The organism is Corallococcus carmarthensis (assembly GCF_003611695.1).
Classification (GTDB): domain Bacteria; phylum Myxococcota; class Myxococcia; order Myxococcales; family Myxococcaceae; genus Corallococcus; species Corallococcus carmarthensis.
This window is the reverse complement of the sequence record NZ_RAWE01000059.1, coordinates 1-46,965: the sequence shown is the minus strand read 5'-3', so window position 1 is coordinate 46,965 and position 46,965 is coordinate 1. Positions and strand designations below refer to the sequence as shown.

The 46,965-nt window shown below is 69.2% G+C and carries 38 protein-coding genes; 5 read left to right on the top strand and 33 right to left on the bottom strand.

Features of this window, described 5'->3' with window-relative positions; genetic code table 11:
- The first annotated feature begins 273 nt into the window (after positions 1-273).
- Positions 274-3,099: a serine/threonine-protein kinase gene (locus tag D7X32_RS18075; RefSeq protein WP_120603801.1), complete on the top strand. Its 2,826-nt coding sequence runs from the start codon at positions 274-276 to the stop codon at positions 3,097-3,099.
- Positions 3,100-3,247: 148 nt separating this feature from the next.
- Entirely contained in the window at positions 3,248-3,805 is a 558-nt protein-coding gene (locus tag D7X32_RS18070; protein ID WP_120603800.1) for a hypothetical protein, read from the top strand.
- Between the two features lie 149 nt (positions 3,806-3,954).
- Here D7X32_RS18070 and gyrB read toward each other — a convergent pair whose 3' ends face one another.
- Together gyrB and D7X32_RS18060 are read right to left on the bottom strand one after the other, a co-directional pair.
- A complete protein-coding gene (gyrB, locus tag D7X32_RS18065) occupies positions 3,955-6,408 on the bottom strand; it encodes a DNA topoisomerase (ATP-hydrolyzing) subunit B (protein ID WP_120603799.1) in 2,454 nt (817 codons plus the stop codon).
- A gap of 121 nt (positions 6,409-6,529) precedes the next feature.
- The gene (locus D7X32_RS18060) at positions 6,530-6,985 is read right to left on the bottom strand and encodes a hypothetical protein (RefSeq protein ID WP_120603798.1); all 456 of its coding nucleotides are present in this window, start codon (positions 6,983-6,985) and stop codon (positions 6,530-6,532) included.
- Between the two features lie 111 nt (positions 6,986-7,096).
- Between D7X32_RS18060 and D7X32_RS18055 the strand changes: the two genes are divergently transcribed.
- A complete protein-coding gene (locus D7X32_RS18055; protein WP_120603797.1) occupies positions 7,097-7,849 on the top strand; it encodes a GNAT family N-acetyltransferase in 753 nt (250 codons plus the stop codon).
- 29 nt (positions 7,850-7,878) lie between these two features.
- Here D7X32_RS18055 and D7X32_RS18050 read toward each other — a convergent pair whose 3' ends face one another.
- The 12 genes from D7X32_RS18050 to D7X32_RS17995 form a co-directional block, all read right to left on the bottom strand.
- Positions 7,879-8,697 (bottom strand): helix-turn-helix domain-containing protein, encoded by an 819-nt coding sequence (locus D7X32_RS18050; protein ID WP_120603796.1) that lies wholly within the window; start codon positions 8,695-8,697, stop codon positions 7,879-7,881.
- Between the two features lie 5 nt (positions 8,698-8,702).
- On the bottom strand, positions 8,703-10,868 hold the full coding sequence (locus D7X32_RS18045; RefSeq protein ID WP_120603795.1) for a cation:proton antiporter domain-containing protein: 2,166 nt from the start codon (positions 10,866-10,868) through the stop codon (positions 8,703-8,705).
- 109 nt (positions 10,869-10,977) lie between these two features.
- A complete protein-coding gene (locus D7X32_RS18040) occupies positions 10,978-11,355 on the bottom strand; it encodes a response regulator (protein ID WP_120603794.1) in 378 nt (125 codons plus the stop codon).
- Positions 11,352-12,980: a hybrid sensor histidine kinase/response regulator gene (locus D7X32_RS18035; RefSeq protein ID WP_120603793.1), complete on the bottom strand. Its 1,629-nt coding sequence runs from the start codon at positions 12,978-12,980 to the stop codon at positions 11,352-11,354. The genes D7X32_RS18040 and D7X32_RS18035 overlap by 4 nt, the downstream gene beginning before the upstream one ends.
- Positions 12,981-13,169: 189 nt before the next feature.
- Complete coding sequence (locus D7X32_RS18030; RefSeq protein ID WP_120603792.1) at positions 13,170-13,799, bottom strand: TIGR02265 family protein; 630 nt, start codon at positions 13,797-13,799, stop codon at positions 13,170-13,172.
- Between the two features lie 269 nt (positions 13,800-14,068).
- Entirely contained in the window at positions 14,069-15,229 is a 1,161-nt protein-coding gene (locus tag D7X32_RS18025; RefSeq protein WP_120603791.1) for a pyridoxal-phosphate-dependent aminotransferase family protein, read from the bottom strand.
- A 160-nt stretch (positions 15,230-15,389) separates the two neighbouring features.
- Complete coding sequence (locus D7X32_RS18020) at positions 15,390-16,289, bottom strand: zinc metalloprotease (RefSeq protein ID WP_120603790.1); 900 nt, start codon at positions 16,287-16,289, stop codon at positions 15,390-15,392.
- Between the two features lie 229 nt (positions 16,290-16,518).
- On the bottom strand, positions 16,519-17,415 hold the full coding sequence (locus D7X32_RS18015; RefSeq protein WP_120603789.1) for a zinc metalloprotease: 897 nt from the start codon (positions 17,413-17,415) through the stop codon (positions 16,519-16,521).
- Positions 17,416-17,609: 194 nt separating this feature from the next.
- Positions 17,610-18,812, bottom strand: coding sequence for an MlaD family protein (locus D7X32_RS18010; RefSeq protein WP_120603788.1), 1,203 nt, complete (start codon positions 18,810-18,812; stop codon positions 17,610-17,612).
- Positions 18,809-19,639, bottom strand: a complete 831-nt coding sequence (locus tag D7X32_RS18005; protein ID WP_120603787.1) for an ABC transporter ATP-binding protein — start codon at positions 19,637-19,639, stop codon at positions 18,809-18,811. Before D7X32_RS18005 ends, D7X32_RS18010 begins: the two co-directional genes overlap by 4 nt.
- 14 nt (positions 19,640-19,653) lie before the next feature.
- Positions 19,654-20,448 (bottom strand): MlaE family ABC transporter permease, encoded by a 795-nt coding sequence (locus D7X32_RS18000; RefSeq protein ID WP_120603786.1) that lies wholly within the window; start codon positions 20,446-20,448, stop codon positions 19,654-19,656.
- Positions 20,445-20,951, bottom strand: coding sequence for a hypothetical protein (locus D7X32_RS17995; RefSeq protein WP_120603785.1), 507 nt, complete (start codon positions 20,949-20,951; stop codon positions 20,445-20,447). The genes D7X32_RS18000 and D7X32_RS17995 overlap by 4 nt, the downstream gene beginning before the upstream one ends.
- Before the next feature lie 338 nt (positions 20,952-21,289).
- Here D7X32_RS17995 and D7X32_RS17990 point away from each other — a divergent pair, with 338 nt between their 5' ends.
- The gene (locus D7X32_RS17990) at positions 21,290-21,673 is read left to right on the top strand and encodes a hypothetical protein (protein WP_120603784.1); all 384 of its coding nucleotides are present in this window, start codon (positions 21,290-21,292) and stop codon (positions 21,671-21,673) included.
- Here D7X32_RS17990 and recF read toward each other — a convergent pair.
- The 16 genes from recF to dnaN all read right to left on the bottom strand — a co-directional run bounded on the left by recF (position 21,670) and on the right by dnaN (position 42,473).
- Positions 21,670-22,800 (bottom strand): DNA replication/repair protein RecF, encoded by a 1,131-nt coding sequence (gene recF, locus D7X32_RS17985; protein ID WP_120603783.1) that lies wholly within the window; start codon positions 22,798-22,800, stop codon positions 21,670-21,672. The genes D7X32_RS17990 and recF overlap by 4 nt on opposite strands.
- Positions 22,801-22,844: 44 nt before the next feature.
- Positions 22,845-23,171, bottom strand: coding sequence for a hypothetical protein (locus D7X32_RS17980; RefSeq protein WP_120603782.1), 327 nt, complete (start codon positions 23,169-23,171; stop codon positions 22,845-22,847).
- Positions 23,172-23,194: 23 nt separating this feature from the next.
- A complete protein-coding gene (locus D7X32_RS47545) occupies positions 23,195-24,688 on the bottom strand; it encodes a hypothetical protein (RefSeq protein WP_120603781.1) in 1,494 nt (497 codons plus the stop codon).
- Positions 24,678-25,931, bottom strand: coding sequence for a hypothetical protein (locus tag D7X32_RS17970; RefSeq protein WP_120603780.1), 1,254 nt, complete (start codon positions 25,929-25,931; stop codon positions 24,678-24,680). The genes D7X32_RS47545 and D7X32_RS17970 overlap by 11 nt, the downstream gene beginning before the upstream one ends.
- Positions 25,932-26,220: 289 nt before the next feature.
- Entirely contained in the window at positions 26,221-27,876 is a 1,656-nt protein-coding gene (locus tag D7X32_RS17965; RefSeq protein WP_147450184.1) for a HesA/MoeB/ThiF family protein, read from the bottom strand.
- Positions 27,877-27,978: 102 nt separating this feature from the next.
- Positions 27,979-28,938: a nucleotidyltransferase domain-containing protein gene (locus D7X32_RS17960; protein ID WP_120603778.1), complete on the bottom strand. Its 960-nt coding sequence runs from the start codon at positions 28,936-28,938 to the stop codon at positions 27,979-27,981.
- A gap of 84 nt (positions 28,939-29,022) precedes the next feature.
- Positions 29,023-29,754, bottom strand: coding sequence for an SAVED domain-containing protein (locus tag D7X32_RS46780; protein WP_244239060.1), 732 nt, complete (start codon positions 29,752-29,754; stop codon positions 29,023-29,025).
- Positions 29,755-30,219: 465 nt separating this feature from the next.
- Positions 30,220-32,022: an SAVED domain-containing protein gene (locus D7X32_RS17950; protein WP_120603777.1), complete on the bottom strand. Its 1,803-nt coding sequence runs from the start codon at positions 32,020-32,022 to the stop codon at positions 30,220-30,222.
- Positions 32,023-32,057: 35 nt separating this feature from the next.
- Positions 32,058-33,008 carry a nucleotidyltransferase domain-containing protein gene (locus tag D7X32_RS17945; protein ID WP_244239059.1) on the bottom strand — a complete coding sequence of 317 codons (951 nt, stop codon included), beginning with the start codon at positions 33,006-33,008 and terminating at the stop codon, positions 32,058-32,060.
- Between the two features lie 43 nt (positions 33,009-33,051).
- Positions 33,052-33,921: a serine/threonine-protein kinase gene (locus tag D7X32_RS17940; RefSeq protein ID WP_120603775.1), complete on the bottom strand. Its 870-nt coding sequence runs from the start codon at positions 33,919-33,921 to the stop codon at positions 33,052-33,054.
- 18 nt (positions 33,922-33,939) lie between these two features.
- Entirely contained in the window at positions 33,940-34,752 is an 813-nt protein-coding gene (locus D7X32_RS17935) for a sigma-70 family RNA polymerase sigma factor (protein ID WP_120603774.1), read from the bottom strand.
- Positions 34,749-38,132: a serine/threonine-protein kinase gene (locus D7X32_RS17930; protein WP_279635590.1), complete on the bottom strand. Its 3,384-nt coding sequence runs from the start codon at positions 38,130-38,132 to the stop codon at positions 34,749-34,751. Before D7X32_RS17930 ends, D7X32_RS17935 begins: the two co-directional genes overlap by 4 nt.
- A 23-nt stretch (positions 38,133-38,155) precedes the next feature.
- Positions 38,156-39,226, bottom strand: coding sequence for a site-2 protease family protein (locus D7X32_RS46775; RefSeq protein WP_120603773.1), 1,071 nt, complete (start codon positions 39,224-39,226; stop codon positions 38,156-38,158).
- Positions 39,219-39,953 carry a hypothetical protein gene (locus D7X32_RS17920; RefSeq protein WP_120603772.1) on the bottom strand — a complete coding sequence of 245 codons (735 nt, stop codon included), beginning with the start codon at positions 39,951-39,953 and terminating at the stop codon, positions 39,219-39,221. The genes D7X32_RS46775 and D7X32_RS17920 overlap by 8 nt, the downstream gene beginning before the upstream one ends.
- An 82-nt stretch (positions 39,954-40,035) precedes the next feature.
- Positions 40,036-41,256: an ATP-binding protein gene (locus D7X32_RS17915; RefSeq protein ID WP_120603771.1), complete on the bottom strand. Its 1,221-nt coding sequence runs from the start codon at positions 41,254-41,256 to the stop codon at positions 40,036-40,038.
- 110 nt (positions 41,257-41,366) lie between these two features.
- The gene (dnaN, locus tag D7X32_RS17910; protein WP_120603770.1) at positions 41,367-42,473 is read right to left on the bottom strand and encodes a DNA polymerase III subunit beta; all 1,107 of its coding nucleotides are present in this window, start codon (positions 42,471-42,473) and stop codon (positions 41,367-41,369) included.
- A gap of 261 nt (positions 42,474-42,734) precedes the next feature.
- Here dnaN and D7X32_RS17905 point away from each other — a divergent pair, with 261 nt between their 5' ends.
- Positions 42,735-43,241, top strand: coding sequence for a DUF6748 domain-containing protein (locus tag D7X32_RS17905; protein ID WP_120603769.1), 507 nt, complete (start codon positions 42,735-42,737; stop codon positions 43,239-43,241).
- 50 nt (positions 43,242-43,291) lie between these two features.
- Here D7X32_RS17905 and D7X32_RS17900 read toward each other — a convergent pair whose 3' ends face one another.
- The 3 genes from D7X32_RS17900 to D7X32_RS17890 are packed head-to-tail and all read right to left on the bottom strand — an operon-like array spanning position 43,292 to position 46,871.
- Positions 43,292-45,559 (bottom strand): caspase family protein, encoded by a 2,268-nt coding sequence (locus tag D7X32_RS17900; RefSeq protein WP_120603768.1) that lies wholly within the window; start codon positions 45,557-45,559, stop codon positions 43,292-43,294.
- Positions 45,556-46,395, bottom strand: coding sequence for an anti-sigma factor (locus D7X32_RS17895; RefSeq protein ID WP_120603767.1), 840 nt, complete (start codon positions 46,393-46,395; stop codon positions 45,556-45,558). Before D7X32_RS17895 ends, D7X32_RS17900 begins: the two co-directional genes overlap by 4 nt.
- Positions 46,392-46,871, bottom strand: a complete 480-nt coding sequence (locus D7X32_RS17890) for an RNA polymerase sigma factor (protein WP_120565395.1) — start codon at positions 46,869-46,871, stop codon at positions 46,392-46,394. Before D7X32_RS17890 ends, D7X32_RS17895 begins: the two co-directional genes overlap by 4 nt.
- Positions 46,872-46,965 lie beyond the last annotated feature (94 nt).

Here is a 46,965-nt window from a genome sequence, read left to right as displayed (position 1 = left end):
GAATGGCGCAGGTGATAACCCCGCCCCCGGAATGCGCTGAACGAAGCAGCGTGAAGAAGTGTGAACCGGCGCAACAGTCCGCCTCACATCCTCCTCCCACCCACCTGGAACGTCGTGTCATTCCCGAGGGTCGTTCCGACCCACCAGGACGCGCCCCCTTCGCCGTCCAGCACCCGGAGCGAAATCTTCGCGCGCCATGCGAGCGCGCCCGGGACTTTCAACGGAAGGCGAGTATGCTGGGGCTTCCCCAATCCCGGCCCCGCCTCCCCGCCCGTGGCAGAACCCAGTCCCCAGCAATTCGGCAAGTACGTCCTGGTCTCCAAGCTTGCCGCGGGGGGCATGGCGGTCACCTACCGCGCGCGTATGACGGGCGCGATGGGCGTGACCAAGCCCTGCGTCATCAAGCAGATCCTCCCGCACTTCGTGGACGACCACGACTTCGTGGAGATGTTCATCAGCGAGGCGCGCCTCGTGGCGGGCCTGACGCACGGGAACATCGCGCAGGTCTTCGACTTCGGTGAGGTGGACGGGCAGTACTTCATCGCCATGGAGCTGGTGCACGGCCAGCCCCTGTCGAAGGTGCTGCGGCGCGCGGCGCGCGCGGGCGTCGGCTTCTTCCCGCAGCCGCTGGCCATGCACATCGCCAGCAAGCTGTGCGAGGGCCTGGACTACGCGCACCGCCACGTGGGCGAGGACGGCCAGATGCTGGGCCTGGTCCACCGCGACGTCTCTCCGGACAACGTCCTCATCTCCTACGAGGGCGAGGTCAAGGTCATCGACTTCGGCATCGCCAAGGCCACGAGCGCCGTGGAGGCCCGGACGTCGCCGGGCACGCTCAAGGGCAAGTACCCGTACTTCTCCCCGGAGCAGGCGCAGGGGCGGCAGGACCTGGACGCGCGCACGGACGTGTACGCCGCGGGCATCGTCCTCTACGAGATGCTCTGCGGCCGGCGCCCCTTCGAGGGCGAGTTCGTCACCGTGCTGCCCCGCATCATCACCGGCGACTGCCTGCCCCCGTCCGCCATCAACCCCGCCATTGGCGAGGACCTGGAGACCGTCGTCGCGCACGCGATGGCGGTGGACCGCGAGGCGCGCTACCAGACGGCGAAGGACCTGAGCGAGTCGCTGGTGGAGATGCTCTACCGCGACACGCCGCGCTTCACGCCCACGATGCTGAGCCAGCTCATGACGTACCTCTTCGCGGAGGAGCTGGCCGCCGAGGGACGCAAGGTGGAGCTGCCGCCCGGCTTCAAGGAGCAGCTGGCCGCGTGGCAGTCGCCGGGGTCGGAGCCGTCCCAGGGCCGCGCGCGGATGCCGTCCAGCAACGGCCGGTCTTCCAGCCCCGGCAGCCCCGGCGTGGTCCGCCCGTCCAGCCCGGGCGTGGTGCGCCCCTCCAGCCCCGGCGTGCGGTCTCCCAGCAGCGCGTCCGGCCTGCGCCCCGCGACGGATGGCAGCGCCCCGCGCCGCTCGTCCACCCAGGCCACCGCCGTGCGCAAGAGCACCACGGGCGCTCGCCGCGTGACGCCGGGGGGCACCCGCGAGAACACCGGCACCGGCCGCCGTCCCCTCCCGCCGGAGCTTCCGCCCGAGCCGGACACCGACTCCGGCATGGAGCCCACGGCGATGCCCCGGTCGCTGCCCACGCTGGCCGCGCCGCGGGACACGCCGGTGGAGACGGCCATCGCGCCCGACCCGCCGGAGCCCGAGGAGAAGGAAGCCCCCCGCGCCCGCACCACCGCGGACGACGCGAGAGAGAAGCTGGCCGCCGAGGCCGCCGAGCGCGAACAGAAGCGCGCCAAGCAGGTGCGCCTGCTGAGCATGGTCGTGTTCGGCGTCACCGCCGTGCTCCTCGTCATCGGACTGCTGATCCACTTCCTGTCCCCGGCGGAAGAGGGCGAGGGCTCGGACGCGCCCGTCGTCCTGTGGATCACCTCCAAGCCGGAAGGGGCCGCCGTCGTCGTCAATGGCCGGCCGGTGGGGAACACACCCAGCCGCATCATCGGCTCGGATCAACGGACGTCCCACACCATCGTCATCACCCGGCCGGGCTACCGCGCCTGGACGCGGCGCTTCACCCCCAACCAGCCGGAGGTCCACGTCAAGGCGGAGCTGGAGGTGGCGCCCGGCACCACCCAGATGGTGTCGGAGATTCCCACCTCCGCCACGCTCGACGCCGGAGCCGCATCCCCGGACGCGGGCCCTGCCGCCGTCGCCGCGGGCCTCCCCAGCGAGGACGGGGGCACCTCCCCGGAGACGGACGGGGGTACCACCACGGAGGCGGACGGGGGCCTGGCCTCCACCGACGCGGGGGCCGCGGCCGTCGAGGACGCGCTGGCGGACGACAAGGACCGCGAGATGCGCCTCGTGGACTACCCCACGCGCCTGCTGGTGCTGCGCCCCATGTACAACGCGCTGCCGCTGCCGGAGTACCCGACGGCCACCATCGACGTGTCGCCCGGGGCCGCCTACTCCGTGTGGACCGAGGGCAGCGCGGCGCTCGCGGAAGGTGACGGCACCGCGTCCGGCACGCTCGTGTACTACGCGGAAGGCGACCTGCCGGCCGACAACGCCGTGGGCTTCATCAGCAACGCGCCGCGCACCATCAAGGGCGCGAAGAAGCTCCACTTCTTCGCCCTGGACGACACCGGCCTCGAGGACAACCGCGGCGCCGTGCGCGTGCACCTGCGGCAGTCCGCGTACGTCCCGCCCCGCTCGGTGCTGTTCGAGCCCGAGAAGAACGCCCTGCGGGTGAAGCCCCAGCACCAGATGCTGCTGCGCGGCCTCAACCCCAAGTCCACCTACGCCTTCACCGTGCGCGACGACTTCGCCGAAGTGCGCTCCGGCGCCCAGGGCCGCGTGCACACGGTGCTGTGCGTGGAGAAGGGCCCCCAGGCCGAGTCCGTGCGCAGCACGCACCGCCTCTTCGAGACGGGCAAGCGCTACCAGGTGTCCGGCGTGCAGGACCTGCGCTGCGTCTTCCCCGACCTCCAGCTGGGGGACAACCAGGGCGCGCTCGACTTCGACATCGTCGACGTGACGAACATGTCCCGCAAGGAGCGCGCGGAAGCGCTGCGCGGGGCGAAGAGCTCCGAGCGATAGCGGCCGGGCATCCGGGCTCCCGCCCGGGCGCACGTCCAGCAGGCGGGCGTCTGATCCACTCCCGGCCCCGTCCCGGCGCGCTGCTCCCGCGTGAGGGGCCCGTGCCTACCCTTACGGACATCCACTTCTTCTCCACTGGAGTCCGTCCATGATGCCTGTCCTGTCCTCCACCGGTCTGGTGCTGCACAACCTGGGGCTCGCCGCCGGTTTCGGCGGTTCGCTCTTCGGCAAGGTGGCCCTCAACCCAGCGGTGAAGGTGATTGGCTCCAAGGCGGAGCGCGGGCAGGTGGTGAACGCGGCCTGGAACGGCTTCAACATCGTCAACGCCGCGTCCGTGGGCCTGGCGGCCATCACCTGGCTGGTGGGCCGCTCGAAGCTGACGGGCCGGGAGATCGACCGCACCACGCGCGGGCTGGTCATCGCGAAGGACGTGCTGCTGGGCGCCACCGTGGCGCTGGGCGCGGCGAACATCTACGGCGGGGCCTTCCTCGCGAAGCAGGCGCCGGAAGGCGCCGTCCCCGTGGAGACGGGCCTGACGCCCACCGCGGGCACGCCGGAGAAGGCCGCGAAGACGATGCGCGCGCTGGACGTGGGCGGCATCGCGAACATCGCCGCCATGGCGGGCGTCATCGGCATCACCGCCATCCTCAACATGCGCGCGGGGGCGTCCTCGCGCTGGTCACTGATTGCCAGGTTCCTTCCGTAAGGGCTCACGGGGCCCAGTGCTTCATCCGCGGCCCGGCTCAACAAGGATGGGAAGGGCACGTGGGCGCGGAGCCGAAAAACGGCACCGGGCCCACGGGTCTTTGTACCCGGGGCCCGGCGAGGTGCTTCAGGCGCGGCGTGCGCGGGACTTCAGATGTCCAGGTTCTGCACGTCCAGCGCGTTGCGCTCGATGAACTCGCGGCGGGGCTCCACCGCTTCACCCATGAGCAGCGAGAAGATGGTTTCGCTCTCCACCAAGTCCTGGATCTGGACCTGGAGCAGCGTGCGGCGGGTGGGATCCATGGTGGTCTCCCAGAGCTGCTCCGGGTTCATCTCCCCCAGCCCCTTGTAGCGCTGCAGGCCCAGGCCCTTCTGCGCGTCCTTGCGGACCGCGGCCAGCACCTCCTGTACGGAGAACGCCATGACCTCGCCCGCGTCCACCTGCACGCGATAGGGCGCCTTGCCCAGGGAATTGAACGCATCGCGCAGGGCGACGAGCTCCAGGTACTCCGGCGAGGACAGGTAGGCGTGGTCGAACACGGACTCGCGCATGGAGCCGTTCACGTCCGTCAGCACCACCAGCTTCTTGGACTGGTGCTCCGTGTCCTGCTCCAGCCGCGTGGACAGCCGGCCCATCACCTCCGGCATGCGCCGCTGGCAGTAGTCGCGCATGGTGGCGAGTTCCGCCTCCACCGCGGTCTCGTCCGCGAGCACCTCGGCGCGCAGGTTCGTCGCCTGCACCAGCGCGTCCACGATGCGCGCGTCGCGGCGCTTGGCCTGCTTCTCCAGCCGCTCCTCGTAGGTGATGACCTTCTCCAGGAGCGCCTTGAAGTCGCTGCCGCCCAGCTCGCCCGCGGGCGTCTTCACCCGGCAGTGCTCCGCGGCGATGCGCAGCAGGTACTCGTTGAGCGCGCGCTCGTCCTTGACGTAGCTGTCCTTCTTGTTGCGCGTGACTTTGTAGAGCGGCGGCTGCGCGATGTAGACGTAGCCCCGGTCGATGAGCTCGCGCATCTGCCGGTAGAAGAACGTGAGCAGCAGCGTGCGGATGTGGCTGCCGTCCACGTCGGCGTCCGTCATCAGGATGATGCGGTGGTAGCGCGCCTTCTCCGGGTCGTAGTCCTCCGCCCCGATGCCCGTGCCCAGCGCGGTGATGAGCGTGACGATTTCGGCGCTGGTCAGCATCTTCTCGAAGCGCGCCTTCTCCACGTTCAGGATCTTGCCGCGCAAGGGGAGGATGGCCTGGTTGCGCCGGTCCCGGCCCTGCTTCGCGGAGCCGCCTGCGGAGTCGCCCTCCACGATGTACAGCTCGCTCTCGTGCGGGTCGCGGCTCTGGCAGTCCGCGAGCTTGCCGGGCAGGCCGCCGCCGTCCAGCACGCCCTTGCGGCGCACCGTCTCACGGGCCTTGCGCGCGGCGATGCGGGCGCGGCACGCGTCGCCAATCTTCGCCACGACCTTCTTCGCGAGCGGCGGGTTCTCCTCCAGGAAGGAGGCGAGCTGATCATTCACCATCTGCTCGACCAGGCCCTTCACCTCGCTGTTGCCCAGCTTGGTCTTCGTCTGGCCCTCGAACTGGGGGTTGGAGAGCTTCACGGAGATGACCGCGGAGAGGCCTTCGCGCGCGTCCTCGCCGGTGGGCGTCTCCTTCAGGTCCTTCCAGACGCCGCCCTTCTCCGCGTAGCTGTTGAGCGTGCGCGTGAGCGCGGCCTTGAAGCCGGACAGGTGGCTGCCACCCTCGTGGGTGTTGATGTTGTTGGCGAAGGTGAAGATGCGCTCGTCGTAGCCATCGTTCCACTGCATGGCGATTTCCAGCGACACGCCCTCGCGCTCCGACTTGATGAAGACGGGCTTGTCGTGCAGCGCCTCCTTCGCCTTGTTGAGGTACTCCACGAAGGAGGAGATGCCGCCGTCGAACTTGAAGTCGTGCTCCTTCTGGGTGCGCTCGTCGCGGATGGTGATGTGCAGGCCCGCGTTGAGGAACGCCAGCTCGCGCAGGCGCTGGCTGAGCGTCTCGAAGTTGAAGTCCACCGTCTCCATGACCTGCGAGTCCGGCTTGAAGTGGATCATCGTGCCGAGCTTGTCCGTGGTGCCCACTTCCTGGGGCTGACCGTTGGCCACGCCGCGCGCGTAGGACTGTTCGTAGACCTTGCCGGCGCGCTGGATGCGGACCCTGAACCACTCCGACAGGAAGTTCACGCAGGTGACGCCCACGCCGTGCAGGCCGCCGGACACCTTGTACGCGCCGTTGCCGAACTTGCTGCCGGCGTGCAGCTCCGTGAGGACGACCTCCAGGGTGTCCTTGCCCTTGAACTTGGGGTCGGGGTGCGGGCCCACGGGGATGCCGCGGCCGTTGTCCTGGACGCTGAGCGAGCCGTCCACGTGGATGATGACCTCGATGTCCGTGCAGTGGCCGGCCAGGGCCTCGTCCACCGAGTTGTCGACGACCTCGTAGACGAGCTTGTGGAGCCCGTAGGTCATCGTGTCGCCGATGTACATGCCAGGGCGCTTGCGGACGGCCTCCAGCCCTTCGAGCTTGGTGATGCTGTCCGTCCCATACTCGGCGGGCGGCGCGGCCAGCGCGGCGCCGGTAGCGGGGGTCTTTTCCATGTGAAGCGTGTCCTTGGGAAAGGCTGCCGTTGCGACAGGGCTGTGCCTGCTGTGCCTACCACCACCGGGCATCCCGGACAAGGTTCGGGAGCCCGCGCAAGGCTGCGGAAAGATTCATGAATCAGGCGTCGAAACGGGAGGGCGGGAGGCGGTCCTCCAGCGCCGCGAACAACTCTTCATAAACAGCCTTGCGGGCGAAAAGATGTCGCGTGACGAGCACCCTTCCCTCTTCCTTGAGAAAGAGCCCGAGCACGCTCCCCTTCCGGCCGACCCGGCGCACGGAATCAATCTGTCCCCAGTGCAATTCGAGCGGCTGGCCGCTGAAGGGCCGGGCCACCCGCACGCCCGCGCTGTCCAGGGTGATGCCCCACTGGGGCCGGGGGCGCAGGCGGTGGACGGAGACGAGGAAGGTCAGCATCAGGCCGGCGCTGATGCCGGCCCGCGCCATGGCGACCAGCCCTCCGCCGCCCCGGTAGTCCGCCAGGGCCCAGGCGGTGAGGACCGCCAGCAGGCACGCGCCCAGGATGAGGGAGATTCGGGTGGGACGCGGATCGAAAGAGAAGAAGCGCGGGGTCATGGGGAGCGGTCGAAAGGGGTGGAAACCTAACCCCCTGGCGCACGGTGCGCGCGTCCTTTCCTCCACGGCTGTTCTTTGGCCGTCGTCCTCGCGCTTAGGCTGCCGGCCCGCATGACGGATGCCGAACTCACCCTGCGACTTCACACCAACCTCATCGCCTTCAAGTGCCTCCAGGCCGAGCGGGGCTCGCTGCGCCACCTGCGGCTTCCCGGCGTGGACGCGTTCGCCCTGCCCCACTACGAGGACGCGCACTTCCAGCAGGTGCTCTTCACGGACGCGGACGCGCTCTCCGCCGCGCTGCCGGCCCTCACGGACTTCTACCGGGGGCTGGGGCTGCCGCGCTGGCGCGTCACCCTGACGCCGGGCCAGCGGGACGCGGCGCGGGTGCTGGGCTCAGCGGGCTACCGGCCGGACTTCACCGTCGTGTGCATGGGGGCCTGGCTGCACGAATTGCCGGACGCGGCGCCCGGGGTGCCGGTGGAGTCCGTGGAGGACATGGGCGACCTGGTGGAGATCAACGTCCAGACCTACGGCGCGGAGTGGCGGGACATCCTCTCCATCTGGCGGCGGCCGGCCCCCAGCCCGGTGCACACGGTGGTGGCGCGCGAGGGCGGCAAGGCGCGCTCCTGCGGGCTGGCGGTGGACGTGGCGGACACGGCGGGCGTGTACCTGGTGGCCACCCACCCGGACGCCCGGGGATTGGGGCTCGCGTCGGCGGTGATGCGAGGGCTCATCTCCGGGGCCCGGCAGCGGGGGTGCACCGCGACGGTGCTCCAGTCCACCCCGGCGGGCCTCCGCGTGTACAAGCACCTGGGCTACCGCGACATCGGCCCCTGGGAGCACTGGGTGCCCCAAGGACGCTGAAGATGCGCTGAAGGCGCGCCGAGGCTTTTTCAGCGCAGCGCTTCCAGTTCCTCCAGCGTCTCCAGCACCCGCTGGGGCTCCTCCGCGCCGTGGAGCCTGTCCGCCAGCCCGCGCCCCGCGAGCCGTGCCACGTGCGCCAGCCGCATCAGCCGCGCGCGGCCCACGTGGCCATCCACCAGCGCCACCACCAGCCGCAGGGGCTGGCCGTCCGGCGCGTCGACCTTCAGGGGCCGGGCCAGCGTCACCAGGGCCGCCACCGGGGCCGCGCCGGCCACGAACGCGTACGGCACCGAGACGCCGTTGCCCACCTGGGACGGGGCCTCGCCCTCGCGCTGGCGCAGCCCCTGCGCCAGGGCCGCCGCGTCCACGCCGGGCAGGGCTGACGCCAGCCGGCCGGCCGCCACGTCGAGCGCGTCCTCGTAGTCCCCGCAGGAGAGCTGCACCACCACCCGCTCCGCGCTCAAGAGCGGCGCCAGCGGGGGCACGGGTTCATCGCCGCGCACCTCGCGCAGGGGGAACTCCGCGTCCAGGAAGGCCCGCACGCGCGCCAGCTGCGCGCCGGTGAGCTTGCGGCGCGCGATGTCCAGCATCAGCGTCCCCGCGGCGGGCACGTCCTCCAGGTAGCCCGCCACGTACGGGCTCACCCGGTTGGCCACGTCCATGAGCAGCCCCGGGGGCACGTCCAGCTCCCGGGCGATGGCCGTCAGCCGCTCCTGCGTGGGCGGCGCGTCCACGCCGTTCTCCACGCGGCTCAGGTACGCGCTCGACACGCCAATGCGGCGCGCCAGGTCGCGCAGGGACAGGCCCGCGTCCACCCGCAGCAGACGCAGTGTGGCTCCCAGGTGCATGGCGCTCAGCTCCGCGCGCCGAGCGGCTGCGTCGCATCCTGGGGCGTCCCCTGAGCCCGGGCCTGCTCCGGGGTCTGGGCCAGCACCGTCGCCCCCTCCGGGTGACGCACGAGCAGCAGCGAGGCGGGCGCGTCGCGAACGATTCGCTCGCGCTGCACGCCGAACAACCGGTCTTCCAGGCCCCATTCAGCCCCCAGGCCCACCACCACGAGGTCGTAACCCGCCTTCGCTTCTTCCAGCGCCGCCTCTTCCGGCGACGCGTGGCTCACCACCTTGAGCTTCACGGCGGCGCCCTCGTCCGCGGGGAACAGCTCCTCCACCTGCGCCCGGCCCGTGCCCGCGCCTTCGGGAGAGGTCACGTGCAGCACCGTCACCTCCGCGCCGGCCTGCTTCACCAGCCGCCGCGCCAGCCCCAGCGCCGCCCGGTCATGCCGGCTGCCCACGAAGGGCACCAGCACCCGGCGCACCTGCGACAGGCCGCGGTCCACCAGCACCGCCACCGTGCCGCCCGCCTCCTGCATCACCTCGTGCACCGTGCCGCCCAGCACCGTCTGGCTGAACAGCGGCTTGTGCCAGCCCAGCATCACCAGGTCCGCGCGCTTCGCCTGCGCCGTGCGGCAGATGTCCCGCGCGGGCTCCGACGACACGAACGACAGCGTGCGCACCGGCAGCCCCAGCTTCTCCGCCCGCCCCAGCAGGGGCGCCAGCGCGCCACCGGACGCGGCGGACGGGTCCAGCGCCCCGTCCGCGCGGGCCTTGAGGGCGCGGTCCGGCGACAGGAGGTGCAGCGCGTAGAGGTTCGCCTCGTTGCGCTCGCCCGCCAGCGCGCGCGACAGCACCGCCATGCCCGGGCCGGCCTGCCCGTGCGACACGCACAGCAGCACCGTGTACGCGGACGGGGGCAGCGGCCCTTCCGGCGTCTGCACCATCTGTTCGCGCGCCTGCTCCTCCGGCGAATACATCAAGCGCAGGAACGGCGTGGTCATGAAGGTCGTGACCAGCGCCATGATGACCATCATCGTGAAGAGCGTGGGCGAGATGACGCCCAGGTCCAGGCCCAGGTTGAGCACGATGAGCTCCATCAGGCCGCGCGTGTTCATCAGGATGCCAATGGCCCCCGCCTCCCGCCACCGCAGGCCCGTGAGGCGCGCGGCCACCGCGCTGCCGCCGAACTTGCCCAGGCACGCCAGGAGGATGATGGCGCCGCACGTGAGCCACGCCTCCGGAGTGGCCAGCAGGCCCAGCTGCGTGCGCAGGCCGCTGAAGGCGAAGAACACGGGCAGGAGCAGCACGACGGCCACGTCCTCCAGCTTCTCCGCCAGCGCCGCCGCCAGCCCGCCCTCCTTGGGAATCACCGCGCCGAACATGAAGGCGCCGAACAGCGAGTGGATGCCGATGTATTCGGTGGTCCACGCGGACGCGAGCAGGAGGACCAGCGTGATGGCCACCACGTTCTGGGTGAGGCCCTCGCGGTTGGCCACGCGCGCGCCCAGCCGGGCGAGGAACGGCCTCACCAGCATCAGCATGAAGCCGATGTAGAGCAGCGCGAACACCGTGGTGAGCCCCGCGTGCGCCAGGTCCGACGCGCGCACCAGCGACACCACGAACGCCAGGATGCACCACGCCGTCACGTCGTCCACCGCCGCGCACGCGATGGCGATGGCGCCCAGCTTCGACTGCATCAGCCCGCGCTCGGTGAGGATGCGCGCCAGCACCGGGAAGGCCGTGATGCTCATGGACACGCCCATGAACAGCACGAACGACGAGAACGGCACGTCCGGGCTGGACAGCGTCCGGTACAGCCACAGCGCGCCGGCCGCCGCGCCCAGGCCGAACGGGACGATGATGCTGGAGTGGCTGATGGCCACCGACGCGTGACCCCGCCCCTTCAACAGCTTCGGGTCCAGCTCCAGGCCAATCAGGAACATGAAGAGCACCAGGCCGACCTCGGCCAGCATCTTCAGGAACGGCATGGACTCCGGCGGGAACAGCCAGCGCATGGCGTCCGGCGCCAACCAGCCCAGCAACGACGGGCCCAGCGCGATGCCCGCCACCACCTCCGCGATGACCAGGGGTTGCCCCAGCCAGCGTGCGCCACGGCCAATCAGCCGCGACACCCCGATGATGACGATGAGTTGGACCAGGAGCTGGGCGAGCATGTGGGGGTTCATCTGACAGGCCTCGCTGGGAGAGTGTTAAGGAAGCACTTACCAGGGCCTCTCGCGCAGCGTCAACGCTCGCGTGGGCAGGCAGCCCACCGTGGACGGACACCTCGAAGGATCAGGTGGCTTCTGGCGCCTTGTGGGCCGCCACGGCCTTGAGCAGCGTGTCCACGTCCACCGGCTTGCGCAGGTAGCTGCAGGCGCCCATCTCCTCCGCGACCTGGCGGGCGTTGGCGGAGGCGGAGAAGACGAGCACGGGGATGTCGCGCCACGCGTCCACCTGGCGCATCTGGCGGCCGAACGTCGCGCCGTCCATCACCGGCATCATCATGTCCAGCAGCACCAGGGCCGGCGGCACCGGCTCCTTGCGGAGCACCTCCAGCGCCTGCAGACCGTTGCCCGCCCCCAGCACGGTGTAGCCCGCGTCGCGCAGGACCTCCTCCAGCGCCTCCCGCAGGTCCGTGTCGTCGTCCACCACCAACAGCGGCCGGCTCACTCGCGCGTCTCCTTCTCCAGCGGCAGTTCCAGCGTGAAGCGCGCACCCTCTCCGGCGGCAGGCTCCGCCCAGGCCCGTCCGCCGTGCGCTTCCGCCGCGCGGCGGGCCAGGTACAGCCCCAGGCCCAGGCCTCCATACGAATGCGAACTGACCGCGCGGCCGAAGCGCTCGAAGATGCGCTCCACCTGATCCACGGGTACACCGATGCCCCGGTCGCGCACCTGGATGCGCGCGAAGCCGCCTTCCCGCCCCACGTCCACCTCCACCGGCCGTCCCGGACCGAACTTGAGCGCGTTGGATATCAACGCCGCCACTGCCTGGTCCACCCGGAGCCGGTCCCAGATTCCCCAGAGACCCCGGCGGGGAGACTGGCGCAATTCACATCCGGCCGCGCGGGCTTCCGCCTGGTAGCGCTCCAGCACCTCCGCGACCAGCTCTTCCAAGTCGAAGCGCTCGGGCATCAGCGACAGCTCGCCGCTCGACAGCTGCGACACGTCCAGCAGCCCCTCCACCAGCGTGCCCAGCCGGCGCACCTGGCGCACGCTGCGCTCCAGGCGCGTCACCACGTCCGGCTCCAGGTGGTGCACCTCCGAGCGCTGCAGCAGCGTGCCCAGCTGCAACCGCAGCGTGGTGAGCGGCGTGCGCAGCTCGTGCGCGGCCACCGTGAGGAACTCATCGCGCAGGCGCACGGCTTCACGCGCCTCCTGGAAGAGGCGGGCGTTCTCCAGCACCAGCCCCGTGCGGCGCGCCAGCTCCTGCACCAGCGCCAGGTCCACCGGCGACAGCGTGCGCTCGCCCAGCGTGCCCATGGACAGCACGCCCAGCCGGCCCTCGTTGCCGGGCAGGGGCACGTTCACCACGGAGCGCAGCCCCAGTCCTTCGATGGCGCGCTGGTGCGCCACGTCCCGGGTGATGGGCTCCGGGCGCTTGCGCACGTCCGGCATGAACTCCGGCTGGCCGGTGCGCAGCACGTGCGAGGGGCCCGCGGGGGCCTGCGGGTCCAGGGGAAAGCGCTGGTCCAGCTTCCAGGCATGGGCGCGCCGGGCGGCGTCCGGATGCGCCAGCGCCACCAGCCGCAGGCCGCCCTGGTCCGGGTCCAGGAGGAAGAAGGCGCACCAGTCCGCCACCCGGGGCACCATCAGCTGCACCAGCTGATCCAACCGCGCCGCCTGCTCCAGGGACGCGGTGAGCAGCTCGCTGGCCTTGGCCAGGATGTCGCGGTCCACCTCCGCCCGCGCGCGCTCGTGCCGCACGCGCGTCTCCTCCAGCTCGCGCGCCACCGCCGGGCCCAGCCGGGCCATCCGGTCCTTGGAGAAGCAGTCGCGCGCGCCCGCCTTCATCAGCGTGACGGCCTGCTCCTCGCTCAGCTGGCTGGACAGGACGATGAGCGGCACGTCCCGCCCCTGCGCGTGCAGCAGCGCCAGCACGTCCAGCGCGGTGAAGCGCGGCAGCCGGTAGTCGCACAGCACCAGGTCCCAGGCGTCGGTGGCCAGCGCGTCCCGCAGCGCTTCGAGCGTGTCCACGCGCCGCGCCGTGGGCAGATAGCCCGCCTGCTCCAGCTCCGCCGTCACCAGCGCCGCGTCGTTGACGCTGTCCTCCACCAGCAACACCCGGAAGGGCGTCATGCCCGGGCCCCGCCTGTCTCCATTCGCGTGACGCCTCCCATGGGGTGTGGGCCTCTTTCACCCCATGCTAGTGGCCCTCCCTGTCACGCCAGCGGGAGAAATGGCGGACGTTCACCAGCGAGCGCTGGCTGGTGAACGTCCCGCGAAAAGGCCCCACGCGGCGGGTGGGGTTGGCTCCAGAGCTCGGAACTACCAGGAAACGTCGTATTCGGTGTCCAGCAGGGACAACTGCCGCCCGTGAACCTGGACATCCTGGGCCCCCACGGCCTCCAGGGCGGCCTGGAGCACACCCTCGTGGTACGGCGCGGGCATGAAGTCCCGGCGCATCACGAAGCGGGCGCTGTTGTCTCCGGTCCAGAGCACGCTGCGATCGCCGTAGCTCACCGCGACGCGGTAGTTCTCGATCATGTGCTGGAGCATCCGCCGGGGATTGCGGGCGGCCGCCTGCATCAGCTCCCGGCCGAACATGGAGGCCAGGAAGTCCACCGTGGCCTGCGTCCCGATGTGCCGCAGCGACTGCTCCCAATCCCCCAGCTGGGGGCCCAGCAGCCGCGTCGCCTCGGCGGCCATCGCCAGGAAGCGCGTCACCGGGTACAGCTCCGCGGCGTTCAGCTCCTTCAGCCCGGACGCCGCCAGGCACTTCGCCTGGGCCTCCTCACCCTGGAGGAAGCCCACCACGCCCACCACTCCCTGGAAGAACATCCCGCGCGCCCCGTCTTCCGGGGTCGCGGCCAGGCACCGTTCCGTCAGGTGCCACGCCGCGCTCTCATCCGCCCTGCCCACCGCCCTCGACGAACCTTCCACCGGTCCGCGATCCATACCGACCTCCACTTCTCAGGCGCTGGAATCGGCCCCCCCGTTGTTTGGGTCCCTTCCGCCAGCGCAGCCCTTCCCCCTCACAGGTGCCGGGGCCCACGCCCCGCTCACACCGTGCAGCCCAATCACATATTTCCACCGGAACGACAAGAAATCCCGGTAAGACCTGAAGTATCTGTGATTTCTGGGAGCTTACACAAATCTAATGGGCGTACAGACGGGTTTCTTGGACCCTGAGAAAACAGTGAGGGCCGGGGCCCACACTCCGAGTCTCACTCAGAGAGGGCGGCCTGGGCGGCGGCGACGGCCGTTCCCGAGGCGGCGGCGCGGTGGCCGGCGGCGCGGAGGGCCCGTTCGATGGCCCCCACGGTGACGAGCACGTCCCCGGCGCTGACGCGGTTCATGTGGCCCACGCGGAAGTAGCGCGTCTTGATTTCCGGGTGGAGGCCCCCGGCGATGGCCACCCCCTGCGCCTTCACGCGGCCCACGAGCGACGCGTCCACGCCGTCCGGGTAGTACACGGCGCTCAGGGTATTGGCGGCCAGGGCTTCGGAGGTGGGGACGAGCCGCAGCCCCAGCGCGCTCCAGGCGGCGCGGAAGGCGCGGGCCATGCGGCGGTGGCGCTCGAAGCGGGCCTCCATGCCCTCCGCCAGAATCTGTCCCAGGCTCACGTCCAGCGCGCACACCAGGGAGGTGGGCGGGGTGGCGAAGTAGGAGGGCTTGCCGGCTTCGTAGGCCTCCATCACCGGCAGCCACTCCGCCCAGTCCGCGTACACGCTGGCCACGGGGGTCTTGCGCTGCTTCCACGCGGCCAGCGCGCGGGGGCTCACCGTGAGGAGCGCCAGGCCCGGCGGCACGCCCACCGCCTTCTGGCTGGCGGTGAGGTACACGTCCGCGCCCCACGCGTCCTGGTGGAAGGCCTCACCGGCGGTGGCGCACACGCCGTCCACCACGGCCAGGACGCCGTACTGGCGCGCGGCCTTCACCAGCGGCTCCACGGGCGCGAGCACCGCGGTGGAGGTGTCCACGTGGGTGACGGTCATCAGCTTGAAGCCGCCGCCGCGCAGCTCCGCCTCCACCTGGGCCACCTCCGGGGCGCCGCCCGTGGGGGCGCGCACGTGCGTCACCTTGGCGCCGTGGCGCTCCAGGATGTGGGCCATGCGGTCGCTGAAGTAGCCGGTGTTCACCACCAGCGCGCGGTCGCCGGGCTCGACGAGGTTGGCCACGGCGAGTTCCATGGCCAGCGTGCCGCTGCCGGAGACGACGAAGGGCTGCGCGCCGGGGGCGAGCGACACCTCGCGCAGGCGCTTCAGGGCCCGGCCGAAGGTGGCGATGAAGGCCGCGTCCAGGTGCCCGGGCACCGGCGCCGACAGCGCCTGCAACACGTCCGCGTCCACGTCCACCGGCCCGGGAATCATCAACAGGTCTCTCACGGCGCCACACCCTCCTGGAGCACGCCTTCCGGGCACCGGAGGGCGGTCCCCCACTGTGGCCAGCGCGGGCCCGGCTTGTCCACGCTGGAAAAGGAAGACGCCGCAGCCCCCGTACATTGGGGACTCCGGCGTCAGGGACTGCGGGAAATGGGAGCGCTGACTAGCGGTACGTCGCGGTCAGGCTGTCCGCGCGGGCCACCTGGCCAGCGGAGAACTGGTTCATGCAGTTGTCGTCCGTGTAGTCCATGAAGTTCAGGATGGGGTCCACGCCGCCGCCGGAGCAGGTGTCACGGCCGGTGGGGCAGCCAAACGCGGCGGAAGCCTCCGGAGGCGTGTCGCTGACGGAGTCGCCCGTGGCGGTGCAGCCGCCCTGGAACGTGTGGTACAGGCCCACCCAGTGGCCGACTTCGTGCGTGGCCGTGTCACCCTCGTTGTAGGGGACGGCCGTGCCGCCGGGGACGCTGCTGTAGAGGATGACCACGCCGTCCATGGAGGGCTGGCTGGAGTAGCTGGAGGGGAACGTCGCCCAGCCCAGCAGGCCGCCGCTGAGGTTCGCCGTGTAGAGGTTCAGCGCGGCGGCGGTGCCCTTGCGCAGCGCGGCCTTCATCTTCTTCTCCGCCGCGGAGCCGCTGCGCAGGTTGTACCAGGTGCTGTTCGTCGTGCGGTCCGTGCCCGCCAGCGTGAACTTGAACGGGGTGTTGGAGTACGCCGCGTTCAGCACGTTCATCTGCGCGGTGATCTGCGAGTCCGGGATGTCGCCGTTGGCGATGCCCGCGCCCTGGTTGATGACGTGGAAGTACACGGGCACGTTCACCGAGCCCACCGCGCGCTTGGCGCTCACGCCACGGGCCGCCAGCGCCGCTTCAATCTCCAGCTTCTCATCGGCGGACGGCTCGATGGTCGCACAGCCGCGGTGCGGCGTGGCCTGCTGGGTGGCGGTCTCCTCCGCCGGGGCCTGCTCCTCGGGAGCCGGGGCGCTGCTGCTGCAGCCCGCCAGGGACATCAGGGTGCCAAGGACCACCGCGACACGGCCACTGCGCTGCGCGACGTGACGAAGCATCGTTTCCCAACTCCTCAAGAAAGGGGTGAAATATTGATACAGGGATGAAACAGCCCAAGTCAACAGACGCGAGAAAATTGCACTCTCGGCAAAACACCCGAGACAGACCAAGCGTCACAGGGCCGGGAGACGGCCTGTCTGTGTTTCATCCCAGAAAATGGAAAACGCCGGAGCCCCCTGAACGGGGACCCCGGCGTCGGCACATCGGCCACAGTACCGCGTGATTTTTCTAGCGGTACGTCGCGGTCAGGCTGTCCGCGCGCGTGCTCTGGCCGGCGGTGAAGGTGTTCATGCAGCTGTCGTCGGAGTAGTCCATGAAGTTGTAGATGGGGTCCGCGCCGCCACCGGAGCAGGTGTCGCGGCCCGCGGGGCAGCCGTACGCGGGCGAGGCCTCGGGGGGCGTGTCGCTGACGGAGTCACCCGGGCTGGCGCAGCCGCCCTGGAACGTGTGGTACAGGCCCACCCAGTGACCGACCTCGTGCGTGGCCGTGTCGCCCAGGTTGTAGGGGGACGCCGTGCCGCCGGGGACGCTGCTGTACAGCATGACCACGCCGTCCATCTTCGGCTGGCTGGTGTAGCTGGAGGGGAAGGTCGCCCAGCCCAGCAGGCCACCGCTGAGGTTCGCGGTGTAGATGTTCAGCGACTCCTTGCCGCCCTTGCGCAGGGCGTTCTTCATGTTCTTCTCGTTGGTGCTGCCCTGCGACAGGGCGAACCAGGACGAGTTGGTCGTGCGGTCCGTGCCGGCCAGGGTGAACTTGAACGGGGTGTTGGCGTACGCCGCGTTCAGCACGTTCATCTGCGAGGTGATCTGCGAGTCCGGAACGTCGCCGTTCGCGATGCCCGTGCCCTTGTTGATGACGTGGAAGTACACGGGCACGTTCACGGAGCCCACGGCGCGCTTGGCCTGCACGCGGCCCGCGATCGCCGCTTCAATCTCCAGCTTCTCGTCGGCGGACGGCTCGATGGTCGAGCAGCCACGGTGCGGAATCGCCTGCTGGGTGGTGGTCTCCTCCGCCGGGGCCTGCTCCTCCGGCGCCGGGGCGTTGCTGTTACAGCCCGCCAGGGACATCAGGGTGCCAAGGACCACCGCGACACGGCCACTGCGCTGCGCGACGTGACGAAGCATTGTTCCCAACTCCTCGAAAAGTAGGGGGGAGCCGGAATACGACCTTCGTGACTTCCGAGTCAATACACAGACAGTCCTGGAAACAAAGCAAAACCGTATGTGCTCACACGGTGTCCCACCGCGTGAAAGACTCCGGGCCGCGTTTCACTGGGAAGGCGTTTCGCCCCCCGGAGTTCCTGACGCGGCCGGCTGACTCAGGGCGTCGACGCGGGCGCGGGGGCCGGGGCGGCGGCGGCGCCCGCGTCCGCGGCGGGCGTGAGCGGGGTGGGCGCCGTCTGCGGGGCGCCCACCTGGTCCAGGGACTCGTGGTTGCTCACGGAGAAGCGCACCAGCGCGCGGAGGATGCGGTTGCGCTTCACGTTGCCCAGCACCTCGCGCAGGTCGTCATAGACGGTGGGGTCGTTGACGAGCGCGCCCAGGGTGCCGTCGCCCTTGGCCACGGTGGCGGTGATGGTCTTGATGTCCGCGGCGGCGCTGCCCAGGTCCGCGAACATGCCCTTCGCGTCGCCGTAGATGAGCTGGTGCACGGCGCCGTTGGGGCTCTTCTTCGCGTCCTCCAGCAGGCCCGCCAGCTGGCCGGCGGCCTCGCCCAGCTCCCGCATGGCCACCGCGCCGTCCTGGCCGTAGATGAGCGCGTGCGCGGTGCCGTCCCCCCGGCGCACCTCGCCCAGGATGGCCTCCACGTGACCCAGGGCTCCGTCCATGCGCCTGGCGGCGCCGGACGCGTTGGCCAGCAGCGTGTTCACCTCCTGGCCGGTGCGCGGGTCGTAGATGAGGGCGTGCAGGGCGCCGTTGCCCTTCTCCACCTCTTCCATGATGGAGCGCAGCGAGGCGACGCTCTTGGCCAGGTCCCGCGACAGCTGCGGGTTCGTGTAGACCTTCACGGCGTCCTTGAGGGACTCGCTGATTTCGACCGAGTTCTCCATCACCCGGCTGGCGCTGCTCATGAGCGTGGACAGGTCCCCGCCGCTGCTGGACTTGATGACGCCGCCGGGCTCCACGGCGGGCTGGTCCGCGCTGCCCAGGGAGATGTCCACCGCCTTGTCGCCCAGCACGCCCATGCTGGTGAGCCGGGCCACGGAGTCCGCGCGGATGCGGTTCGCGTAGGCGCTGGCCACCTGGAACTCCACCTGCAGGCGGCTGTCCTTCAGGTCCGGGGAGAAAGACACGCCGTTCACGCGGCCCACCTTCAGGCCGCCAATCCACACGGGGGACTGGTCGCTCAGGCCGTCCACGCTCTGGAAGTAGGCGTGGAAGATGACCTGGCGTTGGAAGAGGTTGGACTCACGGCCGATGAAGAAGACGACGACGCCAGCCACGGCGAGGCCCACGGCGACGAAGAGGCCCGCCCTCACGGCCAGGCGCTTTTCCTTCGAGGTCGAGGTGAAGAGACTCATGGTGTTCCCCGGGGGTTCAGCTCCAGGCGGCGCGCGTCGATGAAGGCGCGCACCTCCGGCACCTGGGAGCGTCGCATCTCCTCCGGGGTGCCCACCTGGACGATCTTCCGGTTGGCCAGCATGGCCATCCGGTCCGCCAGCACGAAGGCGCTCACCATGTCGTGCGTGACGACAATGGAAGTCGCGCCCAGGCGCTGCTTCATCGAATCAATCAGCTCGTTGATGGTCTGCGTGGTGACGGGGTCCAGGCCCGTCGTGGGCTCGTCCCAGAGGATGACCTCCGGGTCCGTGGCGATGGCGCGCGCCAGGCCCACGCGCTTGCGCATGCCGCCGGACAGGTCCGACGGCATCAGCTTCTCCGTGTTGGGCAGGTCCACCAGCTCCAGCTTCTCCGCCACGCGCTTGTTGATTTCAGCGCGCGTCATCTTCTTGAAGTGCTCCCGCAGCGGATACGCCACGTTCTCCGCCACGCTGAGCGAGTCGAACAGCGCCGCGCCCTGGAACACCATGGCCACGTGCTTGCGGACCTCCAGGAACTGCTCCTCGGAGAACTTCGCGAGGTCGTAGCCTTCGAACAGGATGCTGCCGCCGTCCGGGTGCAGCAGGCCGATGAGACACTTGAGCAGCACGCTCTTGCCCACGCCGGAGCCGCCCAGCACCACCAGCGTCTCGCCAGCGCGCACGTCCAGGTCCACGCCGTCGTAGATGCGCTTGGCGCCGAACTGCTTCATGAGGCCGTCGAAGCGGATGAGCTCCTCGCCCGGCGTGGGCTTGCGGAACGCGAATGGGACTGCGGGGTCTCGGTGAGCGGAGCGGGCCTTGCGCATGGGTGCGGGCGGCTTCAGAAGTAGAGCGTGATTTTCGTGATGAAGAAGTCCGCGAGACACACGGTGACGGAGGTGATGGCCACCGTCTGCGTGGTGGCGCGGCCCACGCCTTCCGTGCCGCCCTCCACCGCCAGCCCCTTGAAGCAACCCACCAGGCCGATGATGAGCCCGAACACGGCGCCCTTGATGACGCCGGAGACGAAGTCGCCCATCAGCACCGCGTCCAGCGCGCCCTGGAAGAACTGATCCAGGGAGATGCCGTACTGGGACTTCACCACCAGCGCGCCGCCCACCAGGCCCACCACGTCCGAGAACACGGTGAGCACCGGCATCACGATGAGGCACGCGAACACGCGCGGCACCACCAGCTTGCGCAACGGATCCGCGCCCAGCGCGCGGATGGCGTCCACCTGCTCCGTCACGGTCATGGAGCCCAGCTCCGCGGCGATGCCGGATCCGATGCGCGCGCCCACGGTGAGGGCGGTGAGCACGGGGGCCAGCTCGCGGAACAGCGTGAGGATGACGACGCGGCCCACGGTGTACTGCACGCCGAAGCGGGCCAGGAAGTAGCCGAACTGGAGCGAGATGACGAGCCCCGCGAACGTCGCGGTGAGCAGCGCGATGGGCAGCGAGCGCACGCCCAGGGACTCGGTGTGGAAGATGAGGCCGGCCCAGTCATAGGGCGGGCGCACGGCGCGGCTGAACACCTGGCCCGTCATCACGGACAGGGCGCCCAGGGACTCCATGCGCTCGCGGAGGCGCTCCTTGAGGCTGGGGCCGTGCCCCGCGATGCGCGCTCCGGGCATCATCGGCGGTGCTCCAAACGGAAGCCTTCGAAGAGGCTTTCGAAGTCCGCCATGCGCGCGTCGGCGGTGCCCACGGGGGCGACGTAGCTGAAGTCGAAGACGCAGTTGTCCTTCTTGAGGACCACCAGCTCCAGCGAGATGGGCACGCCGTCGAGCTTCGCGATGTAGCGGCTTCGCAGGGCCTCACGGCCATCCAGGGTGAAGCCGCGCTGGCCCAGGTCCTGGCGCTCGGTGAAGCCCATGAGCAGGTGCTTCGTGAGGACCTGGAGGGAGGGGTCGTCGTGGTCCCTGCAGGTGGAGTTGGTGGCGATGACGCGGCCGGTGTCACCGCGCTCCACGAAGGCCAGGTCGTTGTCGTCGAAGCCGCGGCGCTCCCAGACGTCGTTGGACAGCGGGCCGACGCGGTACTTCACGTCGGACTTCTGGAGCACCGAGTCCTCGAACGTCGCGCGGTGGCACCCCGCGAGGAGGGCGGACAGCACGAGCGTCAGCAGCAAACGCGACATGGCACCATTTCGTTCGTCCCGGAGGGGCCCGGTGGGACGGCGTGCCCGTCATGGTGCACGCCCGCCGGGTCCGCAAGAACTTCGTCGGAGCGAACGTCGACTCACGGACGCGCGCCCGACGAGGGCCCGGCGCCCCGAAAGGGCTCCGGGCGGAGGGACGCATGCGTTCGAGGGAACACGCAGGAGACCGGGGACGCGGGCTGTCTATTCCAGGCGGTGCGCCGGGGGCCGCTCTCCCGCCGTGTCCCCGGTCGGACTGGGTGGGGCGGGATGCGTCCGGGCCCGGGGAAGGCGCATGTTCAGCCGGGAGCCGGGGGGATTCTCACGAGGAGGATTCGATGGACGGCGGACTGGCGATATTCGGATTCGGGTTGTTCCTGCTATCGATTGCCAATCTGTACGCGCGCACGGCGTACTGGCTGGCGTGGCCGCTCTTGGCGATTTCCGTGCTGGCGATGGGGATGGCCTTCAGCGAGTCGAAGCGCCTGCGCGATGTGTCGCTGGGGGTGTCCGCGGCGTTGGGGGTGTTGTTCATCGTCGCGTTGGCGACGGGCACCGTGTGGTGGCTGACGCTGGCGGTGTTCCTGTTCGCGGTGGCGTTCGGGCTGCTCTGGGCGGAGTTCCGCTTCGAGTACTTCGGGAACGTGACGCGGCAGGAATTGCCACACCGCGCGCACAGGGGGCCGGTGCACTGGCCCTGGCAGCGGCGGCGGGTGCACTAGGGTTGTGACGGGGCTTCGGTGGCCACCTGTCCCCCGTGGACGGTGAGCCAGAGGGTGTCACTGGCGGCGGCGGCTCGCACGAGCCCCGCGTCGGTGGTGGTGAGGAAGACCTGCGCGCCGCTCCGGGCCAGGTAGCCCATGAGATAGGCATTGCGCTCGGGGTCCAGCTCGCTGGAGACGTCATCCAGCAGCAGCAGGGGGAGGAAGCCCATGCAGGCCTCCAGGTTTTCAATCTCCGCGATCTTCCAGCCCAGCACCAGGGCGCGCTGCTGCCCCTGGCTCGCATAGGCGCGCGCGCTGCGGCCGCCCAGCGTCACGGAGACGTCATCCACGTGCGGACCCACGGAGGTGAAGCCGCGGTCCAGGTCACGGCGCAGGCGCGCGGAGAGGGCTTCGCGCAGGGCGGTGGCGAGCGAGGCCTCGTCGGCGTGGGCGAAGTCGGCGCCCAGGTGCGCGGGGTGGTAGCCGTAGAGGGCGGGGTCGGCGGTGCGGCCAATGGACGCGAAGGTGGCCTGGGCGCGGGGCGCGAGCTCGGCCATCAGCGCGCGGCGGCGGGCGTAGAGGCGTGCGCCCGCGCGGGCGAGGGTTTCATCGTAGGCGTCGAGGTACGCGGCATCGACGGAGGCGCCATCACGGAGCAGGCGGTTGCGGTTCTTGAGGGCGCGGGCGTACTCGCGGCTTTCCTTGAGGAAGGCGGGGAAGCGGTTGAACACGGCGCGGTCGAGGAAGGCGCGGCGCGCGTCGGGGCCGCCCTTGATGACCTCCAGGTCGTCGGGAGTGAAGGCGACGACGGAGACCCCGCCGAAGTAGTCCTCCAGGCTGGAGGCCTTCTTTCCGTCCACGAGCGCCTGGCGGGTGCCGCCGCCGACCTCCACGGAGATTTCGCGCTCGGCGCCCTTGAGGAGGAAGCGGCCGGTGACGCGGGCGGCCTGGGAGCCCCAGCGGACGAGCTCCGAGAGGCGGCCCGCGCGCAGGGGCTTGAGGGTGGCGAGGAAGTAGAGCGCCTCCAGGAGGTTGGTCTTCCCCTGTCCGTTCTGGCCCACGGCGATGGTCGCGTGCGGGCTGGGTGCGAGCTGCACCGTCGGAAGGTTGCGGAAGTCCTGGACCTGGAGCGAGAGGAGGCGCACAGCGTCACCGTGAAGGGGGAGTGCTTCGTACTACATGCGTCCCACTACCCGATGAAGATATCCGTCTCCGGCAGGGCAGCGGCGCGCTCAAGAATCATCAGCGCCTCATCCAACCTGGACCTCACGGCGACTGTGCCCTCGTCTGGCTGCTCCTCCATCCACTGACGAAGCGCGCGCAGCTCCGTGAGCACCGGACCGAGGTCTTCCTTCTGGAGAGGCACGCCGGTCCTGAACAGGGGCACCCACCGCAGCCCAAGGGCCACACAGCCGGGAACCCAATACCGGCGGAAGACCTCCTCGGAGGCCAGTGGAATCAGTTCCTCGCTCGTCGCGCTTTCCGGACGCTGTTTCATGAGGATGCAGATCGACATTCCAGCTCCTTTGGCGAACCCGCTCACGGACCATACGTCGCGGTGAAGGACCAGCCCGGGTTTTCCTGCGCCAAGCGTGCGAGCTGTTTCGACACGACTTCTCTTAGCGCAGGACTCCCTTCTTCGATCCTGAAGAGGATGCTTCGATACTTCTTCAGTTCCGAGAGCGGAGGTACCTTGGGAGTCCCGCCAACGGCAGGGCGCGTGGCGCTGGCCTGTGTCATGAGGTTCCTGATCCGAACCGTCGTCTTCTCGTAAATCTGTTTCGCGGCCCATTGCTCGGCGGTCTGCACGGGCTGCCCCGTCCTGGGATGCAGGACGTCCAGGCTCCTGGCCGACTTGTCCTCGATGAACATTCCGGGTTGGATCTCATCGAACTCTCCCAGCGGGTTTCCGCGGGGATCGACAATCTCCACGTTCCGGTAACGTCCCTCTCCACCGGACGCGATAACGGGAGCGCCGCCGCCCGTGGCGGAGCTGGCGACCGACAAGACGTAGAGGCCGCCCACGCCTGCTCCGACCGCAGTGGCCATCTGCCCCACTGGCACCGCGACGCGCTCCATCACCAGCGCGCCCTCGCGGGTGAGGGACAGCACCGGGAGCATGGCTTCCGTTCCTCCCATCGCCGTGGCCAGGGCGCCAGTAGAGCCCTTGGCGACACCGCCTCCCGCATAAAGCGTCGTCAACAGCTTCGCGACAGCCCTCACCTGCTCGCCTCGCGTCATGGAGGTGAAGCGCTCCAGGTACTCGGGAGAGGAAGCGACGAGGGCGGCGATGCCCTCTGGCAGATGTTGAAGTGCCAGGAGGCTATCCGTTGGGGAGGTGAAGAACTTCCCGATGGACATGGCCAGCTCGAAGAACGCGTCCGCGGCGCCGTCCAGCGACCGGCTGAAGATGTCCGCGTCGTCGTACACCTCCACGACGAACCCATTGAACACGGGCTGGAGCCGCGCATCCGTCGGGCGGAACACGCCACCGGTGTCGACGTAGAAGCGCCCCAACTCGAAGCCCAGCGCAACGAAGGCCCCGTCCTTCCACTCCACCGGCCCCACGCGCTGCTGCGTGCGTCCGTTGATGACCCACGCGAGACAGCCGTCAGGCCTCAACACCGCGAGCCGTTCGAGCCGGGTCATCCGCCGCAGGAGCTCTTCCCGCGACACGCGGTCACCCTCCAGCACCTCGCGCAGCAGCAGGCTCGCACCCATGCGAGGCGGGAAGTTGCCCAGGGTCACAGGCTTCTTCAGCAACGCAGACAACAGTCGCGCGGCGTGCGTCGGCGTCAGCGCGGATGCTCGCAGGGGCAGTTCGTCCCAGGGGTCCAGCCCTGCGAGCACCAGCAGGCGCTCGAAGGCATCTGCCTCCACGACGGTCCTAGCGGCTTCCGTGTCCAGGGAGCGCTCGATGTGGTGACGCCGCAAGGGCATGACACCCGAGCCTTGCTTCAGGACGCTGAGGTGCCCGGAAGCACACCCCGTGGTGAGCAGGACCGCGCTCATCAGCAGCACCTCAGCGCGCATTGTCCACCCCCACGCCCAGCGAGGCATAGATGCCCGGACGCAGCGCTCCGTCCGCCTCCGGGAACAACAGCGTCCCTCCTTGCCCCAGCGCGTACATCCTGCCCGCGAAGCGCCAGCGCAGGTCCCCCGACACGAGGTAGCGGGCCCCCGGCCGCCCCAGGCCCATTGCCAGCACGCTCGTGGCGAGTTCCAGGTTGCGCTCGAATAACTGGAGGGCGAGCCGTCCATCCGTATCCACGCGGCCCCAGCTGAAGACCTCCAGCGAGCAGGAGAAGGCCAGGTGCCGCTGGACCCTTCCCACCAAACGCTCCGCGTCCCAGCCCACGTCCACTTCGGCGTAGAGGGAAGATCCCTCCGGAAAGGAGGCCTCCGCCAGGGACTGGCCTGAAGCGCCCACCGCGCGAAAGCGCGCCAGTTCGTAGTCCGGGCCGAAGGCACCTTGGCGAAAGCCTCCGTGTTGCCGCCGCGCCTCCAGGCGCAGCCGAGCGTTCAACCCCGGTGTCTCCGCGTCCGCGCCCACCCCAGCCACCACGCCCCAGGCGCCACTCGTTCTGGGACGGCCACCCCAGCCGGCCAGCAGGTGCAGTTCCAAGCCCGGGCGAGTCCACACCACTGCGGTCCCGTCCAGATGGGTCAGGGTGCTCTCGGACGAGGTTCCCTCCCCCTTGCCCCCCTCATGCACGGCGGACACGGCCAGCGAGTACCGTCCGGCTTGCGCTGGCGGGCCGAAGAGGACGTACTCCAGATCCACCTCGGCTTCCGCGCCGAAGAGCCGCGCGCCAAGGATGTCCGAGGCGAAGGCCTCCACGTAGACGGGGCCAATCGTCCCGGTGAGGAAGCCTCCCGCCGGGTGATAGTCCGGGTTGACGCGGTTGGAGTAGCGCCGCACCAAGTGCCCGGACAGCAGGCTGTAGCGCTCCAGCGCTCCCAGCCATAGCGCCAGAGGCGCCTCGTTCGACCCCAGTTTGAGGGCTCGAACCACCTGCCCCCAGTCCGACAGGCTGTCCCAGTCCTCCCGGCGAATGACACCCGCGCTCCGCCCGCCGCCCCACAGGCGCAGCCTCACCGGAGCACCCAGGTTGACGCCGAATTCCGCGCCACCATCCAGCATCAGCGTGGGAGCGACCTGGACGAACCCCTCGCGTGCTCCACCGTCGCCGCGAGGAAGCAGGGCCAGGGTCGACACGTCGAACCGGGTCAGGAAGTGCCAGTCCTCCACGGCCGTGGGCGGTTCCAGGTCCATGGCCCGCAGGTGGCGAGTCCTGTTCGTAGGCGGAGAGGCGTTACGAAAGATGGAGGCAGGCTCGCTGGCGGTCGCATCTGGCGACTGTTCCTGTGCGACCACCCGGGCAGGCCACGCCCATGACAGAAGACACAGCGCCACGCACCACCTTCCGCTCATGGACAGTCCCCTCACCTTCCGTGAAGCCTCCGCACAGCCATGCGGGGCAAGGACTACCAGGGCGGGCTGACTTGCCGACCTGGAACGGAGGGAAACGGCACGAAAGGTGAAAGCCTGTGAGGTTTCACTTTCAGACCACTTGCAGGGCAGCCAATTCTTCCTCCTCCTCCAAGGCCAGAGGGCTTTCATCTCCATCCCCACATACGGGGCATTCGCGGTCCCGAGGAATACGCTCCACCCGCGCCTGGAGCGGACCGTCGACGGCCCACCCTCCGTGATTGGACCAGAGCAGGTGATCCCCATGGGCCTTCGGGTAGTCGAGCCCACCCTCGATCCGCTCCCCGAGCGTCTGCAATGTCATCCGCGCGGTGAGCAGCGCGACCTGCTCAACGTCCAGCCCAAGCCCGGGGAGTCCTGGTTGCTGATAGGCGGGAACACCCATGTCAGCGCGGTCGAAGCGCGGAAATCGACCAGGCTCCGCGTGTTGAGCGTTCAGCACACACTGATAGCAGGGCGTCAACCGCGGCAGGACCCTGAATACCCGCCCATGCTCCGCACGCCCCAGTACGGCGGCGAAGATCCCAGGGCATGCGCCGGTCACGCACAGATGGTTGACCACGCTCTCCGCCTCGGTCGTGGCGGTGGCGCAGACGACGATGCCCAATGGATTGTGTGTCACCTGGATGAGGTGCTGCGTCGTATCCCTTCCCCAGCCGACCGGATCCAACGAGAGCGCCGCTTGTACCGGGACCACTTCCGCAGCGGGGTTGATGCGATGAATCGCCCTGCTCACGACTTCCACCTTGGGCAAACAGAGCGCGTCTACGCCGCCCACGTGTCGTGCCACGTTCTCAGGGTCAAGGAGTTCCGGGTCGAGGAGCACGAACCTCCCGACGCCGGCCTTGGCAAGTGCGACCGCGACACTGCCGCCGAGGCTGCCGACCCCGACGATCGCGACCTGCGCTCGCCGGAGTCCCCTGCCTCCAGCCAGGCGCTCCTCAACGCGCCGGAAAATACGTTCTTCAAGGTTCTCCTCGACAGGCTTTACATAGAGCAGTCTCTCGTCAGGGCGCGTGTCCGAAGAGGCTCTAGCCCTCATGACGATTCGAAACCCATCGTTCAACACCAGCAGGATCAATCCCTGCTCCATGAACAACTGTCGTGCGGGTTCGTGCGGGAGCTGCTGTCGAATCCAGCCATCGAGGTCCCTCCGCAACGAAGGGACCTGCTCCACGCTCATGTTGATCCGGCACCACAAGCCGTTCCGCGGATGGTTCAACCCCAGCGCGGCGATCCACGACGCCCCCAAACCGGCCTCAAGAGGGCTGGTGATGATTGGAGAGCGTGAGGTTCCATCCACGCTCATCACGCGCAGGAGTCGCCCGTCCTTCCGGACAAGCGCCGTCAACATGCCCCAACTCCCTCCCTGACGTAGGGCCTCCGAGATGCTCAGCGGCAAGGAGACCCGGATGGCATGTGTCGTCAGGGGGATGTCCTCGATTCGAGGAAATTCGCCTCGAGCCTCCTGCTCCAGATACGAGACGAGCCGATCAAGCGCCTCTCCAGCGGTGAACTCGGGTCGCCATCCTCGCTGAGGGTCATGCGCGAACAAGCACAAACTCAGATCTGGGAACGTGTACCCATGGTCGCGATGATCGATGATGTTCGCGCCATCGGCCGACAACTCCCAGGTGACAGGCGGTCTCAAGGGGAACTCCGGAGGCCATGCGAGCCGATATCGCCGAGGTCCGCCCGCGGTATCGACCATGCCTTCAACGAAGGGCACCGGATGCTCCTCAATCCGCAAGATGTGAGGGTGCCGTTGGCGAAGGACATACAATTCCTTCAACCACCGCCGTCGGCCACGGTCAGGGAATGGCAATGGCGTCTACCCGAACCTGGAGCCATGACCATCCGGGGCGGACGGCAAGGATGCCGAAACGCCCGTGACGACCGGGCGCTCCTGCCTTCCTTTCTCCGGGTAGGGATCCCCAAACATCCCGTACAGGAGATGATGGGCCCGCTCCGTATGGCCAGCCTGCGCGAGTTCCCTCGCCGCTCTCAGCGTCGAGGCTGCGCGTCCCAACCGTGTCCTCGCGGCGGTTTTCGCCGCGTCGGTCATGCCCTGATTGATGTATGGCCCCAACGCCGCCGGGTCCCGCGTGTCGAGAAGCACGCGAGAAGCCAGGCCCTCGAAGATTTCGATGAGGCCCTCCAGCCGGTCCTCTGGCTTCGCGACGAGCACATCCCAGATCATCACCTCGATGTGGAACGACCTCAGCCGCTCCCCTTCCGGTTGCCGCCGGTTCCAGTGCTTCACCGCCTTGGTGAGAGGCTTGAGTTCCTGGCCTGCGGCCTTGTTGGCGTCCACCGACAAGCGTTCGTGGATACGTGGATTGGAACGGATCCACGTCTTCGCCTGGAGGTCAGGGATCCAGAAGACCTCGCTGTTGTCCTCGTCGAGGAACGCGGGGACGACGTCGTAGGCAATCCCGGTGGTGGAGAATGAGATGTTCACCGAGCGATTCTGGGGGTCGGCGGTCTTGCCCGGGTATTGGTCTTCAAGCGCTCGTCGCACCGTCGCCAGTGCGTCCATCGGCTTGCTGCTGGCCGGGGTGAGCACGGGCGTGCGTTGCAGCACGCAGAACAAGTCAATGTCCTTGAGCGGGCGGATGGCCGTGCTCCGCGCATAGGAGCCAGTAAGGAATGGGTAGAGGTCAGGCTCAATCTTGAGTCGGCTGGCCAGTCCATCTCGCAGGAATTTGTGCTGGTCACTGGCCGCCTCCCTCTCGGCAGGGGTGAGTTCAAGCGCGGAAATGAAGTCATGAACTGCTTGTCGAACCTGCATGGTGTTCTCCTGAGGAAGGACTGCGATGAAGGCTGGAATCCCACGAAGAAGCCGACGACCACGTCATGGTGTGCCCCTCATGCATCACCCTGTCTCCACGGTCAGGAAGGGGACGTAGCCGCCCGCGGCGGTGCGCTCGTAGGCCACCACCGCCCCCATCGCGTTGAGGCGCTGGCCCAGGAAGAGGCAGCAGCCCGCCGGGGCGTAGGGGATGAGGTGCGTGGTGGCGGTGCGCCACCGCACGCGGGCCTGGCGGATGCGTTCGCGCGCGAGTACCGCGGAGGCGACCGCGTCCCCGTCCGAGCCCACTGCGCCGTCGTGGGGCCCACCTTCTGGCTCCAGCACGAGAACCGCACGGAACCGCTGCGGATGACCGGCCAGGAACTGTTCGACGTCCGGACCCGCGTCGCCTGTGAGCTGGAACACCACCAGCAGGTCCTTCGCATCCGGAGCGCTTTCGTGCTCGGTGCCTTGGAGCCGCCGCCACGTTGGCTTCGCATCCGAGCGCCACAGCACTGTCTCGCCCCGCGTTGATTGCTCCACCCGGAAACGGTCGCCCGCCACCTCTGGGAAACAGGCACCCACGGCCAGCGGGACCGACAGCAGTACCTTGCCCCGGAAGTCGATCACTGTCTCCGCAGGCCGGGACGCCAGCCTCTGCCGCGCCTCGCGTAGTTCGGGAAGCAGCCGCTCGCGCCAGACCGTTTCCGTCGGCACCGCTCGGGTGTCCCGGTCGAAGTGCGACGTCCAGTCCAGTTCCACCGCCGGTGGCTCGCGCCACTGACGTCGGGACCATCCGTGGATCCATAGCCCCACGCCCGGCGTGTCGCTCTTCGGCTCCAGGAGCCCCCGGTCCCGGATGAACAGCTGGAGCTTCGCCCGGTCCAGCTGCGAGGTATCGACCCAGCTCCGGATCCGCGGGCCAGTTGCTCACCAGCCACAGCTCCACGGGCCCTTCTCCGCGCAACATCCTCCAGGCCGCGAAGAGTTTCTGGAGCAGCGACTGTCCGCGGCCAACCCCCTCTGTCAGGCCCTCCAGCGTGTAGAGCGCACGGTGGTCCACGTGCCACTTCACCTGCACATACTGGCGGGCCACGTTTGCACCGGGACAAGGATGCAGCGTGACGTCATCCGCCGCGCCCGCTTCCGGATGCTCGACGAGGACCGTCTCGAAGGGACTGTCCCCGTCAAGCAACGGCAGCAGCACGTACCAGCTGTAGAGGTGCTGGTAGCGGTCGCCTTCCATTCGGGATGCGCTCTGTTCGCCCATGAGGCAAACCCCTACGAGCCGGATGCGACGAGGTCTCGATTGCGGTTGAACAACTGCTCGAAGATAAGGCGCATGTCATCGCGTGCCTTCTCCAGAGGCGTCGACTCCCAGTCGCGAAACACCTGGAACAGGCGTTCCACCCATGCCCGGTGGTTCTCCTCACGCACCAGCCGACGCCGGAAGTAGACCGCCACCGCCACCGGCGTGTCCTTGTCGAAATAGTCCAGCCGGATGCGCTGCTGCGCGTACTCCTCATCGGGATCCGGGAAGGTCGGCAGGCCCGCGATCTCTATCGTTACCAGGCCCAGCCCAGGCGCGTCCTTTGCCTTTCGGGCGAGCGCGGAGAGTCGGCATGCATGGAAGAACCAGATGAGATAGCGCCGCAGCCTGCGCTCGGACAATTCCATGACGGGGCGGTCCGGCTCGAAGACGCGCAGGAACTCCACCACGTTCCAGACGATCTGCTCCACCGTCCGGGTTTCCCCCTTCTCCCTGACGGCGTCGCCGTGCTTCGCCCTTCGCCACGCCAGCGCCACCTCGATGGCCATCTCGTCCGCGTCGAAGTCCGCCACCTCCAAGACGAAGCCCGTGCGCCCGCTCCCACTGTAGTTGTAGGAGGTCAGCCCGCCCTGCCCGACGTGAAAGGCCTCGTGGACCAGAAGCAGGCGCACGCACTCATTCCAGTCCTCGTCAGACGCCAGCAGTTGGCGCAGGGCGCCCAGCCTGAGCAACAGGTCGGCATGGAAGTTCCAAGAGCCCTTCACGTGCCGATAGAGCGGACCACTGGACAGCTCGGGAGCAACACCGATGTGACTCTGGAGAAGATCCGCCCCTTGGATGCGCTCCACCAGGGCTGCCTGTTCTGTTTCCCTTAGCCACGTCACCAGCTTCTGGTGAACAGCCCGAACCTTCTCCAGAACGTGGGTGGCTTCAGCCATCCACTCCGGCGTCAGGAGCGCTGCCGGTCGCTCCTCCTTGCGACGCGGGCGCAGGAGATGAACAGGGACGTACGTGCTCGTCCCCTGGTCGAAGTGATGCAATCGCAGGGGATGCTGTGTCTCCGGGTTGATTGCGGTGCCCAGCGCGGCGGCAAGTGAGCCAGGACCATCCATCGCCAGCAGCACTGACTCGCACCCCTCCAAATGTTCGTGGAGCGTGTCGAGCACCTGCCGGAACTGCCGAGCTGCTCTCGCGGCTTGTGCCGGGCCCTCGAACGCTGTCGGAGAGATACCGCGCAAGGGCCGCAAGACGACAGTGGCCAGCAATGCCGCGGGATGCCGCTCCTTGAACTGCGCGAGGGCCTTTTCACGGATGGAGCGCGTCACCTCGATGACGAGCGCGACGTGGCCCCGCCCCCCCTGGGGTCCCGTCGGCAACCCATCTATTTCGAAGTAGGGCTCCTCCGAGGGCGCCTGGTCCCGCTGGTAGCCCAACCACCAGTCTCCATTCGGGTTCTGTTGGTAGACGCACAGCGGCCGGCGCTCCAGCCGCGAAGCCAGGTGCATCCCCAGCATCAACGGCGCCAGGGGGAACAGGTGGACAGGCAGGTGATTCACACCGAGCTCCCCCTCCTTGCGCGTCAGCGTTTCGGCGAAGCGGTCATTCTCCGCGAACGCGCCCGCCCAGTCCTGGGGGCGCTGCTTGCGCACGTTCCAGTCCGCGTCCCGTTCGTGAACAGCCACGCTTTCGACGTACTGATGGGCTTCCATGCCCGCTTGGGCGATGGCTGCTCGCGCCGCCGGCTCAATGACCGCACGGTCGTGCTCGTAACGCAGCAGGAGGGCATTCGTTTTCTTGTCGATGGGAATGTTCATGGAGCCATCAGGGGCGTGAGGAAGGCGACGTGGGGTCAGCCGTGGTCTCGGTACGCGTTGCCAAAAAGCCTTCGCAGCCGGCGGTGTGCCATGGCTGGATCGGACGGCTCCTCCCGCAGCACGTGCCCCAGCTCCACCGCCGCACTGTTCAGCACCTGCTGTGCGGCCACACGCTGGGTCACGCTCATGTTGGCATCCACGTGCTCGCCAAGGTGCGCGGGATCCGGGCAGGGTCGCTGGACGCTCGCGGTCAGGTGCTCGAAGAGGGTCTTGAGCGTCTCCAGTTTGCCGCCGTTGGCGGGCGGCGCACGGAAGGCGCCGTAGCTCATCGCTTCGAGGTGAAAGGAACGCAACGGGCTGGACTGCTGCTCCCGGTTCCAGTGCTTCACCGTCTTGATGAGGGGGTTGAGCATGTGCCCCGCGACCCGGTCCGCCTCCCTGCATCGCTCCGCATGCAGCCGAGGATTGGTCTGGATCCAGCGGTTCGTTCCCCGCTCGGGGATGAGGAAGGCGTCCCGCCCCGAAAGCTTGAAGGCGGGCACGACGTCGAAGTCGAGGCCCTTTCCGGAGAACTCGATGTTGATCGAGCGCCGCTGGATGTGCGGAGGCTCCTTGTTCGTCCACTCCTTGCGAAGCACCCCATGAACCCGCAGGAGCAGCTCATGCTGGGACTCCTCCAGCGGTTTCCCGCTTCCATGCGGAGCGAGAGAGATCTCCCGCAGCACCACGAAGATGTCGATATCGTGCAGCGGCCGGATGGCGGTGTTTCGGCCGTAGGAACCGGAGAGGAAGGTGGTCTGGGCCCCCAGCCCCCCCTGCAGCGCCTCTCTCAGGCGGGTCTGCTTTTCGTTGCAGGCCTCGCGCTGGCCAGGGGTCAGCTCCAGGGACTGGATGAACTGCTCAACGGCATGACGCACGCTCCACATGCACGGCTCCTCGCTTTCCACCTTCAGGAAAAGAGGATGCGAAAAGCCCCCGAAACCCATCGCGGGGCTGTGCGTTTTCTCCCGTGCCCGTCTTTTCGCGCGGCTAGCCGGCCTCCCTCGGAAATGCCCCTGAGCTGGCCAGGAGTGCCTGGAGCTCCATTAGCGAAGGGCGTTTCGAAGCCACCTTGTCCAGCATCCGTCCCAGGAACGTCCGCTGCGCATCAGGCGCAAGCCCCTCCAGCAGCACCAGGGGAGGTAGCTGCATGACGTGCCGGACCATCAACGACTGCTCGTCATCCCCTTGAAACGGAAGCCGTCCCACGAGCAGTTGGAACCAGAGGATGCCCAGGGCGTAGATGTCCACTTCGACCCCGACTTGCTTGGAGTGCGTCCACTGCTCCGGAGCCATGTAGTCCCAGGTCCCCAGCACGGCGCTTCCCGCCGTCGAAACATGCCGGGCCATGGGACGAGCCGTCTCCCCATGCTTCGCCAGGCCCAGGTCCGCCAGCTTCACCTCTGGCGCGGATGCTCCGTCACGGACCATCAGGATGTTCGCTGGTTTCAAGTCGCGATGGATCAGTCCCCGCGCATGCAACATGGCCAGGACCGACGCCAGCTGTCCGACGATTCGCGCGCTATCTTCTGCGGAGAGACGACCGCCGACCAACGGGAGCCACTGGTGCAGGTCCAGGGGCAGCCACTCCAGGACCAGGAAGGGCTGCTGACCATTCGGAAGGACACCCGATGCCATTGCCCGCACCAGATGCGGATGGCGCAACTCCAACAGGGATTGGGCTTCATTGAGGAAGCGCGCGACGACCTCGGGATGACCGCACCATCGGGTGCTCAGCACCTTCACGGCCACTGCTTCATGCCGCACTGGGTGCCGAGCCGCGTACACCTCACTCGTGGCGCCCAGTGCGACCCTGCGCTCCAGAACATAGGCATCCACCTGGGTTCCCGATGGCAGCATGACAGTGCGTTCCTACTCTCAGGCAGGGTCACCGGGCCAGAGCACCTTCAGCTGCTCCATTCCGTGCAGCAACCCCCGCAGTTCCTCGGCGCAATCCGGATGCTCCCGGATGACCTCCTCCAGGGTGACGCGCTCCCCGGATTCACGTCGGCGCAGATATTCGGCCAGGACCGCGTCCGCCATGTTGCGGATCCTGCGGGCTTCTGGCGTGACGGCTTTCGCTTCCACCCCTACCAAGCGATCGCGAAGCGTTCGGGTCGCACGCTGGACCAGCGAATCCACGGCGGCTTCGCTCCGGTGCATCCGCTCTGCGACCTCCGCCGCCGACAACTCCTTCAAGCGTCGCAAGGTCAGTGCCTCCTGCTGGTCCGCAGGCAGGCCGTGGAAATGCACCAACAGCCGGCGCCACTCCTCCCGATGGGCGGTGACCTGACTCGGGCTCTTCCGGGGTGAGGCCACCTCCTGCGTCTCGTCCAGGGAGTACAGAGGAACGTTGCCCGACGAGTTCCGCTCTGCCCCCTGGGCACGACGAAGGCTCATCTTCGCCTTGGAGGTCACAACCTTCCGAAGCCACGATGTCCATTCCGACTGGCTCGCTCCCTTGAATGACAGGAAGTGCCGGAAGGCCGCCAGTGAAGCATCCTGCGCCACGTCGGAGGGACGTGCCCCACCAGGAGCGTCCGACTTGATGACCCCTCGTGCCCACTTCCGCAGGACCGCCTGGTAGCGGCGCAGCAACTCCTCCAAGGCATCGCGCTGGCCATCACGTGCCCGGCGGATCAGCTCGGAGGTGGGCAGCGTCGACAACGGCTCCTGCGGTTCCGGAATCATTCGTCCCCTTGCATCGCTCCGGTACAGCCTGCAGCCTGGAACCTCAGGTCCTCGGGGTCCTTCTCCTGGAACTCCCTCGCCAGACCGCAGCGCTCCTGCCGGAGCTTCTGCTCCAGCGGTGACTGCCCCTGCGTTCGCGCCCAGGTCTCATACCCCGACAGGGCTTGCAGCAGGACCAGTGCGAGGCGCTTGCTGGGCATTTCCCCCTGCCGGAGTTGTTGACCCAACGTGATGGCCTCTTCGTAACGATCCCGCGCGGGTTCGGAGTGCCCCTCTTCGGTGTCGAGCATGGCGAGCGCCACTAGGCTTCGGGTCAGCACCCACTGAAAGTACTGCCTTCCCCTATCGGCTTGGACGCAGTCACGTGCCAAGCGCAGAGCCCGTTCCAGGTCTACCCGCGACCGGACAAAATCGCCTTCCATCCGGAGGGCCGCTCCTCGGACGGCCAGCGTCTCGGCAAGAAGAGCGCTGTTGTAGGTCCCAGGGTTCTGCGCGTGAAGCTCGATGGCTTCCCCATATCGGCTGACGGCGGCCTCCAGCCGCTGGTTCGCGAGTTCCAGGTCTCCTATCTCCGTCAGGCTCACCGCCAGACTGCGACGGGTGTCCTCCGGGTCCGTCCCCGTGTCGGAGTGCTTCAGCAGCTCGAGCGACTCCTCCAGGAGACCTCGCGCCTCCTCCCAGCGGCCCCGCGCCCAGGCCACCTTGGCCCGCTTCGAGTCGTTGAGCCCCTTCTGCATCCGCAAGCCGTTGTCTTCCGGGTGGAGGGCCTGCCCGGCGCGCAGCTCCGCCAGGGCCTTGGCCAGTGCGTCCTCCGAGTCCGACAGGCGCGCATCGATGTAGGCCATGTCCCCCAGCCGGTGGAAGAGCTTGATCCGGGTGAGGCGGACCGCAGACTGCTCACGTTCGGAGTCGGAGAGCGAGGAGATCAGCTCCTGGTAGCGCTGGAGCATCTTCTCGCGGGGCTCCAGGGTGAAGGGCAGCCAGCTCAGGCTCCAGTCCACCTGGTCCACGAAACCATCCGTGGACAGGACGAAGCTGCGCAGGCTCGCCTCTGCTCGCTGACGCTGCTGCTCCGAACGCACCGCGGACATGAGGATGAGGAGGCTGGCCAGTACCGCGAAGGACCGCCACATCCATTGTGTTCGCGCATGTCGCTGCTCCAGTCTTCGTGCAGCTTCCAGGAACCGCACCGCGCGGCGACTCAGCCTCCTTGCCTGGGGACTGCCTTCCGCCAATGCATCCGTCCCGCCCTGGTAGTGCAGCCGCAGCGCTCCCGTGGGCAGCCCGTCTTCCGGATGCTGGGCCTGCTCCCAGGCGCTCGCGGCGGTCTCCAGCTCCGCCTGCCGCTCCAGCAGCGTTCGCTCGTGGTCCAACCAGCCCACGAGTGAGGGCACCTGCTGCAACAGCGTCTCATGCGCCAGATCCACCCGCTGCCGCGAAGGTTCGGGATCGCCCGAGAGCATGATGAGCCGGGGCCCTGGCTCCATGCCAGGGAAGGTCCCCGACAGGCGCGCCAGGACTTCTTCCGCCAACCCATCTCCCCCCGCGGCGTCGAGCACCTCCTGGCGTGAACGCGGGCGCCGACTGTCGGGCACGCCCCGACCCACCTGCACCAGGTCGAGGAGAAGCCACTTCGCCCGTTCACGCCCCTCCCGTCCCAAGGCGTCCAGCAAGCCCTCCGCCTGCCGGGACAGCGCCCCGCCCACGCCTCCCATCCGGTCATAGTGCGCGAGCGTCAGGGGGCCTTCCGCGTGCAGCCCCCACAGTCCCCGCAGGGCATGCCCCAGCAGCGGCAGGCGTCCGTCTTCATCCCGGGCGTCATCCACCATCCGCGAGGCCAACGGCCCTTCCAACTGGAGCCCCGCGTGGCGTGACAGGCCGTGGACGACCTGCACGAGGCCAAGCTCGCTCATGGATGGCAATGGATAGCGCACGGCTTCGGGAAGGCTCCGGGCCAGCGCGGGCAGCTGATGTTCCACGCGGTGCAGGAAATCCCCGCGCACCGCCGTGAGCAGGCGCAGTGGCACCTCGCGTCCCCGCAGGGACTCGGCCAACAACACATCGAAAGCCTGACGGTCCGCCGCGTCGAGCGTGAGCAGTTCCTCCAGGGGCTCAAGGACCAGCAGCAAGAGGAAGCCAGGGGGCGTCTTCTCCAAGACGAGGTCCCGCAGCGCGACGGGGCCCGCTCGCAGCATGCGAAGCAGGACGTCCTTCGACACATCCTCCTGCTCGGAGGCAAAGGCCGTCGCGAGCGCCTGGGCCAGCCCCTCCCAAGGGTTGGCCGACGGGCGCACCGTCGCGATGCGCCATCGGGCGCCCTCTCGGGCATCCAACGTCCTCAGCCGGGGCAGCAGCCCCGCATGGATCAACGAGGACTTTCCTCCGCCACTGGGGCCTTCCACCTGAACCCAGCGTCGAGCCCCCACGCGTGCTTCTTCCAGGAGCCCCAGCAATGCGGCCACTTCCGCGTCACGGCCGTAGAAGAGCGCGGCCTGGGACTCGGTGAAGGGGGCGAGTCCCGGGATGGGGCAGACCTCGGGTTCAGGCGTCCAGGGCCGAGCCAGTACCTGCTGGCACCGCGCCATGGTGGGCCGGACCTCCGCCGCCTTGGCGAGAAGGGTGGCCACGAACGCGGACAGCGCCCCGGGCACATCCGGAGCGCATTGCCGCAAGGCGGGAGGTTCCTCCTGCGCATGCGCGGTCAGCAACTCGATGGGCTCGGCGGAAGCGAAGGGCGTGCGGCCCGCGAGCAGTTCGAAGAGCACCACCCCCAGCGAGTACACATCCGCGCGCGGCCCGACGGTCGCGGCGCTGCGAAACTGTTCGGGCGCCATGTACGCATACGTGCCGATGAGGGTCGACTCGTGCGTATGGACATGGGTCGGGTCCAAGGGGCCCGTGTCCCGGAATGGCAGCTTGGCGATGCCGAAGTCCAGCAGCTTCACCCTCAGGCCCGTGGCCTTCGCGCCATCCGGGCAGAGGAAGATGTTCTCCGGCTTCAGGTCGCGGTGGACGATGCCGCGTGCGTGGACGTCCACCATGATGCTCGCAAGCTGACGGCACAGCGCCAGGGCCCCATGGAAGTCGCCCCTGGCGTCTTTCATCCATTCGCGCAGGGACTGCCCCTGGAGCAGCTCCATGGCGAGGAACGCGGTGGTGCCAGTCCGCCCGCTGTCGAGGACACGCACCACTCCAGGATGGTCGAGTTGTGCCAGAGCCTGCGCTTCCTGAAGGAAGCGCGCGACAAGCTGGGGATCCTCCGCGGACTCAGGGGACAGGAGCTTGAGGGCCACCTCCTGCCCGGTTTCCTCGCGAACAGCCGCGAAAACCTGCCCCATGCCGCCGCTCCCCAGCAGACGGCCCAGCCGGTAAGGACCCACCTGAATGGGCGCTTCAGGTGCGTTCACAGCGCCGCCGTCGCCCCCGTCCAGTGCTGCGCGGCCCAGCCCAGCGCGCCCAATCCCACCACCAGCGCGCTGTACTCCACCAGCGTGCGCAGGTCGCCCTTCTCCGACGCGGGTGTGAGCAGGGCGCGGTACGCCGCCACTCCTCCGATGAGCAGGAGCAGGTTCTCTCCCGTGAGGAACCACGTCGCGCCCAGCACGGCCACCGCCATCCACCGCTGCTTGCGCGCCAGCGCCCGGAAGCCTCGCGAGCCGTCCAGCTGCCACACCGGCACCAGGTTGAACAGGTTCAGCCACGTCGCCGCGTGCGCGATGGCTCCCAATGCCTTCCATCCCGTGAGCACCGCCGCCACCAGCACCACCACCACCGCCGCGGTGCCCCAGATGGGCCCCGCCAATCCGATGCGCGCGTCCTCGCGCTCATCCACCGGCACCTGCTTCAGGCGCACGAACGCGCCCAACCCCGGGATGAACATGGGCGCGTCCGCCTTCATGCCCAGACGGCGCAGCGACGCCACGTGCCCCATCTCATGCACGTAGATGCACGCCACCAACCCCAGCGCGAAGCTCCAACCCCACATCGTCCAGTACACGCTCACCGCGAACAGCATGGAGAACAGCGTGCTCGCCTTCGTGAGCCCGAGCAGCAGCAACTTCCCCTTGCCCAAGAGCAGCGCCAGCACGAACTTGAACTTCCACAGCATCAGGCCCACCGCGCCCATGCTGGCCAACACCTTCGGCATTCCCGAACGCTTGCGCTCCGCCTCCGCCAGCGGCACCGCCAGCCCGTGCGCATCCGCCTGCTGACTCAGCGCCGTCACCCGCGCCGTCACCTGCGAGTGCTGCGCAGTGCCCGGTGGCAACAACTCCAAAGCCTCGCGCCACAGTGCCAGCGCCTCCAACGGCGCGCCCCGCTCCGACGCCGCCTGCGCATCCGCCGCCAGCTGCGTCAGCCGCTTCCCATGCACCAGCTTCCGGCACGACGGACAGGTGAGCAGCCGGGGCGCGAGCTCCGAACCACACCCCTCACACCGCTGCGTGAGGAGCTGAACCGCGAGCGCCTCAGCCAACGGACCGCTCCGGCTCCGCGGGCGCGGCCTCACCCTCGGCGGGTGCCTCCTGCAGCTTGAACGGCCCCGCGATGTTCAGCGCCGTCCGCTTCGTGCGGCGCCACGCCTCGAACAGCGCGAAGCCGTAGATGAGCCCCGACATGGGGCTGTTGATTCCAACGAGCACCGGCGCCGCCACGGAAATCACTCCCGCGAGCACCACGTTGCCCGCGGCGGAGGGCTCCACCGCTTCCTCCGCCGGCGTGCCGGCCGCCACCTCGGCCGGAGGCTGCGTCGTGAGCTCCTTGTACACATCCGGCGCGAGCGAGCCCGCCACCGCGAAGTACGTCAGCAGCACCGCGAGCGCCTGGTAGACCCCGCCACCGCGCGACTCGGAACCCTTGAACACCGCGGTCCCCACCATCCACCCCACCACGATGGCGATGAGGCCGATGTTGTAGCCCGTCAGGCTCACCACCCAATAGACGAGCGCCCCCGCCACGGCCGCGCCAAAGCCAAACACCGACGCCGTCAGGAAGCGCTTCGACTTCGAGCCGCCCGTCATCGCCGCCTCCACCTGCTCGCGGCAGTCGGGACACAGCAGGCGCTGGTTCACCTCGAAGTAGACGCTCTGGATGGCGCGCTGGCAGACGGTGCACTTCGTCACCGGAGGCGCTTCGGTGAACTCGGCGCGGTCGAACTGGAGCGGCGCCGCGTCAGCGGACGGCGGAGGAACAGGCTGGGTCATGGGCGGGGTGACGACCGAAAAAAGGAAGCGACACACCCAACCTAACAGAAGCCTTCCACCGGCCCCAAACCGGTGTCTGTCTTCAGCCGCCCTGCCGCAGCGCCGCGTGACGCGCCGCCTGCACCAGCGCCACCAGGTCCCCGTTGCGGGCCACGTCGCCCCCCGCGGGCTTCGCGTGCTCCGGCGAGAACAGCCGCGCGGGTGTGCGCGCCTGGCCCCGCAGCATCACGAAGAGTCGCAGGGCGTCCCGCAGGGCCTCCGCCTCTGGTCCCTCTTCCGTGCGCGCCCGCTGCGCGGCCTGCTCCAGCCGCGCCCACGCGACCTCTTCACTCCACGCGCCCCGGGGCCGCTCGCGCGACAGGGCCGCCAGCGCCGCCGCCGTCTCCACCAGCCCCGCGCGCCCTTCCGTGAAGACGCTCCGCGCGGACAGCCGCAACGCCGGATCCTCCGACAGCGCGGCCCGCCAGGACAGGAGCGCGGGCAGCTCCGGCTCGCGCGGCACCACCGGCGCCAGCTCCGCCTCCAGCACCGCGCGCACGCGCACCCGCGCCACGTCGTGCCAGAAGGCCGCGTGCAACAGCAGCTCCGGCCCGCTGCGCGCCACACGCGTCGGCGCACGGCGCATGCGCCGCTGGAGGAAGTCCTTCACCCGCCCCCGGCTGTCGTAGCGCTCCAGCCGCTCCCACAGCGCCACCAGCGCGGCGGCGCCCAGGGGCAGCGCCCGCGCCAGCTCCCGCGCCTCCTCGTCGGAGAACGCCTGAGCCCCTTCCGGCACGGGGCGCATGAACACGCGCTCGAAGACCTCGCCCGCGGCGCACGCGGCGCGCAGCTCCGGCAGGTTGCGAGGCAACAGCTCCACCGCCTGGGCCCAGACGCGTCCGCCCAGGAATGGCGCCGCGTCCAGCACCTCCGTCTCCAGGCGCAACAGCCGCTCCCCCAGCGTGGCGGGCACGTCCTCCTCCGCGTCGTCGGAGGCCGAGGAAGCCGATGAGGACAACCGCCGCTCCGCCGCGCGCTCCACCGCATCGCGCAGGCGCTCCACCTCGTGCATCAGCCGGACGGGTGCCGCGTCGCGCGGCCAGCCTTCCGCCTCCACGCGGCGTCGCAGCGCGCCCAGCGTCGCGTCCACCTCCGGCTGGGCCGTGGCCACCTCGCGCAGGAGCTCGAAGTGGTTGCGGATCCGGTCCCTCCAGAAGAAGGACTCCAGCACGCCCTTGAGCGCGCGGTAGCGCAGGCGCGTGGCCTCCAGGAGGTCCGCTCGGTCCTCCAGCCGCGCTTTCAGGTCGTCCGGACGGGTGGCCACGCCCCATCATAAGGAGACGCCGCGCCGGGCGCAGGCCTCCCCATGGCGCGGAGCGTCGAACGTGGAACGGTGCCGCGAAACCGACGTGGGAAGGTGGACGGAGACCCAGCTCAGACGCGCATGGGCATGACCACGGCGGTGAAGCTGCGGTCGCCGGGGCCGTGCAGCACGCCCGGGCTGTGCTCGTCACCCAGTTCGAAGCTGACCTCGTCCGTGTCCGTCACGCCCAGCACGTCCATCAGGTAGCGGGCGTTGAAGCCGATGGTGATGTCGTTGCCCTTGTAGTCCACGTCCAGGGCGTCACGCGCTTCGCCCAGGTCCGGGTTGCTGGCGGTGATGAGCAGCTTGCCCTTCTCCAACCCGATGCGGATGGCGTTGCTCTTGTCCGCGGACAGGAGCGCGATGCGCTTGAGGCCTTCCAGCAGGCGCACCTTGGGCACGAGGACGACCTTCTCGCCCTCCTTGGGGATGACGCGCTGGTACTCCGGGAACTGCCCGTCGATGAGGCGCATCACCATGGTGAGGCCCGGCTTCTTGAACAGCGCCGAGTTCTCCGCGAAGCCCAGGTGGCACTCCGCGTCCGGGGCCTCGTCCAGCAGGCGCTTCAACTCCATCAGGCCCTTGCGCGGGATGATGACGCCGCTCTTGAGCTTGAAGTCGCCGGACATCTCGCGCTCGATGAGCGACAGCCGGTGGCCGTCCGTGGCCACCATGCGGACCTTGCCGCTGGACTGGGGCTCGAAGAAGACGCCGTTGAGGATGTAGCGGGTCTCGTCGCTGGAGATGGCGAACTGGGTCTTCTTGATCATCTCCAGGAGGACGTTGCCGGAGATCTGCACCAGCGGCGCGCTCTCCTCCTTGGGCAGCTTCGGGTACTCCTCGGCGGCCATGCCGACGATCTTGAAGTGCGCGGAGCCGGAGGAGATGTCGACGTAGTTGTTCGCCAGCTTCTTGAGCGTGACCTCCGCGTCCGGGAGGTTCTGCACGATGTCGAAGACGTACTTCGCGCTCAGCGTGACGGCGCCCGGCTTGGACACGTCCGCGGCGTGCTCGGACACGATGCCGATGTCCAGGTCGAAGGCCGTGACCGTGATGCTGCCCTTGTTCGCCGTGAGCAGCACGTTGGCGAGGATGGGCATCGTCGTCTTGCGCTCCACGATGCCCTGGGCGCGGTAGAGGGCCTTCTTCAGCTCGTCGGCGGCGATGCGGAATTCCATCGTGGGCGTCCTTACAGGTCACGGCCCCGAAGGCCGATCTCCTAGGGCGCGGGTGTACAACGAACGGGTAACCCCTTCCACCGTCTTGGTACCCCTTTCGCGACGGGCTTCGCTCTCTTCCCGACTCTCCGGGCCCATGTAGGACATGGAGCAAAATCGCCCCTGGCGCCCTGGTGGGCAGGCGCGCGGACGGGCAGAGTGGACCCGGCCGTGTCCTCCCGCGTTGAAGGAGGGCACCCCGTCCTCCTTTCCGGAGTCGCCATGAACGCCCGCTCCCTGCTGTTGTCCGCCGTGCTCCTGCTCGGCCCGGTGGCGTGCAGCACGCCGTCCTCTCCTACCGCGCAGCCCTCCGGCGGTGATGCGCCCGGCGCGGCGGCCCCCGCCGACCTGAAGCGGACCGAAGTGCAGACGCCCGAGGGCATCGCCAACGAGCCCGGCACGGCCGCCCCCACCCCCTCACCCGGAGACGCCACCATGACCACCAGCACCGTCTACATCGTCAAGGACAACGGGAAGCGCTGCTTCGCGCCGCCCTGCGACCACTACGACCTGTTCAGCGCGGACGCGCCGGACAAGAAGATCCAGTCCTTCCACGAAATCGACCTCAGCGCCGTCACCGGCGGGGACAACGAGAAGGCCGGCGAACTCATGCAGCGGGCATTCAAGGGCGGCCCCGGCCTCAAGGTGGAGGGCTCGTTGGACAAGCGGCTCAAGGCCGGCCCCGCGGGCGACGCCATCGTGCTGCGCGCCACCCGCGTCGTCGGCTGAGGGAAGTCCCGCGCCGGGGCCGCTTCATGCGCGGTCCCGGCGGTGTCTCTCTAGAGCCGCACGCCCATCTGGAAGCCGGGCCAGCGCTGCATGTGCGTGTCCGCGTCGATGGTGTGCGAGCGCACCGGCAGCGTGGTCAGTTTCGAGAACTCCGACTCTCCCCACATGAACGCCACGTTGTAGGTGGGGCCCGCGAACACGGCCAGCCTCGGCATCACCTGGAAGCCCAGCATGGCGCGCGCCTGCGAGAGCAGGTTGTTGGACTTGCTGGAGAACGGGTCGCGCGTGGACAGCACCTGGCTGGCCGCGACGTCCACGTCCACCCAGAAGCGTGAACCCAGCGGGATGTGCCCGCCCAGGCCCAGGCCCAGGCTGAAGCGCTGGAAGCGGTCGTCCGGCCCAATCCCCGCGAGCAGCGTCGTGTAGAAGTGCTTGCCGCCAAACTTCAGCGCCAGGTTGGTGAGCTGCACGTCGCTGCCGTACACCTCCAGGTGCAGCTGGCCCTTCTTCTCGTAGGTGAACAGGCCCACCGGCGCGCCGTGCACTTCGTCGGAGACGTTCACGAGCCCCAGCTGCATGCCGTGCACCGTGTCCGCCACGTTGATCAGCCCCAGCTGCATGCCGGACACGTCGCCGCCCACGTTGATCAGCCCCAGCTGCATGCCGGTGAGGGATGGGGCGCGGTTGAGCAGCACCGACCCCTGGATGCCCCGCGCGGCCGTCGCCACGGAGTTGACGCCCAGCGTGAACTGCACGCCCTTCATCGTGCCGTTGGCGTGATTGATACCCAGTGACAACTGCATGCCGGTGGCGTCCGCGGTGGTGACGTTGGCGCCCAGCGCCGCCTGCACTCCGCCCAATGCGCCGCGCGCCACGTTCGCGCCCAGTGCCAGCTGTCCCACGCCGTCCACGTCCCCGTTGGCCACGTTGAGGCCCAGCGTCGCCTGGACGCCGCGCACCGCGCCGCCCGCCACGTTGGTGACGAGCGACAGCTGCGCGCCGGACACGTCCGCGCCGGACGTGTTGAAGCCCAGCGCCATGGCCAGGCCGGACACCTCCGCGTCGTACACGTTGCCCGCCAGGCCCAGCGCCAGCCCGCCGCCCAGCGCCGCGCCGCCGTTGACGACGCCCAGCGCGAAGCGGTTCTCCACCTGCGCGCGGCCGGCCCTCAGCGTGTTGGTGCTCATGCTCGGCACGAGGCTCAGGTTCACCGGCAGCATCCGCCGGCCCTGCGGGGACAGCGGTGCGCTACCGCCCCCCCCGCCGCGCATCACCGTGGCCTCGTGGCCCACGCCCAGGAAGTCGCCGGGTGCGAGCGGCGTGCGCACGCCTTCCTTCAGCGTGAAGGCCGCCTCGGACACCCCGCCGTCCCACTCGCGCCGGGCGCGGTAGGCGCCGGGGGCCAGGCCCAGCTCGGTGGCGCGGCCGGACACCTTCTGCACCTCCACCACCAGCGTGCCCACCGCGTCGCGCACGTACAGGCGGCCCTCCAGCGGCTCGGTGAGGACCAGGCCCGCGGTGGTGGCGCGCAGGTCGGTCATCACCAGGTCGCCCGTGCCCGCCAGCTCGATGTCGTAGTTGGGGTGCTGCGCGCCGCCCTGCGTGCGTTCCGTGCGCGCGAGCGTTTCGTGGAAGGCGAACTGGTAGGCCTCCGTGAGGGTGACGCGGCCGTCGTGGGTGACGTCCGCGGCGCCGCGCAGGCCGGACAGCAGGTGGTGGGTGAAGAACGAGCCGCCCAGCCGATCCGACTCCTGCGAGGCCTCGTTCGCGCTGGAGGAGGTGAGGATGGCGTGGCCCTTCACCTGGATGGCGGAGTCCACCAGGAACGCGGGCCGCGCGACGCCGCCCTTCTTGCGCGCGAACGCGCCGGACGCGCACGAATCCAACACCGCGATGCGCACGTCCGCGGGCAGCCCCTCCAGCGAGCGGCGCAGCTCGCCGTAGTCCAGGCGCTGGCCCTTGAGCAGCAGCCCCTCGTCGTCCGAGTGGCCGGAGTAGTACAGCAGCACCTCCACGCGGCGGGCCCCCGCGGCGCGGACGCCTTCCGCGAGGCCGCGCACCCGGTCGAAGCCGGCGAGCACGCCCGCGCGGTCCACGTCCGTGAGGAGCACGCGGTCCTGGGGCAGCACGCCGCCCAGCTCCGACAGCACCAGGGCGAAGGCCTTCGCGTCGGTCTCCGCGTAGCGCAGCCGCACGCGCTCCGGGCCGCCGTCGTTGACGCCCACGAACAGGGCCAGCCGTCGCACGGCGGCGGCTTCCGCGGCGTGGGCAACGGGGGCCGTGCCCAGCACGAACAGGAGGATGACGAGCGCTCTCATGGCGAGGGCTTCTCCAACAGGAAGGACGTCTGGCCCAAGCCTGCGGGCAGGGTCAGCGGCGCGGTGCGCGCCTCGGGGGAGGTGGCGAGGACGCGCGCGGCGGCCATCACCCCCTCCAGTTCGAAGGGCGCATCGGCGGTGATGAGGAAGAAGCGCTCGAAGCCGGGGGCGTCGTCCAGCTCGTAGGCGCGGGGCAGCAGGTGCGCGCCGCTCCGCTCCAGGGGCGCGGACGTGTCGCCCAGGGCGGGCAGGTGCGGGGTGACGGTGCCCCGGCCGTCCACGGAGAGGATGACGCCGTGGGCGTGGCCGGCGGCGGTGTACGACAGCTGCACCACGTCACCGGCCTGGGCGGGGGCGCCGTCGGTGAGGCGCTCGGTGCGGGTGGCGACCTGACGGTGCACGTCGAGCCGGGGCTGGAGTCCCTTGCTGCGCGTGGGCTCCAGGACGCCGGGGGTACCTCCAGTGCCGGTCGCCGACCACGGGTCGCGCGCCTCCTGTGCCCCCGGCCGGCTGACGAGGACGACCACGGTGGCGGCGGCGAGCACCGGCACCAGGGCGGGCAGGAAGCGCCAGGAAGGGCGCGACGGCGGGGCCTCGGCGCGGGGCGCGGCGGAGGTGTCGGCGCGGGCGAAGCGGGCCTTCACCTCGCGGGCGACGCGGTCCGGGGGCAGGGCCTCCAGGGTGGCGCGCGAGTCGGCCTCCAGGGCGGCGAGGCGGGCGGGGCCGTCGGGTTCGCGGGCCAGGCGGTCGCGGGCGGCGGTGAGCTCGTCCGGGGGCAGCTCCCCCAGGGCGATTCGCTCCAGCAGCCAGTCCGGGGTGCGGTGGGGGGACGTCATGCGGCCTCCAGCTCCTGCAGGACAGCGGACAGGGCCCGGAGGCGCTTGCGCACTCCGGACACGGACAGGCCCACCTCGCGGGCGGTCTCCTCCAGCGTCATGCCGTCCACCAGGTGGAGCACGGCGATGTCGCGGCTGGACGCGGGGACGCGGCCGAAGAGGCGGTCCAGCAGGCCCCGGGCGGCGGTGCGCGCCTCGGTGTCGCCGGACGCGGCGATGCGCAGGACCAGTTCGTCGTCGCGGTCCTCGGGGCGCCGCTTCGCGCCGCGCAGGCGGTTGAGGCACACGCGCGTGGCGATCTGATGCAGCAGGCTGGAAGGCCCCGCGTCCTTCAGCGCGGCCTGGTAGCGCAGCAGTTGAACGAACACGTCATGCATGGCGTCCACGGCCTGTTCCTCGTCGCGCAGCAGGAAGCGGCAGCGCCGGAGCACCTGGGGGCCATAGCGTCGGTAATAGGCCTCCACATCGACGGACACCGCACGCGCCTCCCGGTTGGCCAGGGGAACACCGGTGCCCCTGAAATCTGTCACCGGCCTTTTTCCGAAAGCGGCGTCCCTACCCCGTTTCCCC

Coding starts and splice junctions, on each gene's coding strand:
- D7X32_RS47545 (WP_120603781.1), bottom strand. CDS start 24,688: ATGCGCGCTGAGGTGCTGCTGATGAGCGCGGTCCTGCTCACCACGGGG.
- D7X32_RS17960 (WP_120603778.1), bottom strand. CDS start 28,938: ATGCAGGTTCGACAAGCAGTTCATGACTTCATTTCCGCGCTTGAACTC.
- D7X32_RS17920 (WP_120603772.1), bottom strand. CDS start 39,953: ATGACCCAGCCTGTTCCTCCGCCGTCCGCTGACGCGGCGCCGCTCCAG.
- D7X32_RS18020 (WP_120603790.1), bottom strand. CDS start 16,289: ATGCTTCGTCACGTCGCGCAGCGCAGTGGCCGTGTCGCGGTGGTCCTT.
- D7X32_RS18045 (WP_120603795.1), bottom strand. CDS start 10,868: ATGAACCCCCACATGCTCGCCCAGCTCCTGGTCCAACTCATCGTCATC.
- D7X32_RS18030 (WP_120603792.1), bottom strand. CDS start 13,799: ATGGATCGCGGACCGGTGGAAGGTTCGTCGAGGGCGGTGGGCAGGGCG.
- D7X32_RS18010 (WP_120603788.1), bottom strand. CDS start 18,812: ATGAGTCTCTTCACCTCGACCTCGAAGGAAAAGCGCCTGGCCGTGAGG.
- D7X32_RS18070 (WP_120603800.1), top strand. CDS start 3,248: ATGATGCCTGTCCTGTCCTCCACCGGTCTGGTGCTGCACAACCTGGGG.
- D7X32_RS18015 (WP_120603789.1), bottom strand. CDS start 17,415: ATGCTTCGTCACGTCGCGCAGCGCAGTGGCCGTGTCGCGGTGGTCCTT.
- D7X32_RS17895 (WP_120603767.1), bottom strand. CDS start 46,395: ATGACGTCCCCCCACCGCACCCCGGACTGGCTGCTGGAGCGAATCGCC.
- D7X32_RS17940 (WP_120603775.1), bottom strand. CDS start 33,921: ATGCTGCCATCGGGAACCCAGGTGGATGCCTATGTTCTGGAGCGCAGG.
- D7X32_RS17990 (WP_120603784.1), top strand. CDS start 21,290: ATGGACGGCGGACTGGCGATATTCGGATTCGGGTTGTTCCTGCTATCG.
- D7X32_RS17995 (WP_120603785.1), bottom strand. CDS start 20,951: ATGTCGCGTTTGCTGCTGACGCTCGTGCTGTCCGCCCTCCTCGCGGGG.
- D7X32_RS17905 (WP_120603769.1), top strand. CDS start 42,735: ATGAACGCCCGCTCCCTGCTGTTGTCCGCCGTGCTCCTGCTCGGCCCG.
- D7X32_RS17900 (WP_120603768.1), bottom strand. CDS start 45,559: ATGAGAGCGCTCGTCATCCTCCTGTTCGTGCTGGGCACGGCCCCCGTT.
- dnaN (WP_120603770.1), bottom strand. CDS start 42,473: ATGGAATTCCGCATCGCCGCCGACGAGCTGAAGAAGGCCCTCTACCGC.
- D7X32_RS18000 (WP_120603786.1), bottom strand. CDS start 20,448: ATGATGCCCGGAGCGCGCATCGCGGGGCACGGCCCCAGCCTCAAGGAG.
- D7X32_RS17935 (WP_120603774.1), bottom strand. CDS start 34,752: ATGATTCCGGAACCGCAGGAGCCGTTGTCGACGCTGCCCACCTCCGAG.
- D7X32_RS18035 (WP_120603793.1), bottom strand. CDS start 12,980: ATGACGCCCTTCCGGGTGTTGCTGGTGGAGGACAGCGTCAACGACGCG.
- D7X32_RS17945 (WP_244239059.1), bottom strand. CDS start 33,008: ATGGGTTTCGGGGGCTTTTCGCATCCTCTTTTCCTGAAGGTGGAAAGC.
- D7X32_RS17970 (WP_120603780.1), bottom strand. CDS start 25,931: ATGGACCTGGAACCGCCCACGGCCGTGGAGGACTGGCACTTCCTGACC.
- D7X32_RS17950 (WP_120603777.1), bottom strand. CDS start 32,022: ATGAACATTCCCATCGACAAGAAAACGAATGCCCTCCTGCTGCGTTAC.
- D7X32_RS18005 (WP_120603787.1), bottom strand. CDS start 19,639: ATGCGCAAGGCCCGCTCCGCTCACCGAGACCCCGCAGTCCCATTCGCG.
- D7X32_RS18050 (WP_120603796.1), bottom strand. CDS start 8,697: ATGCACCTGGGAGCCACACTGCGTCTGCTGCGGGTGGACGCGGGCCTG.
- gyrB (WP_120603799.1), bottom strand. CDS start 6,408: ATGGAAAAGACCCCCGCTACCGGCGCCGCGCTGGCCGCGCCGCCCGCC.
- D7X32_RS18060 (WP_120603798.1), bottom strand. CDS start 6,985: ATGACCCCGCGCTTCTTCTCTTTCGATCCGCGTCCCACCCGAATCTCC.
- D7X32_RS18055 (WP_120603797.1), top strand. CDS start 7,097: ATGACGGATGCCGAACTCACCCTGCGACTTCACACCAACCTCATCGCC.
- D7X32_RS17980 (WP_120603782.1), bottom strand. CDS start 23,171: ATGTCGATCTGCATCCTCATGAAACAGCGTCCGGAAAGCGCGACGAGC.